This is a genomic window from Streptomyces sp. NPDC002328, from assembly GCF_042890065.1.
GTDB lineage: Bacteria > Actinomycetota > Actinomycetes > Streptomycetales > Streptomycetaceae > Streptomyces.
In genome coordinates this window covers 112,694-170,364 of record NZ_JBIARQ010000017.1, presented here as the reverse complement: position 1 = coordinate 170,364, position 57,671 = coordinate 112,694, and the positions used below count along the sequence as shown (strand labels likewise).

Genomic DNA, 57,671 nt, shown 5'->3' with positions numbered 1-57,671 from the left:
TCAGCACCACGGTGGAGACGGCGACACCGAGGATGGTGGCGATCGTGGAAGCCGCGCCTGCCAGGCCGACTGCGGTCAGCGGGCCGCGCAGCAGCGCGGCCAGGGACGGCTCCGCGAGCATACCGATCACCAGCGACGTCACAGTGATGCCCAGCTGGGCACCGGAGAGCTGGAACGTCAGCCGCTTGACGGCCTTCAGCGCACTGTCCGCGCCGCGCTCACCAGCCTGCGCAGCGCGCTCGAGATCAGCGCGCTCGACCGTGGTCAGGGAGAACTCGGCCGCGACGAACACCGCGCACGCGAGCGTCAGCAAGAGGGCGAGCAGGAGAAGCAGGAACTCGGTCACCGTGCCACCCCCGATTCGCAGCTCTCTGTCGGGCGGGGTATGGCACGGCTCGTACTGGGAGGCTCACCCATTGCGGGTCTGCTGCTCCTTCGTCACTCAGCCACCCCCAGGCGTGGGGGCGGAACGTCTTGGGCGGGAGAGGAATTCTCCTCCACCCTAGGGTAAAGGAACGGTAAAGCTGCTTCGCGATCCGGGCAAGGTGCCATGGCCCCGACCACGGCTGGTCAGCCGGTGTGGGGTTCTCCCCCATGTCGCCTTTACCTGAGCAGGGTCTGGCGCATGGCGACCATCAAATGAGGTGCTGGCGGCGCTGAGCGATCTGCGCACTGATCTGGGAAACCACGCCTGCGGGCACGTGGAAGCGCGCGGGGGTGACGCCGGCCGGAGGCGTCGCGGGCGGCATCGACGCCGACTTCCACTTGCGTGACGTCCAGCGTTTCCGGGCTGCCCCACCCGGCGCAGATGACCAGCCTGTCCACGATGGCCACGCCGGTCCGGGTCGAGCAGGCCGGCGAGCGTGCCGCCCACCGCCTGGGTGCCGGTCCCCCATCACCTGGCGATGGGATGTGAGGGTTTCTTGGCCCAGCGGTGACGTTGACGCTGCGATACCGGGGGCAGATGAACCCGGCACGGTCCATGCGGGTGTCCGGCAGGAGGAGCCAGTGGCCGGTCATGAGGTCTATGCCGCCAGCGCATTGTCGGTGGTGGCCGCGATACTGCTGGCGCGATGGTGCCTGGCGGGCCGAAGCAGTCGGCCGCGCACTGCTGCCGTATCCCGCCGTGCCTCGCGCTGGACGGTGCGGAGACAGGCCCGGCGCACGGGACCCGCCGCGGCTCAAGCCGGGCAACGCCTGCCGGTGGACGCGCCATGCGCTCAGCGGGCGGTGCAGGAGGCCGAGAACCTGGTCCACGGCTACTGGCGCCAGATCGGTCCCCTCTACCTGTCCAAGCGCGATCACCATCAGCACTGAGCCGGTCGGGCAGCGCTGGCCGGTACGGGGGATAGGTCAGTTGCTGAGGGCTTGACGGAGGGTTTCGCGGCAGTCGATGACGGCGTCGACGCCGACGATCTGCAGGAGGCGCATCACTGCTTCGGTGGGTGCGGCCAGGCGTATCCAGCCGCCGGCCTCGGTGAGGGCGCGGTGGGCGGCGATGAAGATGTTGATGCCGGTGGAGTCCATGAAGGTGACCCGGCTCAGATCGACCACGATGCGGGGGCGCGGTACCGGATGAGCAGGCCATGCAGACCACGGTGGCCCTGGAAGGCGACGGCACGTGCATCGCCCGCGGCCGCCACCTCGCCGCCGGCTTCCTCACGCGGGTCCAGGCCGAGCACGGCCTGCCGGTCTCGCAGCGTGTCATGGATCTCACCCAGCTGGTGGTCAGCGAGCTGGTCACCAATGCCCGCAAGTACGCGCCGGGCCCGGTGCTGATGGACCTGCGTATCGTCGGCGACGCGGTCGAGGTGGTGGTGTGGGACGGCGATCCGGTGCTGCCGGTGGCCCGGGCCGCCGACGCGGGACGGGTGGGCCAGCACGGTCTGGAGGTCGTCATGGCCGTCGCCCAGGGCTTCGAAGCGCAGCGGGAGCCGGTCGGCAAGCGCATCACCGCCCGCATCGCCCTCCTGGACGACCTCGGCGGCGCCATCGCCGGATGCCGACCCCGGTAGACGACGCAGACCGCCCCCAGTCGGGCTCCGCGATCCCAGAGCGCTATCCGAAACCGTCGATTGACGTTGCTCGCTCCCACTCAACAGAAACAGGCGTGTCTGCCGCTTGGATACACTGCGCCGTTGGGAGGAGCTTTTCCTCCGCCCGTGCCGGGACGGTCGGCAGGCGGCTTGATGTGAAGGAGTCCGAGCGTGGATGCCCCACATGTGGCGGGCGGGCCCGCCCCGGCGGAGCCCGGGAGGGCCGCTGCGTTGGAGGTGAGCCCGTTGCCCGGTCGTTCCGGGATACGTGCCCGCGGTGAGATCAGCGCACGCACTCGCCCGTCTTGGGAGCAGGCACTGTCCGACCTGGCCCGGCGGCACGCGGGCGTGTCGTACGTGGAGCTGTCGGATGTGGCGTTCGTCGACGTGGCCGGGGTGAGCGCGCTGGCGGTCACCGCCATGAACCTGCCGGACGGGAGGGTTGTGGTCGAGAATCCCCCGCCGCAGCTGCCGCGGGTTCTGGAGATGTTCTGGCCGGGCCTGGACCGGATCGAGGTGGCTCTGTGATGAGCACGGTGACCACCCACGAGGCGTTCGTGCACCCTGCCCTTTTCTACCGCACCGAGCAGGAGTACACGCGGCAGACGGTGGCCTTCCTGCGCGAGGGCCTGAGCAACGGCGAGCCGATGGCCGTGGCGGTGCCCGGCCCCAACCTGGAGCTGATCAAGGCAGGTCTGGGCGGGGACGCCGAGGGCATCCTGTTCCTGGACATGACCGAGGCCGGCCGCAACCCGGGGCGGATCATCCCCAAGGTGCTGCGCGGATTCGCCGACGCCCACCCGAAGGGGCGTGTGCGGATCATCGGCGAGCCGATCTGGGCCGGGCGCAGCGCGGTGGAGTACCCGGCGTGCGCGCAGCACGAGGCACTGATCAACGCCGCGTTCGAGGGCCGGGCGGTGACGATCCTGTGCCCCTACGACGAAGTGCGCCTGGACCCGGAGGTGATCGCCGATGCGAAGGTCACCCACCCGACCCTCATCAACGGGGAGGGCCGTGAGTCGGTCAGCGACGCCTACGACTGGCAGGCGGTCGTCGACCGGTACAACCAGGCGCTTGCGCCTGCACCGGACGCCTCGGCCTTCTCCTACGGTGGTGAGGACCTTCCGGCGGTCCGCCAGTTCGCTCTCGCTCAGGCGATGCGGCTGGGCCTGGCCGGGGAGCGGCTGATGGATGTGGAACTGGCGGTCGCGGAGCTGACGACCAACAGCGTGGTCCACGGCGGAGGCCGCGGGACGCTCGCCGTCTGGGCCGAGCAGGGGCAGCTGGTGTGTGAGGTCCGCGATGCGGGCCGGCTGACCGATCCGCTGGCCGGCCGCCGCCCGCCGGAGCGCGGCCAGCTGGGCGGCCGGGGCCTGATGCTGGTCCACTACGTGGCCGATCTGGTGCGGTTGCACACCGGCGACGACGGCACGACCGTGCGCTTCTACCTCAGCTTGTGACAGCGCGCGTGGGCGGCCCTCCTGTCAGGGTGGCCGCCCGCCCCGCTTCTGCTTTCACGCCAAAAGGGCACCCGGACACACCACGGACCCCGGGGAATCAGCCATGACATCCCCGGGGCCCGACTTTATGGAGTCGCGCTGTCCAACGACGGCGCGATATCCACGTCACGCACGCAGACGACGACGGCCCGCTCCGGGTGGGAGCGGGCCGCAAGCTGGTGCCAGTCAGGCTGTCTGCGGGCGGTCGAGCAGCATTACGGCATACAGCGGGGAGTCCGGGAACGGCTGGCGTTCGCCGACCTTCTTGTATCCCCAGCCCTCGTACAGCGCCTGGAGCCGGGGCCGTTTGGTGTCCACCGTGAGCACGGCCAGGGCCTCCGGTCGGTCGGCGAGCAGCGCGGTGTGCAGCCGTTCCCCAAGTCCCTGCTTGCGCCATTTCGGCCTCAGCATCAGTTCCGAGACGGAGAACGTCGACGGGTCGGCCGGCTCTTCGGCCAGGTACTCGCGCCACCATTCGCGGCCCGGCTCGCCTGGCGCCCCGTAGGTGAACCCGATAGGTTCCCCGCCCTCGTAGGCGACCACGCACGCGAAGCCTTCACGCCTGCCCCATTGGTCCACGAACCAGGGGAAGCGCTGTACGAACTCTTCGTGCCGCCGCTCGAAGTAGGCGTCGGCATGGACATCGAGCAGGGTCTGCCGGATGCCGGGCAGGTCGGTGTGTCCATAGCGGCGCAGGTCGATGGCGGGTGCCGTGGTCACGCGGAGCTCCATTCGGATCGGTAACGGTCGGCCCACTCGCGCGCCACGGTGGTGGAGGGCGCGAGCGTGAGGAGATCACGGTAGAAGTCGCCCAGCAGCACGCGCAGGCGGCCGGGCAAGGGGCTTCCGGACATCAGGGTGAAGGCGTCCTCGGTTGTGGCGCAGGCTTGTTCGGCGTCGCCCTGGTGGAGCTGGGCGATGGCGAGGTCCACGGTGGTCATGGCGCGGTTGCGTCGGTAGGAGGCCGGCAGCGCGGACAGGGCGCGGTGTGAGGCGGCTTCCGCCTCCGTGGGCTGTCCGAGCCGGCTGCGGACGATCCCGGTCAGGGCGTGCAGTTCCGCGGGCCCGTAGAAGGAGATCCAGGACGGACGGGGGCGTGCCTCGGCTCGCATCAGGGCCTCTTCGGCGTATCCGATCGAACGGAGGGCGGCCTGCCGATCATCCCGGTAGGCGTGCCCCACCGCGGCCCGGGCGTGCGCGAGGGATCCGAACAGCGGATCGCGGCGCGTGATCGCGCAGGACTGAGCCGCCTGTGCTGCTGCCACGCCTTCGGCGTGGTGACCGAGCTGGTGCGCAAGGATCGAGGTGGAGTTCCACACCCGCATCAGTGCCACGGGGTCCTGCGACAGCCCGGCCTGCCTCAGCGCCTCGTTCACGTGGCTGCGGGCCCGGTCGAGCTGGCGGGCGTCGATGCACGACCAGGCGGCGGCCGTGGTGTAGTCGGCGGCGACACCGAACAGCCGCTGCCGGATCGTCTGCGAGGCGGAATGGTCCTGCAGGCCGACCGCCTCGGCTGTGCCGGCGAGCGCGGCGCGTTCGAGGGCGGCGTGCCCGCCGCGTTTCTGATCGAGCACGGTGAGCCGGTCTAATCCGTCGCGCAGGCGGATCACATCGGAGGTGCCCACGGTGGTGGGACGTCTGCCGGCGGCTGGCAGGGCGGGGGCTGCGAGCGCGGACGTGGCTGCGGTGCAAAAGCGGCGGCGGAGCATGGCTGAGAGGTCCTCGTAGGGCGGTGCGGGCATGCCGGGGGGATAGAAGCCAAGGCAGACGGGTGTGCATTTGAATACTGCCGTCAGGGCGTCTCGCTGGCGCTGGTGCGGCCAGTGGGTTTTTCCGGTTACCCAGTTGCGGACCGTACGGTCACCGACGGTCCCTTCGTGACCGGCCGCCTTCAGCTCCTCGTTCACCCGGTCGGCCAACGCACCTTGTTTGAAAGCGTGTTCGGTCATGTGGGCCTGCAACCGGAAATTTCCTTCCACACACTCACCGTAGCTGCGTGATCATGCAGCGTGGAGGGGTCTCGGGGATCCCGCCCTCAGAAATTTCCGGTCATCGCGAGTAGTAACGGGTCCACTTTTCCTACCTGTTGACCACGCCTCGGCGTTGGACTGGACGTGCGCTCCGGTGAACGCCGGAGGTGCCGGTGGCCCTCCCTCGTTCCCCCGTGAGGGGCGGCCGCCGCAGGCTTCCCGACCGCGAGGAATCCACCATGACGACGCGCAGCACGCACCGCCAGACGTTCGCCGGCGCCTACGTGGACGCCCCGGCGATTCACCGCGAGCGGCTGAGTGCGCAGCAGATCACAGGCCGCTCGTGCTGCTGGTGCAGCGGGAATCCCGACCCCAGGTTCCCGGTGCCGATACTGCGGGACGATGCCCTGTTCGCCTGCGCCCCGTGCGCCGGCATGTACGGCGTCCCAGCCGTGGAGGCGAGCTAGTGACTCGCATCGGCACCGACGACTTTCCAGCAGGCCTGGACCACTGGACCGATCGCGACTGGGAGGACTACCAGGCCCGGATCGAGCACGGCGAGGGCAGCGTGAGCGCGATCGACGCTGTCCAGCGTCGACGTCGGTGCGCGCGCGAAGGCGTCCCGTTCCACCGCCGTCATGCTCTGTGAACTTCCTCGCCCCTGCCCTGCAGCCGCCGTCGTGTCGGGCCGCTGCTCAGGCCACGTGCGGGGACGGGACCGGTTCCTTCTGGGTCTGGCTCCCTGCAACCCCTTCTCCCGCCCGCCGGGAGGAGCGTCACATCAGGCACCACCTCACACACGAGGAGACTGCTGTGGTTGGGACAAGGTACGTGGAGATACCGTCGCCGGCCGGTCCGCTGGACTTGACCCGTCCTCATTTCGTGGGGATCTGCGGGGCGGACATGTCCGCGCTGGCCCACCTGCTCGCCGGTCATGGCGCGCAGGTGTCCGGCTCGGACATCAAGACGGGCGAGACGGCGTCCAGGCTGGAGACGGCGGGTTGCCGGATCCGGGCCGGGCACGACGCGGCGAACATCGCGGGTGCGTCGGTGGTGGTGTGGTCCAGCGTCATCGACGCCGCCAACCCGGAGATCGTCGCGGCCCGCGCCGCGGGCGTGCCGGTGGCCCACCGCTCGCACGTCCTGGCGCAGCTGGTAGCCGGGGCGGAGCGGTCGGTGGTCGTGACCGGGACGCACGGGAAGTCGACGGCGACGGCGATGCTGGCCGCCGCCGTGGGGCACCTGAGCCCGTCGTGGGCGGCCGGAGCCGCACCGGTCGGCGGCGTCAACGGGCACGCCGGGTCGGGTCTGCTGATCGCCGAGGGCGACGAGTCCGACCGCAGCGTGACCCTGTACCGGCCGGAGGTCGGGGTCGTGCTGAACGCCGACGACGACCACCCCGAGACCTTCGCCGGCACGGCGGATGCGGTCGGGACGCTGACGGACTTCGCCACCCAGGCCGGGACGTTGGTGGTCTCGGCCGACGACGTCGGCGCCCGGGAGGTGACCGGCCGGGTCCGCGGCCACGGCGGCACGCACGTGGTGACCTTCGGTGAGAGCACGAAGGCCGACGTCCAACTACTGTCCGCCGTCCCGGCGGCGGCCGGGGGCAGCATGGTGACCGTGCTCGACCCGGGCGAGGGCCAGGTGTCGTGGACGGTGCGCTCGCCGGGCCGTGCGGCAGTGCTCGCATCCCTCGCGGCCTATTCGGCGGGCCGGGCCCTGGGCGAGGCACCGCAGGTGCTGGCGGCCGGGCTGTCCGGCTTCGCCGGGGTGCAGCGCCGGATGCAGCTCCTCGGTGCGGTGCAGGGAGTGCGGGTGGTGGACTCCTTCGCCCACCACCCCGCCGCGATCATCGCGGACATCGCGGCCGCACGCGAGCTGACCGATGGCCGGGTGCTCGTCGCGTTTGAGCCCTGCGGGGCGACGAGCGTACGGGTCCTCGGCACGCGGATGGGCGCGGCTCTCGCCGGCGCGGACGAGGTGGTGCTCCTGCCCGTGCGCGACGCGGTGCCGACCGAGGCCGGCGCGGTGACCGGGGAGGGAATCGAGCACGCGGCCGCGAGTGCCGGGGTCCGCGTCCACACAGCCGACGGCCTCGTCCAGGCCGTCGGCGTGCTCGCCGATCTCGCCCGTCCCGGTGACGTGGTCGTGACGATGGGCGTCGGCGAGGTGGCCGGGCTGGGGGCGCTGCTCCTTCAGCCCTTGGCCCGGCCGCTGACCGCTGTCTAGCGGTCGCCCGCCATGGTGTCGGGCTGGGCCAGCCGTTCGGCGGTGTGCTCCAGCCCGACGCTGTGGGAGCCCTTCACCAGGACGATGTCGCCGGGCCGGATCAGGTCGCGGGCCAGGGTGAGGGCGTGGTCGCGGTCGGCGGCGCTGACAACCGTCGGGCTCGGGTTGCTCTCCCGGGCAGCGTCGGCCATCGCCTGCGCGTCGGCGCCGCCGACCGCGATCAGCACCTGCACGCCGGAGGTGGCGACGAGGCGGCCGACCTGCCGGTGTCCGTCGCCGCCGTCCGCGCCGAGCTCCTTCATCTCCCCCAGGACCGCGATGGTCCGCCGCCTGCTGCTCATCGCCTCAAGGGTGCCGAGCGCGGCCTTCATCGAATCGGGGTTCGCGTTGAACGCGTCGTTGATGACCCGCACGCCGTCGGGCCGATCGGTGACCTCCATGCGTCCGGACGCCACCAGCACCGCGCGGGAGAGCGCGCCGGCTGTTCTCGCGACGTCGGCGCCCAGCCCGATTGCGACAGCGGCTGCGGCCAGCGCGTTGGATACGTGGTGCGCGCCATGAAGGGTCAGGGCGACATGCGCGTCGCGGCCGGCGGCGACGAGGGTGAACGAGGCCCGGCCCGCCTCATCGAGTACCACGTCCGCGGCCCGTACGTCGGCGTCCTTGCTGGTGCCGAACGTCATCACCTGGGCGCGGGTTCGGGGGGCCATGGCGGCCACCAGCGGATCGTCGGCGTTGAGGATGGCCAGCCCCTTGGTGGGCAGGGCCTCGATGAGCTCGCCCTTGGCCTGGGCGATCTGTTCTCGGCCGCCGAACTCGCCGACGTGCGCGGTGCCGACGTTCAGGACCAGGCCGACTGTCGGCGGGGCGATTCGCGTCAGGTGGGAGATGTGGCCGATCCCGCGGGCGCCCATCTCCAGCACGATGTACCGCACTTGGCGGTCCAGGTGGGTGACGGCCAGTGGCATCCCGATCTCGCCGTTGAAGCTCTTCACCGTGGCGATCGTCGGCCCGAGCTCGGGCAGCACCTGCGCAATCAGATCCTTCGTGCTGGTCTTGCCCGCCGAGCCGGTCAGCCCGATCACCATCGCCTCTGGGACTTCGGCCAGCACGGTGCGAGCCAGCGCGGCGAGCGCGTCCAGCACGTCATCGACGACCACGGCCGGAACACCGACGGGACGCTCAGCCAGGACCGCCACCGCCCCGGCCTTCACCGCGTCGGCCGCGAAGGCGTGCCCGTCGGCGTGCTCACCGGCCAGCGCGGCGAAGAGGCCGCCCGGCTCGACTGCGCGCGAGTCGACGGTCGCCGGCGCGGTCACGAGCACGGCCGGGTCCGGCACGTCGCACAGCCGGCCGCCGACGGCGGCCGCGACGGCTTCAAGTGAAAGGGGGATCACGTGACGCACTCCGAATCAGCAGGACTTGCCCGGCACGGCCCAGCACCGCCCGGCTCAGCCCTCCGACCGTAGCGCCTCCACAGACCGGTACGCGTGAAACCGTCCTCATCCATGACAGAACAGGAGCAATTACTCGTGACGATGCAGTCCTTCGAGTCCGCGCGCATCGCCGTCGTCTCCGGCGGCAGGTCCACCGAGCGGGAGCGGTCGTTGATGTCAGGCCGCGCCGCAGGGGACTCCCTCGACCGGCAGGGTTACATCACCAGACTCCTCGACCCCGCCGACAAGACGTTCGCCGACGACATCCGCAGCGCCGACGTGGCGTTCCTGGCCATCGCCGGACAGTACGCCGAAGACGGCAAGCTCCAGGGGTTACTGGAGCACCTGAGCATCCCCTACACCGGCTCGGGGGTGGCGGCCTCCGCCGTCGGCATGCACAAGGCCCTCGCCAAGACCGTCGTGGCCGCCGCCGGAGTGGCGGTCCTGCCCACCGTCACCCTCCCGGCCCGCAGCGGCGACGTGAGCACGCACACGGTCACCAGCACGATCGCCTTCCCGCTGATCCTCAAGCCACTGTCCGAAGGCGGCTCGATCGGCATGACGGTCTGCCGCGACACCGCCCAGCTTGCCGCCGCCCTGCGCACCATGGACCCGGGCGAGTGCTGGTTCGCCGAGCCGTTCACCACTGGCATCCCGGTGAGCTGCGGAGTCCTGGAGATCGACGGATCGCCCGTCGCCCTGCCGCCGCTGGCGACGATCCCCACCGACGCCGAGTTCTACGACTACGCGACCAAACGGGACAAGACCAAATACCGGTACGAATGCCCGGCGAACCTCTCCAGCCACGCCCTCGACGCGATCACCACCGCGACGCTTACCGCGCACGACGCCCTGGGCTGCTCCGGCTACTCCCGCTCCGACTTCATCGTCACCCCCGACGAGCGGCCGGTCTGGCTGGAGATCAACACCCTGCCTGGACTGTCCCACACCGGGAACCTCGCCACCATGGCCGCTGCCGACGGCATCGACTACGACCAGCTCATCCGCATGATCCTCGCCACCGCCGACACCACCGAGGGGTACCGACCGTGACCGAGCTGACCGCCCGCGACGTGAAGGACGCCGCCGTCAACCTCGAACCGACGCTGTCCTGACTGACCACAGCTTCGAAGAGATCCTCGCTGTCCCCTCGGTGAATCGGCTCCATCACAAGCCTCTGGGTAGACAGAACGGGTCCACTTAACCGGGCCACTCAGCAACTCCTCTCGACCAAGGACTGAAGGAGCGTACCCAGCGACTCAGGCCAGGACCGCCGCTCAGCCACTGGCATCTTCAGTTGCAGCCCATCCGCTACGGAACGTCACAGATCGCCGGATCTGACACAGCTTCTGATCTGTTCGGCTACCTCGATGGCCTTGCCCTCGGACTCGACGAAGCCGTACTGCGGACGGTGGTCGCCGAGGTCACCGGAGGGAACACGTCGGTCACCCGCCGCCTGCTCTGGGACCTCCAGAACCAGCCCGGCTTGCGAAAACGCCGCTGAGGCTGCCACCGCCCCTAGACGGCCTGGTCCTCCAGCTCGTCGACATCGCAAACGATCAACAACGCACCGTGATGTCGAACGACCTCAACGCACCCTGGCTCTTCCCGACTCAGCGGCCCGGCAAGCCGCTGGGCAGCAAGCAACTCAGTCGCCGCCTCCGCAAGATCGGACTCCCTGCCGAAGCCGGACGATGCGCAGCCCTGCTTGATCTCTGCACACAGATGCCACCGGCCGTCCTCCAACGCCTTCTCGGCATCAGCCCGTCAGCCGCCGAACGGTGGGCCGCCGGGGCCGTCAGGACCGCCTATGCAGCGGAGGTTGCCCGTCGATCAGACGACTGAGACACCGACTACGCAGCACCCCGTCTGCTGCGGGCTGCCATCATGCTCGAATGGCCCACGACATAGTGTTCTTCCTCGCCCCTGACGTCGAGACGGCCGCCTCGACGCGCCTGCGGGGACCTGGCGAGGACTTTGAGTCTGTAACCTGCCATTTTATTGAGCCGGACAGTGCCATCGCCGAGTGGGACATGTACTTCGAGGCTCCTTCGGCCGAGGCCCCGCCGCTTGAGCAGCTCTATGCGTGGCGGCCGTGGCCGGAGTGGGTCACCGCCCCTTTGAACGATGGCGTTGAGGTGTTCGCTCTGCCGAAGCGGCTGACCAGAGCGCTCGGCAAAGCGAGTCCCGCCGAACTCGAAGAGCTCGCAGGCCGCTGGATTACGCGGCTTCGGTCTGAGGACGGCGACGATATGACCGACGATGATCTCCTTGCGGTCTTGCAGGGCGTTGCCCGCCTCGCAGCGTCTGCGGCGAATACAGGTGGCGGCCTCTACAGCTGGAGCTTCTGACCCTCCCCCCGCGAGGGCCGCTCGTTCTTGACGCCGCTGCACGCCAGGAGCTCGGTCCCGGTGGCGTCGAAGTACAGGGGCTTCTCTGAACTTTGGGCGGCCGTTCCGTCCCAAAGCCTCTGGTCTGCAGCTCTCTGGAATGGTGATGCCAGAGGAGTCACAGTGAGGCGTTCCGGAGAGCGAGCGCCGCTCCGCCTGCCGGCTGGGCGACCTCCCGCCGCAGACGCTCCAGTTCGTCGCTCCCGCCGGCCGGTGCGGTTCCTGCCCGACGGGCGCGGGAGACCCAGCTCTGCCAGGGTGGTCTCGTATCCCCAGGTCGTCGGCGACCTCAGCGATCGTCTTGCCCGTCTCCGTGACGATCCGTACGGCCCCCTCACGGAACTCCGGATCAAACTTCCGTCGCTTCTCCGCCATGACTCCCAACTTCCCCTGCAGTCACGGTCTTCACGCTACGAGGGGAGGGACATGGACGCCATCCCCTTCGCTCTGGACGGCTACCTGGCCGCCGACCCCGAACCCGGCGACCGTGAAGGCACCGTCTCCTGGCGTCTGACCTGCTCCGCCGGGACCGACCATCTGGTCGAAGAGGCCGTCATCCCCTGCACGACCATGGAGCCGGGATCGCGCACGCGTTACTCACCGAGCGGCAGCCCGGTGACCTGCTGCGCGTCATCGGCCACCTGACGCTCCCGGACACCGCCGACGGGGTCATCCGGCTGCACGCCGAAAGCCTCGAAGTGCTCTGGGAAGCACCGGTGCTGGACGCGGACGGGGGTGACACAGACACTGCGACCGCGACGGACGCGGACGCCGACCGCAACAGTGCGATCGCGGCTCTCGCCGAAGCCCTCACCGGCTTCGGACAGGCCGCCCCCGGGCAGAGCATCCGCATCCACATCAGCCCGACCGGTGCCCTCGGTTCGGGCCTGGAGCATTGCCACAGTTTCGACGTCACCCCGGCCATAGCTCACTGGCTCGCCGACTACGTCGACGCCATGAGCTGCTTCATGGACAGCGAACGCCCCGACGGTGTCGTCCTGGAGACCATCGCGGACCTGACCGAGCTGTTCGAGGACATCGACCTGATCGACCTCACCAACGCGGTCCTCAACGCCACCCGGCCCGAACACCGGCCCGCCGTCACCCGCGCGATGGACGACATGTTCGGCGACGTCCCCGCACCCGAGGACACCGACTCGTGACCACCAGCCACTCCCGAAGGGAGGCGACCTTGAAGGCCACCAGCCCCAGCGAACCGTCCTTGAGCGGTTCCCCGCCGGAGGCCCCCGCGGCTCGTGGCCGGCGGAAGAGTACGCCGCCGCGCATCGCGCCCAAGGCACGACAGACGCCCAGGTCGTGATGGATCTGCCCAGTGACCAGTTCCTCGTCATCACCCACACCACACCCCAGTAACACCGCCCACCCCTGAGCGCCGCGCCCCCGCATCCCCAGCGGAGTGCGGCGCTCCCAGCACCGGGCCGGGCACCGTCCCGAGCACCGCCTGCGGCACACAGTGCGCTGGTGACCGCTGCCAGCCTCCTCGGCCCTCCCTATTACGCCGTAATAGGGAGGGCCCGCCGGATCACGCGCGGCGTCGGTAGCAGGGCGGGCTGTCCTGTCTCACTCAATCGAGTCGTTTTCTCAACGAACCGAGTCGTTCGGGCTTCTGTCTCGGCGAACCCAGTCACGGCTGAATGTGCTGGCATTCGGAATGGCTGTACCGGCTGGGGTAGCTCATGCACGGCTGTTGGTCGATTGGCTGGTCGCGCGGTGGGCGGCACTTCCAGGCTGGTACTGGGCGCCTACGACCCGAACAGCGCCAGCACGTCGGCTATCGTCGTGGTGGGAGCAGGACCGGTTGGGGCTGCTGGACTTCGATTCCTCGGGTTGGCGCGGCTCGTTTTGCGCTACCAGCCTGGTCTGCTCGACGGCTTCACGGGGGTCGTCCAGGCCGCAGCGTGACACCACCACGAAATCTCAGGTGCGGTAGCGGGCCAGCTCCCATGGGTCGTGCGCGGAGAAGATCTCGACCTGGTCACCGTGGTCACGGACCAGCTCGCGCAGTCTGGCCTGAGTTCCGAGCCGCAGGTCGCGGTGCGCCTGTGCGTGCGTCTGGACGATGTCCAGCAGCGGGTGGGGTTCCTTCAATTCGCCGACTTCCCGGTGGTAGTAATAGGCGTCGCCGCAGTGGAGGAGCCACCGATCGCCATTCAGCACGGCGACCCCGGTGTGGCCGACGGTGTGACCCCCGAGCGGGATGAGTTTGATCTCCGGTGGCAGTCCCTTCGGCTCCAACGCGGTGAAGCCGAACCACTGCTCGCCAAGCTCGTGATCGTAGGTGACCCATTCGGGCTCGTGTGCCCAGTGGGCCGGGCGGTAGCGGAAGCTGGGCGCCTCGGCGCGCGCCACGGCGAGTTCGGCGGCCATCACGTGGACCTGGGCGCCGGGGAAGTCGGGAAGGCCGCCGCTGTGGTCCACGTCCAGGTGGGTCACGATGATATGGCGCACGTCGGATGGTGCGTGGCCGAGCCTGACGACCTGCCGGATGGCCGTCTCCTCCTCGTCGAGCGCGGGTTGTGCCATCTCGACCCATTCGGTGCCGAGCGTGCCGCCCGGATCCCGAACGTCGCCGAGGCCCAGTCCGGTCTCGACCAGGACCAAGCCGTCGGCGTCGGTCTCGACCAGCAGGCAGTGATTCACGGCAGGTGTGGGCTGTGGGCCGTCGTAGGTGGCTTCGATCGTCCGGACCGATCCGCAGTTCAAGTGATGGATCTTCATGGCGACTAGGCTGCGACTTGAACTGCGATTCAAGTCAAGGGGACTTCGATGGATGAAGCGATGTTGGACATCGCCGAGGTCGCACGGCGCTCCAGACTGACGCCCTCAGCCCTGCGGTTCTACGAGAAGAAGGGCCTGATCGCCCCCGCGGGCCGCAACGGCCTTCGCCGCACCTACCATCCGGACGTGCTGGAACGCCTGGGGCTGATCACATGCGCGCGCAGCGCCGGATTTTCGGTTGCTGAGATCGGCCGGTTCCTCGGGGCGCGGCCGTCCGACGCCGAGCTGCGCGACCGCATGGCCGCCAAGGCCCGCGACCTGGACGAGCAGATCGGCCAGCTCAAGCGGCTCCGCGACAGCCTCCGGCACGCCGCGGTCTGCGACCACGAGCTGATCGTTGACTGTCCCGGCTTCAAGCAGGCCGTCGGCAATGTGTCCGCGGCCGTTTCTCGTTGCCCCGTTCAGCAGCCGCTGCAGGCCGTCGGGGGTGCGGTGGCCGGCGTATTCGGCCAGCTGCCAGCCGTTCTTGCGGCCGACGGGGCCGAGCAGGGCGCGGACGTAGTCCCGCATTCGGCGTCGCAGGTCGGCGCGGCCGAAGCGGTGGCCGATCCGCAGGAAGAGGTCGTCGAGTTCACGGTCCCAGGTCGCGTCCGATCATGCTGGAAGACTGCCCGGATCGCAGCCCAGACAGTTCTCCATCCACTCGTTGGAGGGGCGGTCCGGCAAGGCCGCCCCTGACACGCCATCAGCCAACTACACTCCGGACGACACCTCTGACCAGGCCAGATAGCGAAACGCTGCTGGAGTACTAGTACTCCAGCCGGACTTCTGTATTGCTGCTGGTCAACGGTCTGGCGGTGGGGAGTGTAGCGGGAGCTCAGTATGCGTGGGGCGGTCTTGGGCTGACCGTCCCACCAACGGGTGCCCGCGCCGCATGTAGTGACAGCGTCGGGCACGTGCTTGGTGGCGGCGCCTCCATCGGGACCAGTTCACCGCGTGTTCGCGGCGTGCAGCATGGCGACGGGGTTCAGTTGCCAGCAGACGACGGATTTCGGCTGGTGTGAGGTCCACGAGGTCGGGTGTGTCGGCCTCGTCACCCCCTTTTCGCGCTCCTGCACGGCCATCACGGCGAGGAAGACGTGGGCGAGCATGGCCGACGTGATGTGCCGATACCAGCCCACGTAGCGGCGGACCTCGTACTGGTCCAGGCCGCACTCATTTTTCGCGCTTTGGAAGCACTCCTCGATCTTCCAGCGGCAACCGGCGACGCGGACCAAGTCGGCGACCGTGGCCTCCAGCGGGGCGCAGGCGAGGTAGTAGGCGATCTCGTCGGGCTTGCCGATGCTGCGGCGAGCCAGCATCCACCGCTGCCGGGTCGCCTCGTGGCCGTCGGACTCGGCCGCGGCCGGCAGTCGGGCGGCGGCCCAGTCGTAGAACCGTTCACCCTTGGCTCCCGGCCCGGCCGACAGGCGCTGCCATGCCTCGGGTGGCGCCTGAGCGATGAGATGGTCGATGCGCGGGCCGTGGACTTGCTGCGACTTGGGGACGGCGACGACGTAGGAGAGCTGGGCGTCTTCCAGGAAACGCCGGAAGTGGGAGTCCTGCCTGTAGGCGGAGTCCTGTCCCTCCCCTCGTAGCGTGAAGGCCCTGACTGCAGGGGAAGTTGGGAGTCATGGCGGAGAAGCGACGGTCGCCAGGCCGGTCACCGCAGCCGTCACCGATATCCACACGCGCGCTGTCCCCGCCATAGCCACCAGTTCACCGATCCTTCACCAACGCCCGTTCCGGACAGAAGGACAGAGAGTGCCTCATCGGCCCTCTGGTGTGACCGTAGCGGCAAGGTGCTAGATCAAATACCGGAACCAAGTTGCAGCTGAGGAAGCGGCGGTCTGCGCGCTAGCTGGGACGCGAGCGACGGATGACGAGCCGCTGGGCGACTGAGGAGCGCCATCTGCTTTTGCTGCAGTTTCTGAGGTATTACGATTGGATCTCCCTCACGACATGGACGGCGAGACCGGTGAGTTGCCCCGGAAATCCAGCAGCGGCTTACCGGCACGAGCCACTACTTCTCCCGAGAACGCATGATGCGTGCGCTTGCAACCAGACCGCCCTGGCACCCACAGACTGCCGGTCTCACGCGGCGTGACGATCCAAAATGCGTGCCCTTCACTGGTTTGCGCATTTGCCTCGGGCAACCGGTCCGGAACCGTTGCGCACGTCTGCTGGAACCGCAGGTCACAGCTCCGGCGTTGCGCACGAAATCGCGCACCCTACAACCAGGTGCAGACCGTCTGACCGACGGCGGCCCCGTTCCCGCGAGTGCGGGGACGGGGCCGTCCGTGTGTCCGGGAGCTGTCCGGGGCTGTCCGGTAGCCGTCCGGGATCAGTCGGAGGCCGTCTCGGGGCGGCCCTGCTCCGACCAGTGGGTGTGGAAGGAGCCGGGGCGGTCGGTACGGCGGTAGGTGTGCGCGCCGAAGTAGTCGCGCTGCCCCTGGAGGAGCGCGGCCGGCAGGCGCTCGGCGCGCAGGGTGTCGTAGTGGGAGAGCGCGGCGGAGAACGCCGGGACGGGGATGCCGCGGCGGGCGGCCGAGGCGACGGTCTCGCGCCAGGGCACCTGCGCCGCGGCGATCTCCCGCCCGAACTCCGCCTCGGTGAGCAGGCTGACCAGCTCCGGGTCGGCGGCGTACGCGGTGCGGATGCGGTCGAGGAAGGAGGCGCGGATGATGCAGCCGCCGCGCCAGATCTTCGCGACCGAGCCCAGGTCGATCTTCCAGCCGAACTCGCCCGCCGCGTCCTGGATCATCTTCCAGCCCTGGTCGTAGGCGATGACCTTCGACGCGTACAGGGCGTGCTCCACCTGCGAGGTGAAGCGGGCGGCCTCGGTGCGGCTGAGCGGGGGCGTGGTCCCGCCGGGCAGTCCGGCGTAGGCGGCGCGCAGCTCGCTCTGGCCGGAGGCGGCACGGGCGAACGTGGCCTGGGCGATGGCGGTGACCGGGGAGGCCAGGTCCAGCGCGGTCTGCACGGTCCAGCGGCCGGTGCCCTTCTGGCCGGCGGCGTCCGCGACGACGTCCACGAAGGGACGGCCGGTGGCGGCGTCGGTGTGGGCGAGGACCTCGGCCGTGATCTCGATCAGGTAGGAGCCGAGCCGGCCGTCGTTCCAGGTGCGGAAGATGCCGGCGATCTCGGTGGGCGCGTAGCCGGCGACCTGGCGCAGCAGGTCGTACGCCTCGGCGATGAGCTGCATGTCGGCGTACTCGATGCCGTTGTGCACCATCTTGACGAAGTGGCCGGCGCCGTCGGTGCCGACGTGCGCGGCGCACGGCTCGCCGTCGACCTGCGCGCCGATCTTCTCGAACATCGGGCCGAGCACGGCGTACGACTCGGTCGAGCCGCCGACCATGATCGACGGCCCGTTGAGGGCGCCCTCCTCGCCGCCGGAGACGCCGGTGCCGACGAAATGGATGCCGCGGGCGCGCAGCGCCTCCTCACGGCGGCGGGTGTCGGCGAAGTGGGCGTTGCCGCCGTCGATGATCATGTCGCCGGGCTCCAGGAGCGGGGCGAACTCGTCGATGACGGCGTCGGTGACCGCGCCCGCCTGCACCATGATCATCAGTCGGCGGGGGCGCTCCAGCGCGGCCACGAAGTCCTCGGCCGACTCGGCGGGCACGAACGCGCCCTCGTGCCCGTACTCGTCCACGAGCGCACGCGTACGGCCCGCGCTGCGGTTGTGCACGGCGACGGTGTAACCGTTGCGGGCGAAGTTCCGCGCGAGGTTGCGGCCCATCACGCCGAGGCCGGTGACGCCGATGGCAGCGGTTGCGTTCATGAGGTACGTCCCTTGGATCGATGGCGCGGAAGGGGCGCGCGGCCCCTTGTTGCCGACAGGTACGGCTCAAGGGGCGGATCTTCTCGACGCGAGGAGAAGAAAGGTGGCTCCGCCTGCCCGCCTGCCTACCGCGCGCCCGCCGGTCGCCTCTCGGCGGGGGCCGGGCGGCCGGCGGGCGGCGAGGCCTTCGGAGGGATGGGGCAGGTACGGGGTCGGGCTAGAAGAGGGTGTCCGCGAGGCGCTGTTCCTGGCTGAGGTCGGAAGACCAGCAGTAGAGCATGACCTCGTCGGCGCCGATGTCGAAGAAGGCGGCGGTCGCCTCCCGGATGGCGTGCGGGGTGGTGAGCAGGCCGTCCGCCATGTGGTCGGCGTGTCCGGAGAAGGCGTAGTAGTCGCGCAGGTTCCGGCGGGCCTGCTCCACGGTGGCGTCGGCGCCCAGGGCGACGTTCGCCTGGGCGACCAGGCGCGGCCGGCCGGTAGGGCATGCCGAAACATTCGGTGCCGCCCCTCCTGGCACCGCGCGCCATGCGCGGCCCTTGCTCCCGTCTGCGGCGTGGTTCTGGAGAGCGTGCTTCTTCAGAGTGGGGGGACGGTAGCGCGGGGGGTCGGCGGCGGGCAACGGGTTTTCGGGGGCACGGGCCGATGTGAGGGTGTTTCGTTCGGCTGTGGGGGCGGGCTACCGTTTGCTCCGTTCCAAGTTCTCGTACGCAGTCCGGACGGCCCTCAGTGCGCGCAGACCTCTCCCCTCTCATCGCGGCGACCGCCCAGTGGCTGACCCGGTCGTATCCGGCGTCCGGAGGCGCTGTGGCGTCCGCCCTGTGCGAGGCGCAGGCACGGCAGGCGGTGACCGTCGCGGCGTGGCTGCGCTATCCGACGGTGATGGACGCCGCGCTGGTCGGCATGGCCGGACCGGGCGGCTCGGCCCGGCTGGACGGGTTCAGCGGCGCGAAGGCGGACGACGCGGCCTGGCGCAGCTGGGTGGACGAGGTGGTGGCGAGCTGGGCGGCCTGTCTGCTCACCGACCCCGCGCTGGCCGCCCAGGCCGTGGCCGGTCTGGACGGCGGCGACCACACGACGGGGATACCGATGGACTTCCGCCGGCTGCTCGCCCCGGACGCGCACGACCGCCGGGCGGCGGCCCTCCTCCGCCACCCCGACCTCCTCGCCCCCGTGGCCCTGCTCCACCGCGCGCAGCTCCTGGACCAGCTGGAGGATCCGGGTCAGGCACTCATCGCCTGAGACGGGCAGACCGCGGGACGGGCCGGCCGAGCGTCGGCTCTCTCGGTCGACTCAGCCGTCGGACGGTCGCCGCAGAGCGACACGCGCCGCGACGACCGCCCGCAGCGCGTCGACGTCCGCTCCCCGCACGGCCCGCGCTTCGGCAGCAGCACCATCCTTCACGGACGGTGATCATACGAGGGGCGCCCGAGCGGGAAGCACCCGAGCCCCGCAGGTCCGTGCCCCCGCCGACGCTCAGGCCGCCGTCTCCAGAGCCTGCCTGTCCGGGATCTCGTCGCCCGGCTTCGTCGGGACGGTGAGTAGGGACTTGCCGCGGGGGCCGCGGGTGCGCAGGAGGAGGCCCGTGCCGATCGTGGCCGCGATGAGGAGTCCGCCGGTGATCAGGGCGCCGCGGGCTCCCGCCAGTTCCATGAGCAGGCCGAGGGCGGGCGGGCCGCCCAGGCTCCACACCGTGCCGATGCTGTTCCACACGCCGAGGACGCGTCCGCGCAGGTGGGCGGGCGGGTCGGTCTGGAGGACGGCCGTTCCGGCGGTGTCGGAGACGGACTCCACCACCGCCATGGGCAGGACCAGGACGAGGAGGACGGCCAGGGACGGTGACAGTCCCGCCGCCACCTGGAGCAGTCCGCCAGCCGCCGCCAGCGCGCCCACCGCCCGGACCGAGGGCCTGCGCAGCCGGGCGCCGAGGACCGCGCCGAGGATGCCGCCGACGGCGAGGACGGTGGAGACCGTGCCGAACGCGCCGGAGCCACCCGCGAGGGGGCCGGTGACGAGCACGGCGAGAGTGAGGCCGTAGTTCCGGCCGAAGACGCTGCTGACGCCGGTGATGCCGGCGAGCGCCATCAGACGGGGGCGGCGTGCGAAGAAGAGCAGGCCCTCGCGCACGGTCAGGTCGGCCGGGTCGGCACGCCGGTCGCGTTGCCGTGGGATCAAGGGCTTGCCCACCACCACGGCGCCTGCGGACGCGCCCGGAGCCGGGCGCAGGAACGGGATCACGGCGGTGACGAAGAGGAACGACAACCCGTTGGCCGCGTACGCGGCGGCCGTGCCGAGGAGGCCCACGGCCACGCCGGCCAGCGCCGCGCCGGCGAGCCGGCCCGCGTTGTGGACCAGCGCGCCGACCCCGATCGCGGAGGGCACGTCCTCCACGGGCACGAGGTCGTTGCCCAGCAGGGCGCAGGCCGGGTTGTCCACGGTGGCGATCGTGCCGGTCACGGCGGCCAGCACCATCAGGGACGTCATGTCGAGCCGGTCCAGGGCCACCAGGACGGCGGTCGTGAAGGCGACCGCGCCGAGGAGGGCCTGACTGACGGCGGCCGTCAGCTTGCGGGGCCAGCGGTCGACGGCCGCGCCGCCCAGGACGCTCATGAAGAGCGCGGGGGCGGCCTGGACCGACATGGACAGGCCGGTCGCGGCGGCGGAGCCGGTGATCTGGAGGACCAGCAGGTTCTGGACCGTGAGCTGCATCCAGGTGCCGGCGTTCGACAGGAAGTTGGCGACGGACCACCAGCGCATGCTGCGGTGTCTCAGGGACCGCCAAGGAGAGCGGGACGCCTGCCCGGCGGGGCCGGGAGCGGAGGCGGTGTTCGAGGCAGGGGAGGGCGCGGAGGCCGGCGTGGAAGACACAGTGCGGTACCCGAGAGGCGAGCGGCGGTCACAGGGGCAGCGGAACCGGGGAACGCCGGCTTCACTGCACGGCCGCTCCACCTAGTCGGTCACGGCGCGGACCATGCTCGCAGACGGTGCGGGGGAAGCGCGGGAAGCGTCTCCGGCGTACTCCCGCGACATGGGTCAAGTCCCCCTGCCCGGCGGGCCCTTGCCCCTGTCAGTGTGCTTGCTCACAAGGCTTCCGCGCGCGGGCGTGCCGACGGGTCCGTCGCGAGGCGACGGACCCGTCGGCAGTGACCTCGGAAAGCCGGTCTCAGCTCTTCTTGCCCCGCCCGCTCAGCGCGTCCCGCATACGGTCGACCATGCCCATGCCGGGCGCCAGCATCTTGTTGGCCGGCGGCTTGTCCGGGGCGGTCGGGTGGGGCCGCGTCGGCGCCGTCTTCTTCGCCGTGCGGACCTTGTCGCCCAGCTCGTCGAGGGCGCTCTCGGGACAGGCCGCGCGCAGCCGGGGGAAGAGGTCGGCCTCCTCGTCGGCCACGTGCTCGCGGATCTCGCTCATCAGCATGCCGACCAGCCGGTCGAAGTCGGCGTCGTCCGCCTCACGGGCCTCCAGGTCCTTCATGATCTGCTCGGCCTTGGCGTGGTCCTCCAGCTCCTTGTCCGCGAGGGCGTCCCCGCCGGCGACGTGATCGCGCACCGCCGGGTAGAGGTAGGCCTCCTCGGCCACCGAGTGACGCACCAGCTCCATCGTGACCTGGTCCGCGTACAGCTTGCGGTCCTTGTGTCCGGACGGCAGCGCCTCGATCTTGCCGAAGAGCTCCTCGACCTCGCGGTGATCGGTCACCAGTTCGTCGATGACGTTCCCACCATGACCCATGTCCTTCACCTCCAGCCTGGGCGCGACGGCTCCGGGTCGGATCCGCCGGGGGGCCGAGTGCCCCGCAGCCGAAGGTCGACACCGAGCCGCGCACGAATGGACGATTCGGAAAAAATCAGAAGAAATCAGAAGATTGAGAACCAACAGGAATCAACGTGTGAAAGCAACTGGTTCGGGAACACCGTCCAGAGCCGTCGGGAACACGGCGGCCGACCGACCAGGACGGTGCTGCGGACCAGCACCCGCGCCCCGCACACACCCCCTCGCGCTCCGCGCGACACGCTTCAGCCCCGCTCCGGCACCGTCCCCGGAATCTCCTCCCCGCTGCGCCGGACCTCGTGCGCCGTGCTGTTCGGCGCGTACGACCGCGGCCGAAGGACGTCCCATGACTGACGCGACCCCCAGCCTGCCCTGGCGCCACGCCCTGGTGACCGGCGGCGCCGGCTTCCTAGGCAGTCACCTGTGCGAGCGCCTGCTGGATTCAGGCGTCGAAGTCGACTGCGCGGACAACCTGGTGTCGGGTTCACCGGGCAACATCGCTCACCTGGACGAACGGCCCGGATTCCGGTTCGTGGAGTGCGACGTCTCCGGGCCCGACGCACCGCGGCGACTGGCAGGGCCGTACGACGTGGTCCTGCACTTCGCGTGTCCCGCCTCGCCCGCCGACTATCTGCGGCTGCCACTGGAGACCCTCGACGTCGGCAGTCTCGGCACCCGCGCCATGCTGGCCGTCGCGGAGCGCGACGACGCCCGGTTCCTGCTCGCCTCGACGTCCGAGGTGTACGGCGATCCCCTGGTGCATCCGCAGCGCGAGGACTACTGGGGCAACGTCAACCCCGTCGGCCCGCGGAGCGTGTACGACGAGGCCAAGCGGTTCTCCGAGGCCCTGGTCACCGCGCATGTGCGCGCCCGGGACGCCGACGCCGGGATCGTACGGCTGTTCAACACGTACGGGCCGCGGATGCGCGCGCACGACGGGCGGGCCGTGCCCACCTTCGTCTGCCAGGCCCTGGCCGGCGAGCCGCTGACGGTGGCGGGCGACGGGAGCCAGACGCGCTCGCTGTGCTACGTGGACGACACGGTCGAGGGCGTGCTGCTCGTCGCCGCGAGCCACTCGGTGCGGCCCGTGAACATCGGCGGCAGCGACGAGGTCACGATCCGGGACATAGCGCGCCGGGTGGTGGAGCTGACGGGGTCCTCCTCGCGCGTCGCGTTCGTGGACCGCCCCGTGGACGACCCGCAGCGCCGCCGCCCGGACACCGCGCTCGCCCGGGAGCTGCTGGGCTGGTCGCCCAGGGTGCCCTGGGAGGAGGGCATCAAGCACACGATCGCCTACTTCGCCGCGCAACAGCCGGCGCAGACGGCGCAGACGGCGCAGACGGCGCAGACGGCGCAGACGGCGCAACCGTCGCGTGAGCCCGCGCGTGCGGCCGACCACGAGCCCACCGCGGCGCAGGTCCGGGACACCGTCTGAGCACGCCGTCCGAGACGTCTTCCACCACGCCACCACGGAGGCCCCGTATGCGTGTCATGGGAATCAACGCCCTCTTCCACGATCCCGCCGCCGCCCTCGTCCTGGACGGCCGGATCGTGGCCGCCGCGGAGGAGGAACGATTCAGCAGACGCAAGCACGGCAAGCGCCCCGTTCCCTTCTCCGCCTGGGAACTGCCCGAGCTGTCCGCCCGCTGGTGCCTGGAACACGCCGGGCTCGACCCGTCCGAGCTGGACGCCGTCGCCTACTCCTACGACCCCGAACTCGCCCGTCCCGCCGGCCACTTGGGCCTGGACGACCCCTTCGACCAGCTGCGCCAGGAGTACGCGCGCCGCGCCCCCGAGTTCCTCGCCGAGGCGCTGCCCGGACTCGACCCCGCCAAGGTGCGCTTCGTGCCCCATCACCTCGCCCACGCCGCCTCCGCCGGCCAGGCCTCCCCGTACCCGGACTGCGCGGTGCTCGTGCTCGACGGCCGCGGCGAGTGCGGCTCCCACCTCGCGGGCCGGTACGCCAACCGTGAGCTGACCGTGCTGGGCGCGCAGTCGCTGCCCGACTCGATGGGCCTGTTCTACGAGGACCTCACCCAGCATCTCGGCTTCCTGCGCAGCAGCGACGAGTTCAAGGTCATGGCGCTCGCCTCCTACGGCAGGCCGCGCTTCCTCGACCGGTTGCGGGAGTACGTCGCGCTCGACGGCGAGGGCGGCTTCCGGACCCGGCCCGTGCCGTGGGCGACCCTCGTCCCACCGCGCCCCGCGTCCGCCCCCTGGACCGAGGCCCACGCCGACATCGCCGCCAGCGCGCAGGCCTGCCTGGAGGAGGTGCTGCTCGGACTGGTCCGGTGGCTGCACGACCGTACCGGCGAGGAGACGCTGACGCTGGCGGGCGGGGTGGCGCTCAACTGCGTGGCCAACACCCGTCTGCACCGGGACGGCCCGTTCGAGCGGATCTGGGTGCAGCCGGCGGCCGGGGACGCGGGCACCGCGCTCGGCGCCGCCCTGCATCTCGCCCACCAGAAGGAGACGGTGGAGGCGATGCCGACCGCCGCCCTGGGCCGCGGCTGGAGCGACGCCGAGTTGCGGGCCTGGCTGGAGCGGGCCGCCGTCCCCTACGAGGAACCGGACGACATCGCCGAGACCGTCGCCGAGGAGCTGGCCGGGGACCGGATCGTGGCCTGGTTCCAGGGCCGCAGCGAGTACGGGCCCAGGGCGCTCGGACACCGCTCGCTGCTCGCCCATCCCGGGCGGGCGGAGAACCTGGAGCGGCTCAACGCGGTGAAGGGGCGGGAGGAGTTCCGTCCCGTCGCCCCGATGGTGCTGGCGGAGCGGGCCGCGGAACTGTTCGACGGGCCGCTGCCCAGCCCGTACATGCTGTTCGTGCACGACGTCCGCGCCGAGTGGCGGGAGCGGATCCCGGCCGTCGTCCACGTGGACGGCACGGCGCGCGTCCAGACCGTGGACCGGGCGGACGAGCCGCTGGTGGCCCGGATGATCGACGGCTTCGAGCGCCGCACCGGGCTGCCGGCGGTGGTCAACACCAGCCTCAACACCGCGGGCCGGCCGATGGTCGACGACCCGCGCGACGCGCTGGAGTGCTTCGGGTCCGCGCCGGTGGACCTGCTCGCACTGGGACCGTTCGCGATCCGCCGCAGGCGGGTGTTCACATGAGGAGCGCGTTCCTGGGCCGCCGGGGCGGGGAGGACGACCCGGGCCAGGGCCGCCGCCGGGGCTGGGGCCGGGGCCGTGGCCGGGAGCACAACCCGGCCCGACCCGGCGCCGCGGCCGCACGCCCGGCCGGGACGGACGCCCCCGCCGCCCCGGACGCCCCGGACCCGGCAGACACCCGGCCCCGGCCGGCCACCCGCACCACACGCCCGGACCCGGCGGACCTGGCGGACGCTCAACCCCAGGCCCCGGCGGACGCCGCCGCACGCCCGGACCCGGCCGACGCCCCTGCCGGCGCGGACGCCCTGAGCCGGGCGGACTCCCCCGCCCTCGCCGAAACCCCCACCCCGGCCAGCGCCTCCAGCCCCGTCGCCACTCTGTCCCGCGCCCCCGCCTACTCCGTCGTCGTTCCGACCATCGGGCGGCCCTGCCTCGCCGACTGTCTGCGGGCGCTCGCCGCGGCCGTCGGGCATCCGCCCGAGGACGTCGTCGTGGTGGACGACCGGCCCGACCCCGTTGAGGAGCTGCCGCTCGCCGCGGCCGGCGCGCTGTACGGGCGGGTGCGCACCCTGCGCACCGGGGGCCGTGGCCCGGCGGCGGCGCGCAACGCCGGCTGGCGCACGGTCGGCACCCCGTGGACCGTGTTCCTCGACGACGACGTCCAGGTGCTGCCCGACTGGTCCCGTCTCCTCGCGGAGGATCTGAGCGCGGCCGACGCCTTCACCGGCGGCGTGCAGGGCCGCCTGTCCGTTCCGCTCCCTGAGGACCGCAGGCCCACCGACTGGGAGCGCGGCACGGCCGGGCTGGAGGAGGCTGTCTGGGCCACCGCCGACATGGCCTACCGCACGGCCGCGCTGGCCGACGCGGGCGGCTTCGACGAGCGCTTCCGGCGGGCCTTCCGTGAGGACGCCGACCTGGCGCTGCGCGTCCGGGAGGCCGGCTGGAGCCTGCTGCGCGGCCGGCGCACGACCCGTCACCCGGTCCGTCCGGCGGACCGCTGGGCGTCGGTGCGGGCCCAGCGGGGCAACGCGGACGACGTCCTGATGACCCGGCTGCACGGCCGCGACTGGTGGGCCCGGGCCGAGGCGCCCCGCGGCCGGCTCCCCCGGCATGTGCTGGTGACCACCGCCGCGCTCACCGCGTCCGGCTGCGCGCTGACCGGCCGGCGGCGCGCCGCCGCCGTCGCGGGCGCGCTGTGGACGCTGGGCACGGCGGAATTCGCCCTGGCCCGCATAGGTCCGGGTCCGCGGACCCGACAGGAGGTCGCCACCATGGTCACCACGAGCGTGCTCATCCCACCGCTGGCAGTCCGCCACTGGCTGGCCGGCCTGCTCCGCCACCGACGGGTCGTCCCGCACGGGAGCGCGCTGTGACCCGCCACACCGGGCCCCGGCGAACCGAGAGCCGAGTAACCGGGAACCACCTGACCGGGGGCCGGCAGACCGAAGGTTGGCAGACGCAGGGCCGGCAGCCCGAGGGCCGGCAGACCCAGGGCCGGCAGACCCAGGGCCGGCAAACTCAAGGCTGGCAGACCCAGGGCCGACAGACCGGCTGCCCGCAGCCCCAAAGCCAGCAGGCCGACGGCCCGCACACCGACAGCCAGCGGACTCAGCGCCGGCAGGCCGAGGGCCGCCAGGCCGAGGGCCGCCGCCAGGCCGAGGGTCGGCGATTCGGGTTCCTGTTCGGGCGCCGCCGTCCGACCGCACCGCTCCCCGCCGCCGTCCTCTTCGACCGAGACGGGACTCTCGTCGAGGACGTCCCCTACAACGGCGACCCCGAGTCGGTGCGGCCGGTGGACGGGGCCGGGCGGGCGCTCGGGCTGCTTCGGGGCGCGGGGGTTCCGACCGGGGTGGTCAGCAATCAGTCGGGCGTCGGGCGCGGGCTGCTCACGCATGACGACGTCCGGCGTGTCAACGAGCGGGTGGACTCCCTGCTCGGGGGTCTCGACGTCTGGGTGTACTGCCCCCATCTGCCCGACGACGGCTGCCCCTGCCGCAAGCCCCGGCCGGGGCTGGTGTTCGAGGCGGCGCGCCGTCTCGGCGTGGAGGCGCGGGACTGCGTGGTGATCGGGGACATCGGGGCCGACGTCCGGGCGGCGCACGCGGCGGGCGCACGGGGCGTGCTGGTGCCCACCCCGGCGACGCTCCCCGAGGAGGTCGAGTCGGCCCCCGCGACCGCTCCCGACCTGCTCACCGCGGTCGGCCGGCTGCTCACCGGAAGCCGGGGCCGGGGAGGCCGGTCATGAGGGCACTGGTCGTACGCCTCGACAGCTTCGGCGACGTGCTGCTCGCCGGGCCCGCCGTGCGTGCCGTCGCCGCGCACTGTTCCGGCGTGACGATGCTCTGCGGCCCGCGCGGCGAGCCCGCCGCGCGGCTGCTGCCCGGCGTGGACGAGGTGATCGTCTGGGCGGCGCCGTGGGAGGGCGTGGAGCCGCCCCCGGTGGCGGAGGCGGACGTCGGGGCCGTCGTGCGGCGGCTGCGCGGGGAGGCGTACGACGTCGCGCTGATCCTCACCTCGTTCCACCAGAGTCCGCTGCCCACCGCGCTGGTGCTGCGGCTGGCCGGCGTCGGACGGATCGGCGCGGAGAGCGTCGACCAGCCCGGCAGCCTCCTCGACGTACGGCACCGGCGGCTGCCCGGCCGCCATGAGGCCGAGGCGGCGCTCGACACGGCCGCCGCGCTGGGCTTCCGCCCGCACCCCGGGGACGACGGCCGGCTGCGCGTGCTGCCGCCGCCCGACACGGTCGCGCTGACCGGCAACGGCCCGTACGTCGTCGTCCACCCCGGAGCCAGCGCGCCCGCGCGGGCGTGGAGCCCGGCGCGCTGTGCCGAGGCCGTGTCGCTGCTGGCCGACGCGGGCCACCGGGTCGTCGTCACCGGCGGTCGCGGCGAGACCGGCCTCACCCGGCGGGTGAGCGGGGACACCGCGGTGGACCTCGGCGGGCGGACGCCGCCCCGCACCCTGGCGGGCGTGCTGCGCACCGCCGACGTCGTGGTGTGCGGCAACACCGGGCCCGCCCATCTGGCGGCGGCCGTCGGCACTCCGGTCGTGTCGCTGTTCGCGCCGGTCGTGCCGGCGGAGCGGTGGGCGCCGTACGGGGTGCCGAGCGTGCTGCTCGGCGATCAGTCGGCGCCGTGCGCGGACAGCCGTGCCCGGCGCTGCCCGGTACCGGGTCACCCGTGTCTGGAGGAGGTCACGGGCCACGACGTGGTGCGGGCGGTGCAGAAGCTGCTGAAGGAGACCGCATGAACATCCTGGTCTGGCATGTGCACGGCTCATGGCTGACGTCGTTCGTCCAGGGCCCGTACACCTTCCTCGTCCCGGTGACGCCCGACCGCGGGCCGGACGGGCTGGGGCGGGCCAGGACCTGGGAATGGCCGCCCACGGTGCGGGAGACGACGCCCGGCGAGCTGCGCGAGGCGGCGATCGACCTGATGGTGCTGCAACGGCCGCACGAGATCGAGCTGGCCCACCGCTGGACGGGCCGACGGCCCGGCGTCGACGTGCCCGCGGTGTACGTCGAGCACAACTGCCCGCACGCGTCGGCCGTCGACACCCGTCATCCCCTCGCCGACCGCACCGACGTGACGCTCGTCCACGTCACCCACTTCAACCGGCTGATGTGGGACAACGGGCGCGCCCCGACCACGGTGATCGAGCACGGGATCATCGACCCCGGCCATCTGTGGACGGGTGAGGAGCGGCGCGCCGCCGTCGTCGTCAACGAGCCCGTGCGGCGCGGCCGTACGACCGGCACGGACCTGCTGCCCGGGTTCGCGCGCACCGTGCCGCTGGACGTCTTCGGCATGCGCACCGAGGGCCTCGCGGACCGCCTCGGGCTGCCGCCCGACCGTTGCCGCGACCGGGACCTGCCGCAGGGCGAGCTGCATCCGGCGATGGCCCGCTGCCGGCTGTACCTGCATCCGGTCCGCTGGACGTCGCTCGGGCTGTCCCTGCTGGAGGCGATGTTCCTCGGCATGCCCGTGGTGGCGCTGGACGCCACGGAGGTGCGGGAGGCCGTGCCGGAGGGGGCGGGGGTGGTCTCCAACCGGTTCGACGTGCTGGAGGACGCCGTCCGCCGTTTCGTCGCGGACCCGGCGCACGCCCGCGCGACGGGGGACGCAGCCCGGGCCGCGGTCCGGGCCCGCTACGGAGAACGGCGTTTCCTGGACGACTGGGAACGCCTGATCAAGGAGGTCACCCGATGAGCCCCAGCCACCCGACGGCCGGCCGCGTCGCCATGGTCTCCGAGCACGCCAGCCCGCTGGCCGTGCTCGGCGGACCGGACGCGGGCGGGCAGAACGTGTACGTGGCCCGACTCGCCGGACAGCTGGCCCGCCGGGGCCACGAGGTCGTCGTGTACACGCGCCGCGACGACCCCGGGCTGCCGGAGCGGGTCACGACATCCGACGGGGTGAGGGTGGTTCATGTGCCCGCCGGCCCGCCTGCGCCCATACCGAAGGACGAACTCCTGCCGTACATGCCGGAGTTCGGTGCTTGGCTGGCGCGGGAGTGGTCGGCGGAGCCGCCCGACGTCGTGCACGCCCACTTCTGGATGTCCGGGATGGCGGCGCTGGCCGGGGCGCGCGAGCTCGGGGTGCCCGTGGTGCAGACGTACCACGCGCTCGGCACGGTGAAGAGGCGGCACCAGGGGGCCGCCGACACCAGTCCGCCGCAGCGCGTGGCGATCGAGACGGCGGTCGGGCGGGAGTGCGGGGGCATCATCGCGACCTGTCAGGACGAGGTGGCCGAGCTGGTCGCGATGGGGCTGCCCCGGGACCGGGTCTCGGTGGTCCCCTGCGGGGTGGACCCCGAGCTGTTCGCCCCGGTGGCCGGTGCGCGGCGGCGGCCGGCGTCGGCGCCCCGGCGGCTGCTGGCGGTCGGCCGGCTGGTCCCCCGCAAGGGCTTCGACCGGGCGATCCGCGCCCTGGCCGAGGTGCCCGACGCCGAACTGCTCGTCGCGGGCGGGCCCGAGCCCGCCCTGCTGGGCGCGGAACCGGAGGCGGAGCGGCTGCGGGCGGTCGCCGAGGAGTGCGGGGTGGCCGACCGGGTGACGCTGCTGGGCGGGGTGAGTCCGGAGCGGATGCCCCGGCTGATGTCCGGGGCGGACCTCGTGCTCTCCCTGCCCCGGTACGAGCCGTTCGGGATCGTGCCGGTCGAGGCGATGGCGTGCTGCGCGCCCGTCGTCGCCACCGCGGTCGGCGGTCAGCTCGACACCGTCGTCCACGACCTGACGGGCGTGCACGTCCCGGCCGACGTGACGCGGGGGACGGTTTCCGGCGCGGCGGTCGGCAGCGGGACCGGCGCTGCGGCGGACGACTACCGCGACCTCGCGGACACCGTCCGGCGTCTCCTCGACGACCCCGACCGACTCGCCCGGTACGGGGCCGCCGGCCGGCGTCGCGTACTCGCCCGCTACACCTGGGACCGCGTCGCCGACGGCGTGGCCCGGGTCTACGGCGCCGTCTCCTCCGTCCCCTCGCTCTCGGGAGTGGTCCGATGAAGGTCACCACCGACGTCGCGCACTGCGACGACCTGATGAAGGCGCTGGAAGGCTTCCGCGACTACGCCGCCCCCGTCGTCCGGCGGTGGGGCGGCGCCCTCGCCGACCGGCTGGGGGCCGGCTCCCGGCTGCTGGTCGCGGGCAACGGCGGGAGCGCGGCGCAGGCCCAGCACCTGACCGCCGAACTCGTCGGGCGCTACCGCGACGACCGGCCGCCGTACTCCGCGTTGTCGCTGCACGCGGACACCTCGGCCACCACCGCCATCGCCAACGACTACGGCGTGCAGGAGATCTTCGCCCGGCAGATCGCCGCCCACGGGCGGGCCGGGGACGTGCTGATGCTGCTGTCCACCAGCGGCGCGAGCGCGAACCTGCTGGTCGCGGCGGAGGAGGCCGGCCGGCTCGGCATGACCGTCTGGGCGCTGACCGGCGCTCCGCCCAACCCCCTGGAGGGGGCGGCGGACGAGGCGCTGTGCGTGGAAGCGGCGACGGCGGCCACGGTCCAGGAACTGCACCTGGTTGCCGTGCACATGCTCTGTGAGTCCTTCGACCGGAGCGCCGAACGCCGTGCGGCTGTGGTGGGACGCCGGACGCACGGGTACCGGTGGAGCCCCGGGGCGGGCTCCGCGGGCGCCGTCCCGGGGAAGGACGGGGCATGAGCGCCCCGGCAGCGCTGCTCGTCGTCGGGGACGCGCTGCTCGACCACGACCTGTGCGGGCGGGCGGAGCGGCTGGCTCCCGACGCGCCCGTCCCGGTCGTCAGCGAGGCCCGGCGCACGTCACGGCCGGGCGGTGCCGCACTCGCCGCCGTCCTCGCGGCGGCGGACGGGCGGCCCGTGACCCTGGTCACCGCGCTGGGCGAGGACGAGGCCAGCGCGACCCTGGAACGTCTGCTGGCCGGCCGGGTGCGGCTGGTGCGGCTGCCGCTGACCGGAACCCTGTCCAGCAAGACCCGCGTCCTCGCGGAGGGCATACCGCTGTTGCGCCTGGACGACGGGGAGGGCCGGGCCCGGGAAGCGACGGACGAGGCCCGCCGTGCCGTCGCCGAGGCCGGCGCGATCCTGGTCTCCGACTACGGCCGGGGCACGGCGGGCGTGCTGCGCGAGGCCCTGTCGACGGCGGCCGGCCGGGTGCCCGTGGTCTGGGACCCGCACCCGCGCGGCGAACCGCCGGTGCCGGGGACACGGCTGGTGACTCCGTCGGCCGACGAGGCACGCGACTTCGCCGCGCGGTGGGGGCCGGTGGGAATTCCGGGCGGGCCCGGGGACGACGAGGGCCCCGGCGGCGGGCAGGGGCCGGACCCTGCCGGCACGACCGGCGGCAGGGCCGGTGACAGGCCCGTGCAGGGGACGAAACCGAACGACGGTCAAGAGCCGGGCCCTGACAGCGAGTTCGGCGGCGACCCCGGAGACAGGCCCACGCGCGGGACGAAACCCGACGGCGGGCAGACGCCGGGCGCTGACAGCGAAGCCCGACGCAGGGCCGGGGCCGGGCTCGGGACGGAACCCGGCCGCGGGCAAGGGGCGGGTCCTGACAGCGAGGCCGGGGGCCGGCGCGGGGGCGGTCGGGGGTGGGGGGCCGGGGGCGGGACGGAGTTGCGGGGCGCGGCTCGTGATGCCGAAGTGCTGCTGCGGGCCTGGCGGGTGGTCTCCGTGGTCGTGACGCTCGGTGGGCGTGGTGCGCTGCTCTCGCACGGCGAGACTCCGCTGCTGGTGCCGTCGCCGGTGACGGCCGAGGGGGACGCCTGCGGTGCCGGGGACCGTTTCGCGGCCACCGCCGCCGGTCTCCTCGCGGACGGCGAGCTCGCCGAGACCGCGGTGCGCGCGGCCGTGCACGCCGCCACCCGGTACGTGGCCGAGGGCGGCGTCCGCCGCCTCGACGGGACGTCCGCGCCCCGGACGGCCGAGGCCGAGCCCGCCGACGACGCCCTGCGGACGGCCGCCCGGGTCCGCGCCGCGGGCGGGACCGTCGTCGCCGCGGGCGGCTGCTTCGACCTGCTGCACGCCGGTCACGTCGCCCTGCTCCAGGCCGCCCGCCGCACCGGGGACTGCCTGGTGGTGTGCGTCAACTCGGACGCGTCCGTGCGCCGCCGCAAGGGCGGTGGACGCCCGCTGGTGCCGGCGGCGGACCGGATCCGGGTGCTGCGGGCCCTGGAGTGCGTGGACGCGGTCGCCGTGTTCGACGAGGACACACCGGAGCGTCTGCTCGCCGAACTGCGCCCGCACATCTGGGCCAAGGGCGGCGACTACGCCCTGGAACGCCTCCCGGAGGCGACGTTGGTGGAGAGCTGGGGAGGCCAGGTCGTCCTGTTCCCCTATCTGGACGGCCGCTCGACGACCCGGATCGCGGAGAGGGCGGCGGGCCCCCTGGAGAGGCGACACCCGTGACACGCCGAGTGCTGGTGCTCCGCGCGCTGGGGCTGGGCGATCTGCTGGCCGGGGTGCCCGCGCTGCGCGGTGTCCGGCGCGCCTTTCCCGGGCATCGGGTCGTGCTGGCGTCGCCCGCGGGGCTGGCGGAGGCCGCTGTGGCCACCGGGGCCGTGGACCGCGTGTTCGCCGCCGAGGCACCACGGCGTGGTGTGCCGTCGCTCGGGCACTGGACGGGGTCGCCGCCCGATGTGGCGATCGACCTGCACGGCAACGGGCCAAAGAGCCGCGACGTCCTCGCCGCCCTCACGCCGGGCCGGCTGCTGGCCTTCGCCCAGGCCGACCCCCGGCCCGCATTATGGCGTGCGGACGAGCACGAACGTGACCGGTGGTGCCGTTTCCTCGCCGCGTACGGGATCGCCGCCGACCCCCACGACGTACGGCTGCCCCCGCCGGCCGCGGCCTCCCCGGCGCGGGGAGCCGTCGTCGTGCATCCCGGGGCGGAGTCCGTGTCCCGCCGCTGGCCCGCCGAGCGGTACGCCGTCGTGGTACGGCTGCTGCGGGCGTCCGGCAGGCGGGTCGTCGTCACCGGGGGTCCCAGGGAGGTCGCGCTGACGCGGGACGTCGCGGCGCGCGCCGGGCTGTCCGCGCGGGACGTGCTGTGCGGCGGGCTGCCGTACGGCGAGCTGTCGGCGCTCGTGGCCGGGGCCGCGCTCGTCGTGAGCGGCGACACCGGCCTCGCCCACCTCGCCGTCGCGCACGCCACACCGTCCGTGACGCTGTTCGGGCCGGTCTCGCCCCGGCTGTGGGGGCCGCCGCCCGGCTCGGGACGTCACGTCGCGCTGTGGAAGCCGGGCCCGCCCGGCGATCCCCATGGCGATGTTCCCGATCCGCGGCTCCTGCGCATCGGCGCGGACGAGGCCGTCGCGGCGGCGCTCACCCTGCTGCGGGCGGGCCTGACGCAGGCCGCACCGACCTCACCGGGCATCTCCACGGTCCGCCCCGGCTGACTCACCCCTCGGTGCTCTGCTGCGTCCACGTCCACGCGTACTGCAACCAGTCCGCCAACGTCACAGCGCCCAGGCCCGCGCAGGCCAGGCGAGTGGCGCGGGGCGACCAGACGTAGGAACCCACGAGGGCGCCGGCCACCCAGACCGAGACGCAGAACGGGCAGGAGACCAGGTCGCCCACCACGCGCCGCACCCCCGTGCCGCGGGGTTCGTCCAGGACCTCGCCGGCCAGGGCGTCGGAGGTGCGGCGGGTGAACGGGGCCCGGACGAAGCTGGTGATCTTGTCCCGGGACAGCAGCCGGGACGCCTTGTAGGTCGCCGTTCCCATGAGGGCGACGTCCCACGGCGGCACCTCGTCCGGCAGTCGCACGCCCCGGCGTCGCGCCAGGCCGGCGAAGACGGCGGCGCCCGCGGTGAAGGTGGCGGCGAGCGCCGCGTAGCCGCCGAGCGGCACCTGTTCCTGGTCGTCGGTCCGGTCGTCGGTCCGCTCGTCGGCCCGGCCCTCGTATCGCGCGGCGTCCGCGGTCATGGCACCTCCTGAAGCGCATACGCATCCGGCCCTCGCCGTCGCGCGGGCCGAGTTCCCCTGCGTGTCGTCACCACACGCGTTCGAACCACCAGCCCTCTATCCGATACACAGACCATAAAATCCGATCATTCTCGGTCAATAAACGCCTCCAAAAATGCGAATACGGGCTCGACCAAAAAAACTTCGGCCACCCGAAACATCTCCCTCACCGGAAATCATCGGCGAACCCAAATCAATTCCCTCACCCGCCTGAACAGGCAAGAAGCCCGTACTCACCACCCCGCGCCCACCGCCGCGAGGCGCACCTCGGAAGCCTCCGCGCGGCAAGCACGAGAATTCGCCGATCTCTTACGATGCGTCACATCGCGGTGCTACAAATGCGAGAAGTTCATTTCCATCGGGGGCCAGGGGGGATCCCATGCAGACGGACCGCCCTTGTGCCGGTTTCCCGGGCCGTTCCGGGCGTCTCATTCTGTCGTTGGCACTGCTGTGCGGATTGCTGCTGATATCCGGGCCCGGGGCGAGCGAGGCCGCCCCGGCGCCGGCCCCCGTCCCGACGTCGGCGCCCACGCCCGTCGACTTCGTCGTCCTGGTCGACGAGTCCGGCAGCCTCTCGTCCGAGGACGTCACCGCCGAACGCGCCGCCGCCTCCATGCTGACCCTCGGCGAGTTCTCCCCGGAGTCGCGGGCCGGCGTCGTCGGGTTCGGCAGCCAGAGCGAGCGCGGGCGGCGTCCCGTGGACGTGGTCTGCCCGCTCACCAGGGCGGACACGGCCGGCCGGGAACGCCTGAGCGCCTGCGTCTCCGGCATCCGGCCCCGCACCGCCGCCGAGGGCAACGGCACCGACTTCCCCGCCGCCATCACCCAGGGCCTGTCGATGCTCCGCGCGGGCGGCGGTTCCGCGCCCGCCACCCCGAAGATCCTCTTCCTGCTCACCGACGGCCGGCTGGACGTCCGCGACAGCCCCAACTACGGCCCCGATCCCGACCGGCGCAACGACAACGCCGCCAAGGCCCTCGCCGCCGCCGTGGCCCAGGCCCGCGCCGACAAGGCGCAGATCTGGCCGCTCGGCTTCGGCGACGGCATCGACCGGGCCCAGCTGGACTCACTGGCCGCCGGCGGCTACCAGACCCAGTGCGCGGCGCTGGCGTCGGCGCGGCCGAGGGCCCAGGTCACCCCGGACTCCGCGGCGGTGTCGAAGGCGCTGTTGCAGGCCTTCGCGGGGGCCCGCTGCGCCCGCACCAGCCCGGACCGGGCGGAGTCCACCGTCACCACGACCGCCGATCTCAGCGTCACCATCCCGCCCGTGGCCAGCGACGGTTCCATCGTCGTGGTGAAGGAGCGCCCCGAGGCGGTGGCCGTCACCTACTACGACCCCCGGGGGCGCAAGGTCCCGCTGCGCGGCTCGGCGTACGGCTCAGCGTTCGAACTCGTCGGCCAGAACGGCCCGGTGGAGTCCCTGCGGATCCGCGACCCCCAGCCCGGGACCTGGCGGGTGCACGTGGAGGTGGTGGGCGGCTCGGCCGGCCAGCAGGTCAGCGCCACCGCGCTGTGGCAGGGCGTGCTGCGCTCGTTCATCGTCCTGGACCCGCCGTCCCCCGCGCCAGGACAGAAGGCCGCCGTGCACGTGCTGTTGCAGACCGCGCGGGACGTCCGCCTCACCGACCCGGCCCAACTCGCGGGCATCGACGTGTCGGTGAGCCTCACCGGCAAGGGGTTCGCCCCGGTCGAGACCCGGCTCACGGACGACGGGCGGGCGCCCGACCACGCGGCGGGCGACGGGGAGTTCTCGGGCACGCTGACGGTGCCGAGAACGGCCGACGGGGAGCTGGAGTTCGTCGGGCACATGGTGGGCGAGGGCATCACGGGCGACGAACGCCCGTACCGGACGACCCCGCCCGACCGGCCCGCCCTGCTCGCCGGCTCCGTCCAGTTCGAGGACCGCCGGGTGCACCCCGGGGGGACCGCCCGCGGACTGGTCAAGGTGCACAACTCCGACAGCCGCGCCCGCACCGTGCGGGTGGTGCTCGGTGACGCCGGGGACCGGGTCTCCTTCACGATCAGTCCGCAGCGGGTGGAGGTCGACGCCGGTCAACAGATCTCCGTGCCACTGTCGTTGCGCTTCGCCGAGGACGCGCCGACCGGTCCGGTGCCGGGCACGGTGTCGCTGCGCGACGAGCGGGGGCGGCCGGTCGCGCAGTCCTTCCTGATCCTCCAGGTGGAGCCCCGGCCCGGGTTCCTGGAGCGCAACGCGCCCGCCGTCGGCGTCGGTTCGGCGATTCTCGCGCTGCTGACGGTCGTCCTGGCGCTGCGCTGGCAGGACCGCCGCAGGAGCCGCGACGTCTCCACCATTCAGCTGATTTTGCATCAGTACGGCAGTGAGAGCAGCCGGTTGCGGGCGCCGGCCGGCGTCGGCTCGGAGTTCGGCTTCCTGGTCCGTTCGGCGGGCGGGGCGCCGCGGCTCTTCCTCGACGACTCGCCGAGCCGCTACCGGGTGCGGCGCTACCGCGACGGTCTGGCCGTCAGGACGCCGGACGGGGAGCGGTTCACCGTCCCGCGCGGGCGGACCGCCCCGTTCCAGGACGGGCTGGCGCTCGGGTTCGCCGACAGCCGCTCCGCGGCCACCGCGCCAGGTCGCGGGCCGGGCCGCCGGGCCGCCTCCCGGACGGGCGGGGACTCGTCCGCCCCCGGTGGGTCCGCGACGGCGTACCCCGCTCCGGGCGCCCGGACCCGGACCCGGCGGCGGCGCCCCGGTGCGACGGGATCGCCGCTGCCCCCGCCGACCACCGCGAAACAGCCCTATGACGACGCTTTCTGATCCGGCGCCCGACCACCGCAACGGCCATGGACGGCCGCGGAACGGCTCCGAAGGCCCACGCGGCCGCGCACGAGGGGGAGTTGGATGAAGATCTACCAGCCGATGTTGTTCGTGGGCCTGGGCGGCACCGGATGCCTCATCGGCGCCGAGCTGGAGAACCGGCTGCGGGAGGCCCTGTGCGGGCCGGACGGCACGGCCCTCTTCCCCACCCTGCGCGGCCGTCAACTGCTGCCCTACCAACTGCCCGACTGCCTCCAGTTCGTCTACGCGGACCTGAACGAGGCGGAGTTGAGCCGGCTGCCGCACATGCGGACCGAGGGGCTGCTCAAGGCCGCCTACGGCAGGACCGCGCGGGCCACGTTCGGACTGCTGCCGCGCTTCGACTCCTACCCCGAAGTGGCGCGCAGCCTGCGGACCAACCTGCCCGGTCCGCTGTGCCGTTGGGTGCCCGGACGGCAGGGCGAGCCCCGGGTCGCCCCGCTGATCCGGGGCGCCGGCCAGCTGCCGACCGTGGGCCGGGCGGCCCTGTTCGAGACCTTCCGCAGCGGCCTCGGGCCCGCGCTGAACCCGCTGCGCGAGGCGATCTCCCTGATCAGCAAATCCGGCGGCGACCTCACCTCGCTGGGCGGTTCGCTCGCCGACAGCTGTGACGTGTTCGTCGCCTTCTCCGTCGCCGGCGGCACCGGCGCGGGCATCTTCTACGACTACCTCCATCTGCTCGGGCACGCCTTCGAGGAGGCCCGCTACCGGGTGCGGATCTACCCGCTGGTGGTCATGCCGTCCGCCTTCGACGACGGCCGGGGCGGGGGCCGCGCGGCCCGTCTCAACGCGGGGCGCGCCCTGGTGGACCTGTTCCGGCTGGTCGACGACCAGAACGCGCCCGACGCGGACGACAACCTCGACGACGTGGGCAGCACCGGCCAGCTCGCCGTGGAGTACCCGGGCGGGGTGTCGGTGCGGATGCGGCCCTCCACCACGCAGACCGCGTTCCTGTTCTCCCGCACCTCCGGCATCGAACGCGAGGATCTGCACCGCTCCATCGTGTCGCTGGTGATGTCCCTGCTGGGCACCGAGCTGGGCGAGGACGACAGCCGGGTCCGCGACAGCGACAGCCTGTACCAGTCGTTCGCCGACAGTTTCATCAACGCCAACGTGGAACGCGCCACGGTCGCCCCGACCGGCATCGGCAACCGCGGCGTCTCCACCAGCCTCGTCGCCTCGATGGCGGTCCCCGTCGACGAGCTGGCCGAGCTGGTGGCGTCCCGGTTGCTGGCCACCGCCCTCAAGCGGCGCGCCTACCATCCGGCGACGCACGACGCCTCCCAACGCGACCTGGTCCGGGAGTTCTTCGCCGCCTCGCACCTGGACCAGCTGTGGACGCGCCCGAGTCCGCCGTTCAGCGAGCCCCGCCCGGTCACCGGCGCGCGGGCCGTGCTGGAGGCGCTGGCGGCGCGGCAGGGCGCGATGGACGACGCGCTCGGCGACCTCGACCGGCAGCTGCGCCAGCAGGTCTCCGAACTCGCCACCGCCTTCGACCCGTTCCGAGGTGTACGCGAACTCCTGGGCCGTGTCGACCTGCTGAAGCTCCGTCAGGTGGTGCTGGGCGAGCCTGCCGCCAAGGACCGGCTCGCGCGGGCGGGCTTCGCCGGTCTGCTCCAGAACCGCGGCCGGGAGCCGGAGCGCCCTCCGGGGCTCGGCGTCGGGCCGCCGCAGCCGAAGAACATCAAGGACCGCATGGCCGGTCTGGTGAAGCTGAGATGGGGCGACGCCGAGGTGGTGCAGGCCCTCCAGGAGCAGGACGCCTGGTACCAGTGGGAGTGCCGGCGCGTCTGGCACCGGCACTGGGCCGACCACGCCCCGCGCTGGGACCGGACGCTGTCCGCGCTGCGCGCCGAACTCGACGCGCTGACCGGGGCGTTCCAGGAGCAGGCCGACGACGAGCAGACCTCGTTCACCCAGCGGACCCGGCAGTTGTACCGGCCGCGCACGGGGGTGTCGTACCTGCTGCCGCCGCAGAACGACCTGGTCTCCTTCTACGAGGCCGTCGTGCACCGGCTGCTGCTCGCCGAGGGGCTGCGGGAGACGGACGGCGAGGAGGCGCTGCTCGGGCATCTGATCGGCGCCGAGCGGTGGCGGGCGGCGTTCACGGAGGCGCGGGTGGATCCGCGCAGGTCGGTGTCGATCGTCAAGGACCACGTGCAGAACCGGGTGAAGCGTCTGTTCGGGGAGACCGGCGGGGTGGGGCAGCGTCCGCTGCTGCCCTCGCTGGGCACGCTGCTCGCGGCGTCGGCCGCCGGGGACGGACTCCAGATCGGGGAGGACGCGGTGGAGCAGTGCCGGCACAAGCTGGCCTCGCTGCTGCCGGTCGGGTTCTCGCCCGAGGGGCGGGGGAAGCTGAAGGTGCTGATCGTCTACCCCGCCACGTCCACCGACTCGGCGGTGCGCCGTTTCCTGGAGCGGGAGATGCGGCTGCCGAGGGACAACGAGCGGGAGATCGAGTTCCGTCCGGTGTCCACCGAGTCCGTCACCGTGATCCTCTTCCGTAGCTCCATGAGCCTGACCGAGGTGCCGGAGGTGCGCAGCACCCTCACCCTGTGGGCGGAGGCGCTGGGCGGGGAGCTTCCGGGCGACCTCCTGCGCTGGCGGCACCGGCTGGGACACGAGTCCGACTTCCTGATGGGGACGGCGCAGGACCGGCGGCACATCCTCCACCGGCTGCTGTGCGCGCTGTGGAACGACCAGGTGACCGTGTTCGGGGACGTGACCAGTCCGAAGCGCGTCCGGGTCGGGCTGCTGGACCGGGAGTCGGCCGCCATGGTCTGCTCCCTGGAGTCGCCCGGCCCGGGCCTGTCGAGCTGGGGAGCGCTGCTGCGCGCCTACGAGTCCTGGACGCTGGCGGAGGACAGCGGGGGCATCCGCGACGCCTTCTGCGAGCAGTTGATGGCGACCACGCCGCTCGGCCTGGAGAACACGCCGGTCGCGCCGTCGGGGCTGTTCCGCACGCTGGTCGACAAGGTGGCGGCACAGCAGGCGGATCTGCTGGTCGGGCGGTCGCCCTGGCCGGTGGACCAGGATCCGGCGCACCGCGCGGAGCTGCGGGCGTTCTGGACGGAGACCTTCCAGGAGGCCCTGGACCTGCCGTTCCCGCGGGCGCACCGGCTGGAGGGCTGGACGCTGCGCAAGCTGCACCACGCGTTCTCCGAGGAGGGCGGCCAGTGAGCACGCTGCACCGGGACCGTCTCGTCGTCTGCATCGACCTGCGCCGGGACCTCGACCATGTGAGCACGCCGGCGGCGCTGGACAAGCACTTCCGGGAGACGCTGCGGGAGGCGCGGGTGCGGGCGGCCGACGTCTCCCGGGTCCTGGTCATCGACACGGCCGCCGACCTGGTGTCCCACGAGGACGCCTACGAACGGATCTGCTCCCATCCCGGCGTGTCGGCGGTGCTCTGCCTCGCCGTCGGCCCGCCGCCCGGCCGTCCGGCGGGCCCCGCGCAGGACGCGGCGCCCGGCGACGCGGATCCGTCGGCGTACCGGGAGTCGCATGTGCTGGCGCTTCCGGTGCAGTTGCGTCCGCCGCTGGCCGCGACGGTGTGGGTGGGCGACGTGCGGGGCATCGGCTGGCGGCCCGGGCAGAGCGAGGCGCCCGCGCTGACCGACACGGGCCCCGCCGAGAACGACCTGGGCGGTCTGGACCCGCTGGTCGAACTGCTCCAGGTGGCCGAGGTGTTCGACGAGACGATCGGCGCCCTGCACGAGCTGCCGTCCGCCGTGGCCAGTCCGGCGCTCAGGCTGCTGATCCACGAGGTGCCGGAGGAGGAGCTGCTGCGCACGCAGGTGCAGGCCCTGGAGTACTGCACCAGCCCGCCGACCGCCGTGACGAGCCCGGCGCCGCCGGAAGGGCCGCTGGCGGTCCTCGCGCGGACCGCCGACCCGGAGGACCTGTCCCTGGAGGACTGTCTGCCGGAGGACAGCGCGCTGCGGCAGTCGCACCGGCAGACCGTGGCGGGGCTGCACCGGGCGGGCCGGAGTCTGGCGGGGCTCGGCGGCTGGCGCGGCTGGCTGGGGCGTGACGTGGCGGCGCGGGAGGTCCTCGACGCGGTGCGGGAGGCCGGGCACGGACTCGCCGAGCACCGGCGCACCGTGGAGCAGACCTTCGAGTGGGTCGACGGCCGGGCGGGCATCGACGCGGAGGGGCGGGACCACCTGCTGCGGCTCGGGGTGCGGCTGCCGCTGGTCGCCGGGACCCGGCCGGAGGAGGTCGGGGCGGCTCTGCGGCAGCAGGTGCTGACCCGGCTGGAGCGGCGGCGTCCGCTGCCGGAGATCGTCTCCTGGCTGCGCGAGTTCACCAACTCGACCGTGCCGTCCGGCAGTGCGGCCCAGATCGACCGGATCCACCAGGTCTGCCCGGACGAGGCGCTGGCCCCGCTCATCCGGCCGCCCGCCTTCGCCGTGGGCGCGGGGGCCGGTCGGGCCGCCGTGTGGGCGGCGCTCTCCGCGCTCCTGGCCGTCGTCGGGCCGTGGTGGGCGCTCACGTCGGGGCTGCTGTCGCTCCTGCTCGTCGGCGCGGTGGGGTGGACCCTCGTCGCGGGCCCGGCGGACGACGCGTTCGACGGGCCCCCGTGGACCCGGCTCCCCCGGCGGGCCCTCGGCGTGCTCGCCGGCGGGTGGGCCTTCGGGTGGGTCGCGGGCCTGGTCGTACGGGCCGCGGTGACGGTGCCCGTCTGGTCGTCGCCGCTGCTCGGGGTGGCGGCGGGGGCCGCCGCCGTCAAGGCCGGCCACACGCTGTGGGCGTCGGCGGTGGCGGACTGGCGGCGACGGATCCGGCTCGACGCGGCGGCGCTCGCGGCCGAGCGGCTCGGCGAGGCCCTCGACGACGGCGTGTTCGAGTACTGGTTGCTCGCGGACGCCCGGGCCGCGGCGTCCGACCAGGCGCGGGCGGTGGCCTCGCTCCTGGAGGCGGGCTGCGCGACCCTCGCCGAGTTCGGCGAGCAGTTGGAGGGCCGCACCGGACCGGAGTGGGGTCCGGCCCCGCGGGGCCACGCGCCGGGCGGCGCGGCGACGGACGGGCGGGGCGGCTCGCCGTTCGCGGTGGAGCATGTGGGCCAGGCCGGGCGGGCGTTGCTGGACACGGTCGTCGGGGATCTGTCGGACCTCATGGCCGAGGTCCTCAGCCCTTACTGGCCGCTGATCCTGCGCGACCCGTCCACCGTCGCCGCGCTGCCGGTGGCCGCCCGCACCGGCGAGCTGATCTTCGAGTACCAGCACCAGCTGGCCCGGGTCGGCACCGCCCCCGCGCCCCGCTTCGCGCCGGCGCCGGCGAGCCGGCCGGATCCGGCGAGCCTGGTCGGCGTCGACATGCAGCGCGTGGTCGGGGTGCTGCTGCCGGGCCACCACGGGGACGCCCTGCATCTGTGCTCCCCCGGGCAGCTGCGGATGCTGGACCGGGCGCCGGGCGCGACACGGCACTTCGGCTTCGTGCCGCAGGCGATGCAGAGCTCGTTCTGGAAGGCGGTCGAGAACGCGCCGGGCGGTGTGCGCGGGACGCCCGGCGAGCGGGCCGAGCCGCGCACCCGGTGGACGAGCGTGCCGGAGGCCGGGCTGCCGGACATCGTGTGGACGGCGACGGGCCGCTTCGCCGGTCTGCTGCGCCTGGTCCCCCTCACGGAGAGCGCGGTCCGGCTGTCCTGGTCCGGCGCCCACGGGACGACGGCCGCCGGCGACGGCGGCCGTGCCGCGACACACGGCGACACCCCGGAGGACGGCCGACGGCAGGCGGGCCGGCGCCCCGGCGACCGGCCCGGGCGGAGCGGGGTGACGGAATGACCGACGTACTGCTGTTCGTGGACTCCACGGGCATGCCCGAACGCGTACGCGTGCTGCGGGCCGAGCCGGACGAGCCGCACGCCCCCGGGTCACCGTTCCGCACCAGGATGATCGCGCTGGAGGACGGGCGGCATCTGTCGCAGCGGCGGATCCACATGCCCCACGCCGTGCGGCCGGAGGCGCTGGACGCGCTGGAGACGGAGATCCGGGCCGGGCTGCGGCTCGCGCGGGCCTTCGGCCAGGAGGGCTATCCGCCGGAGTTCACCCGGCTCGCGGGGTACTCCATCGAGGCGCCCGAGCCGTTCCTGCTGCTCGACCCGCTGCGCAAGGGACAGCCGATGGCGGAGTTCGCGGGCCGTCTCATGGTGCGCGAGCAGCAGAAGTTCGAGTACAGCCTGTTCCGCACGCTGCGGCTGCTGGAATGGGCCTCGCTGGTGCACCGCTCGATCGGCCCCCGCACGGTCCGCTGGGACGGCTCGCGCATCCAGCTCACCCAGTTCGGGGGCGCCGAACTCGCCGGCCGGCCGCGCCGACGGCTCGGCGTCCGCCCCTGGGCCTCGCCGGAACAGCGCGAAGGCGTGGGCGCGGCGCACCCGTTGGACGACGTATGGAGCGCGGGGCAGCTGGTCCACTTCGTGGCGACGGGCCGGGAGAGCGCGGGCGACCGTCCGCCGCCGGGCTCGGGACAGGCCCTGACGGACCTGCTGCGAGGGGTGTTCGAGGAGGACCCCGCCCGGCGCTGCGACGCCCGGACCCTGCTCAGACGCATATCCGGGCGGGACCCGGTCGTCGACCTGGGCGAGGCCCCGGACCCGCTGCGCGCGGGCCGGCGGCGGTTCGACGAGCTGCTGGCCGCCAAGGGGCCGCAGGCCTGGCCCCCGCGCCCCCGGCCCGAGCCGGCCGCCCCCACCCCGCCGGAACCGGTGCGGCCCCCGCGGCCGGACGCGGGGAGCGGAAGCGCGGGGTCGGTGCGGGGCCTTCGGATGCCCCCCTGGGGCACGAACCATCGCAGAACAGGAGGTAGCTGACAGTGGACGACGTACTCGACGGCGAGCAGCCGCGGCCGATCCGCTGCCCGAGCTGTCTGGAGGACCTGTACTTCGATCCCCGGCGTCTGTTCCTGCCGAAGGGGCCGACGCATGAGCTCAGCCCTTGGGAACCGGGCGACGAGACGAACGCGATCCGACGCCAGGACCTGATGAACCAGGCCTTCCTGAAGTGCCCGAACGAGCGTCCGGGCGAGCACTTCCTGCCCGTGCCCTACCTGAGTCACGGCACTCCACTGTCCATCGCCTTCGTCGGCCAGTCCGGCACCGGCAAGACGCATCTGCTCGCCGCGATGATGGCGGAGATCGGCCGCGGCGGGCTCGACCCGTACGGCATCCACTGCCGTTCGGTGAACACGGTCCAGCACCAGACGTTCCTTTCCAAGGCCGTCAGCCAGCTGGAGGCTGGCCAGGTGCTGCCGTCCACCGACCCGGCGTCCTTCGTCGAGTTCACCGACGCGCTGCTGGTGACGGTGAGGGGCAGAACCCGGCCGGTGGCCTTCTTCGACATCGCCGGCGAGTCCCTCACCCTCAGCGGCCCCAGCACGCAGTTCCTGCTGGGCGTGGACGCGCTGATCTTCGTGGTGGACACCATGCGGGCGCTGCGCCTGCCCCAGCTGGTCCCGGCGCGTGAGGCCGCCGGCATCAGCCAGGCGCTGGCGGGGGTGCCGGACCCGACGTTCCCCACGGTGCTGGACCGGCTGCCGCGGGGCGGCGACTTCAGCGACGTGCCCTGCGCCGTGGTGCTGAACAAGTGCGACGTGCTGCGGTTCGAGGACCCCATCGACCAGTGGCTGCGCAGCGGGCTGTCGGCCGACGCGAACAAGGTGGACCCGCGGGAGACGTACGAGGAGAGCAGGGACGTCTACGCCTTCCTCACCCAGCACAACGCGACCGCGTGGCTGCGCCCGGCACACGACTGCCGCCGCTGCTCGCTGCACTTCGTCTCCGCCACGGGCATGTCGCCCACCGCCCCGCCGGGCAGGCCTGATCCGCACGGCCCCCGCAAGGCGTTCGTCGGGGGCGTGCGTCCGCGCCGCGTCCTCGGCCCGCTGCTGTCGCTGTTCACGATGTGCGGCCTGTTCGATCCGCCGGTTCCGCAGCTGATGGGGGTCTGAAGCATGCCCACCGTTCCCACCGTCGATCAGATCGTCTTCGCCCACGAGCCGTTGAACATCTCGGACAACCTGGGCTTCGGTCCGGTGGCGTACTCCTGCGGCGGTCCGGAGGCCGTGAGTTTCTGGCGGGTGGCGGAGCGGATCGTCCGGCCGCCCGGGTCCTCCTCGGCGGGCCGGGACTCGCTCGCCTTCGGCACGGCCGCCCACCAGGACGTGATCGTGTGGCGCGTGACCGCGCAGGACAACATGAAGCGGAGCAGCCTGCGGTGTCACACCCTGTTCGCGCCGTCCGGCCGGCTGACCGCGCGGCTCGCGCTCGGGCTGACGGGACGCGACTGGTCCGGTCGCAGGAACGCCCTCGACGCCGAACGGGGCCGCACGCTGGAGGCGTTGGATCCGGACGCGTTGCTCCAGGAGGCGGCCGAGGGCGCCGAACTGCTGCGGAGCGCCGCCGCCGAGAGGGCGGACACGTTGCAACACCTGGCGTCCTGGCTGCTCTTCGAACCCGGACGGCAGCTGTCGATAGCCGAGGCCGAGTGCGTGGGCGACGATCCCGCAGCCGTCCTGCTGGGTCTGGTCGAGATCCTGGAGCCCCTGGTGCCCGGCCCATGGACCTTCTCCACGCTGGAGTACGAGGAGTCCGGACCGTACCGCCTGATGGTCATGCCGAGTTGGCCCGTGCTGGGGCGCTCGACGCACCAGCGGCTGCGGCTGCACGGTCAGGAGCCGCCCGCGGACTGGGCGTCGGAGGCGGCGCGGCTGCTCGTCGCACGTTATGTGGAGTCAGGGCCACAGACGTTGGGACCCGTGAGCCCGCCGGGGTTGCCCTGGCTGGAGATGGCTCCCGAGGAACGGTGCCGCGAACTGCTGTCCCAGCTTCGTCCGCGCATCGCCCCCGGCCCGGCCACGAACTCCCTTGAGGACGCCTGCCTTCAGGATTCCTCCCTCCAGGACTCCGAGCGTCAGGACTCCTGGCACGCGGACGACCCCGGCGGGCAGGAGGAGCTACCGCCCGCCGAGCAGCCCGTCCCGGAAGGGGACGAGGAGACGACGACCGGATCACCGTCCGGCGACGACCTGCCGCCCCTCCCCCGGGGCTGGCCCGTTCAGGAGGCACCGGACACCGGCCAGGAGTCCTCGCGCGCGGCGGACCCGTCCGCCGGGGACCTGCGTCGGACCGTCACGTCGGTTCAGGACACCGACCGCTTCGCGGAGGGGAACGGAGGGACGGACCCCGCCCCGGCCCCGCCGGACTCTCTGGCCGGACACGAGTCGTTCACCTTCCCGGCCCCGCCGGCCGCGCCCCCGTCCCCGCCTCCCTTCGACGGACCGGCACATGATCTGCCGTTCATCCCGGCGGGGCTGCCGCCGGTGTCGGCGAACAGCGCCCCCGCCGTCTCACGGGCCGTGAAGGGCACCTGGGGGCAGCGGCGGCGCAGGCGGGACGGGGCCCACGCCGGCTCTCCGCGGCCCGAAACCCCGGTGCCCGGTGCCCCGCGGCGTGAGAGCGGCGGTACGGAGTGGGTGAGCGAGCTGGGCGACATGGAACTGGTGGAACGGGCTCTGCGCTGCCCGGACGCGGAAGTACGGGCCATCCACAGGGAGTTGGAGAGACGGACGGCGGGATGGGACGAGGCGACCGTCGACGAGGCGTGCGAGCGGGCCATCAACCAGGGGCTGGGTCTGACCCCTCCCAACGTCGGCCGCGTCACCCGTGCCTACGCCTTCTCCTCCGTCCTCCTCTATGGACTCCTCGTCCGCAGGGCGGTGCGGCGTGCCGGACCGGCCCGTCAGTGGGCGGCGTTCCTGAACGCGCACGGGACGGCGCTCCCCAGGGGACTCAAGGTCGCCCTTCAGTGGACCGTCCAGGACTACCGGGTGAGCCCGAGCCTCGTGCACCCGGAATTCTTCGCGACGTTCGGCCTGCCGCTCATCGTCCGCACCCACGGTCTGACCGATCCCGCTTCCGCGCCGGTCCGCCGGCCCCGCCCTGAACCGGGACGGAGCCACGCGGCCGGAGACTCCGACGACAGCCTCATCACGGCCGTCGTGGTGTGGGGGCTCATCTTGATTCTGATGCTCCTCTTCGCGGCCCTGTTCTACTCCGGAGGGTTCTGGTCCTGAGAGCTCTGTTCCTCAGGGTTCTGGTCCTGAGGAACAGCGCCGCCCGTCACAGCCGCCCGAGGCCGAACATCTCCTCCTCGGGCAGGTGCGAGAACAGCCGGACGGGCGGCGCCGGGCAGTCCGCCGCAGTCAATTCCCGTACCGCCGAGTCGAGTTCCGCTGCCGCCTGGACGGCCGTGCGCCCGAAGCGGAGCACGGCCGACCGCCAAGTCGCGTCCCAGGCACCGCTGTCGACGTGCTCGACGGGGACGAGGCCGGCCGCCAGCACGACGGCCGCTCCTCCGACCGGATCCGTGTCGTCGCCCCGGCCCAGCAGGAACAGCTCATGGGCGAACAGGTCCCGCAGCTCGGTCTGGCGCCGCTGGGTCAGTCCCTGGCGGACCGCGTCGAGCAGCACCAGCGGCGGCGGCCGGTCGTGCCGCAGGCACAGCTCCCGGATCTCCCGGTGCACATCGGCGGGCCGGACGGGGACGGCTGTGTCGAGGAGGCGGAGTGCGGCCCCCCGGCCGAACGGGCGCATCACGCCCCGCAGGACGAGCACGTCCACGGGTGCGTCGGTACGCTCCTTCGCGGGCGCGCCGCCCGGCACGAGGAGTTCCCAGCGCGGGGTCCGTTCCGGGACGCGGGCGGTGAGCGACTCCTTGAGGTCGGCCGCCGATGCTGTCCGGACCTCGGCCGGGGAACCGCCGTGCCGGCGCAGGGCGCGCCGGGCGAACTCGAGGTTGCGGGTGCGCGGGAGTCCGTCGGACGGGATCAGCAGCCGGCGTCGCAGCTGCGCGGTGGCCGGGTCGGACGGGGCCGTCAGCTCGGCCGCCGCGAGGTGCCAGACGGTGGGGTACGACCGGCCGTCGCCCAGCAGGTCGGCCGCGTCCACGACCATCTCCCGTCGCGGCCGGCGGCGTCGGCTGCTCTCCTGGGCCAGCAGGTCCGCGCCGCGCAGGGCGGTCAGCTGCTCCTCGTGGCGTTCCTGTTCCGGCCAGGGCGCGGGGGTGGTGCCCGGGGGAAGGAGGCGGTGCAGCAGCAGCCAGGTCCGGTGCACGCCGTGGTTGGGGGCGCCGTGGCGCTGCCGAGCGGCTTTCAGGTGGGCGGCGGCGCGGCGCCGGTCCCCGAGGAGGTGGCCGTGGAACACGACGGCGGCCAGGGACAGGGGTACGGTCGTGCGTTCGTCGGGGAGGCGGCCGAGGAGTCGGACGACGGGTTCGCGGACCGGTTCGGGCAGCAGCGGCGCGTCGGCGAAGGGGCCGTACAGGGCCGCTTCCTCGGCGACGAGCACGAGCCGGCGTCCGGGGTCGGGGATGCGGGTGAGCGCCGTGCGCAGGTCGTCCAGGTGGGGGGCCGCCGCGGCCGGGTCGCAGTGGACGAGGGAGTGCAGCGCCTGGGCGAACCATTCGTCGGGGGCCGCCGGCGGGGGTCCGCCGCACGGCCGTTCGCCGGTGCGGGCCAGCAGCGCGTCCTTCCAGGCCGCCAGTGCCCGTCGTGCGGCCTCGGGGCGGCCGAGGCGGTGCAGCAGGGCGCACTCGGCGCGGGCGATCTCGCTGCCGGCGCGGCCCCGTCGGGCCGACCTCAGGGGTGCCGCCAGGCCGATCCAGCGGTGGGCCTGCGCCAGGTCGCCGAGGGCGGACAGGGCGAGGTCGGCGCGCAGCGCCAGCACGCGCAGCCGCTCCTCGTCGTCCCGGGCGAGGATCATGGCCTGCTGGGCATGGTCCTCGGCGCGGTTCGGCTCCAGGACGCCGGCCCAGGCCCGGGCGCGGATCAGGTGGGCGTCGAAGCCGAGGGAGCGGCGGCGTTCGTCGTCGGGGTCGACGAAGGCCTGCACGGTGTGGTCCAACAAGTGGACGGCGGCGAGCGGTTCGCCGCGCAGCAGCCGGGCGCGCGCTTCGAGCACGTCGAAGCTCATGGAGTCGGTGCCGGGGTCCATGCCGAGGATGCCGTCGACGGGCACGCCCGATCGCAGGGCGGCCTCCATGTCGGCGAGCGCCGCCCGTGCCCGCTGCGGGCCCGCCTCCTCGGGCCGGCGCAGGGCGGCCCGGTCGAATCGGTTCTTCCAGGCGCGCACCAGGTCGGGGCGTCCGGCCGCGCGCCATTCCCGCATCGCGTACCGGGCGATGAGCAGGGCTCGCGGGTCGGCTCCGCCCGCCGTCCAGTCGTAGGTCGTGGTGAACACGCCGTCGGCGGCCCGCTCCCCGGCCGCCGAGCCGTCGGGGGCGGGTCCGGTGCGGGCCAGGCAACTCGCGTACAGCAGGCCCGCGTCGGCGCGCCACAGGTCGTCGAGGCGTTCGGCCGACCAGGGGCGGCCCCGGCCGGGGGTTCCGGGTCCGCTTCCGCGTTCGCGGAAGATGCCGGCGAGGGCCTCGCGCACCTCGTCGAGGGTCCCGGCGCCGGCGCGGGCGGGGTCGCCGAGCAGCAGGGCGCAGCGGAGGATCTCCATGCGCCGCTCGTCGGGGCGGGGCGGCGGCTCGCCGTCCGGGCTCATCGTCGCCCGGCGGCAGGCCAGTTCGTAGTAGCGGGCGACGTCGGGCCAGCCGGGGCGGCCGTCGTAGAGCACGGCGTGGAGTTCGCCGTAGGCGCGTTCGAGGGCGATGTCGTACCAGAGCTGGGCGGTCATGGTCCGCGGGTCGGGCAGCTGCGGTCCGCCGAGTTCCGTCTCCTGCCTGCCGAAGTCGGAGCTGAGCAGGCGTTCGGCGAGTTTGAGCACCGTCAGGAGCGCGCCGCGCCGCCAGGCGTCCGCGACGGCCTCGCGCCAGACGCGGGCGGCCTCGTCGACCGAGCCGGCGCGGTCGGGGTCGGGGTCGGCGGCGGAGTGCAGTTCGTGGTAGATCTGCTCGATCGTCCATTCGGCTGCCGTCTCGGAGCCGTTGTCCCGCGCCTGCGCGGCCAGTCGGGCGCAGCGGTCCTTGCCGTCGTGGTGCAATTTCCACCAGGCGTCGCCGTGGTGGTTGCGCATGTCGTGGCGCAGGGCGCGGCGGACGTTGACGTGGACGACCAGTTGGCGCTTCTCCTCGGTCCTCATCCAGGCGGAGCTGTGGGCCACGGTGAGCAGTTCTTTCCAGAGGTCGTCGGCGGCCTCGTCGGTCCTGAGGTCCGGGCCGCCGGGGGCCGTCTCGCTCAGCAGGGGGACGAGGACCTGCCGGAAGTACTCGTAGGTGGGGTGCCGGGCCACGGCGCAGTAGCGCAGGGCGAGTTCGATCCGCGGGTGCCTGCCGTGCAGTTCCCGGTCCAGCACGAACAGCTCCAGGGACTCCATGCGGGCGCGGGGCAGTTCGTCCGGCTGGTCGAGAGCGAGGTCGGCCATGAGGGCGAGCACGAGCGGGGTGAATCCGGGGGCTCCCTCGAAGTCCTCCCGGCAGGCGGTCACGATCCGGTTCGCCAGGGGCTCGTCTATGCCGCGGGTGCGCAGGTACTCGGCCGCGTTCTCCAGGGTGAAGGGGGGCACTTCCAGCGACCGCCAGCGGCCCGGCAGCCGGCCGAAGGCCTGGGAGAACTGCGGGTGTTCGGCGATGTCGGCGCGTCCCGACAGCACCAGCCGCACCCGGTCGACGCGGGTGACGGCGGCGAGCACGTCGAACAGGGGGCGCATGTCGAAGCCGGCCGTGCCGAGCAGCTCGTCCAGGGTGTCGAGGCAGAGCACGACGGTGCGGCGGGGCCGTTCGGCGGCCTCGGCGACGACGTCCTCCAGTGCCGCGCAGAACTCGTCGGTGAGCGGTTCCGGCGGCTCGACGGCCTCCGGGTGCAGCGCGGTGCCGTCCACGTACTCGCGGTCGAGCGCGTCCAGCAGTTTCCCGTGCCGGTACACCAGGTCGTGCAGCCGGGCCGTCCCCGACTCCGGAGACGCGGGGGGCAGTTGGCGCAGGAGTTGGCGGGCGAATTCCACCAGGAGCAGGGAGGGGTGGCGCAGCAGGCGGGTCGAGTCCAGGGTGTCGACGTCCCGCATGGCGCAGGGCACGGGTGGGTCCTGTTCGGCGCAGTGGCGGGCGATCAGCCAGGAGATCTGGGTGCTCTTGCCGATGCCACCCGGTCCGTGCAGGTGGACGACCCTGGGGGCGTGGGGATCCTCGGCGTGGAGGGCCGCTTCGAGCGCGCCCTCCACATGGGGGCGGGCGACGTAGTGCCAGGTCCGTCGGAAGCAGCTGTACCAGACGCGCATCATCGACAGCTGTTTCGCGGCGCGTTCCTGACGGCTCCTCAGTTTTTCGTGGAGGCCCTGGTCGCCGACGAAGGCCCGGAGTTCGGCCGGCGCGATCGCGTCCTTGAAGCGCCGGCCGGCGGCCGCGTGGCCGACGCGCACGGCGTCGGCGTACCAGCGGTCGAAGAGTGCGGTCGCCTCGTCGATCCGGTCGGCCACCACCAGGAGCCTGATCCGCTCGGCGGCCGCGGCGGCGCCGCCCTCGCTCTCCAGGTGCCGCGCCAACTCCATGGCGCTGTCGCTGAGTTTCTTGGGGCGGACCGCGGTGTTCCCGGCCTCCTGCCACCAGGCGGCCCACGCGCCGAGCCTGGTCTCCTGCGGTACCTGGTAGCGGATGTGGTCGTCGTCGCACCGGTCGACGAAGCCGTATTCCAGAAGTCGGTCGAGGGAGTAGCCGAGTCCGCCCGCCAGGGACTCGTAGGCGCCCCGGCTGAAGCGGGTGCACAGACTGCACCGCTTCAGCACCTCGTAGAGCGCCTTGTCGCCGCCGCAGTAGCGCAGGAAGGTGCGGTAGTGCGTCTGGTACCGGTCCGGGTCCTCCGACGCGGACAGCCATGCCGTCGAGCGTTCGATCATGGCCTCCCTCCCCTCTGCGTCCGCCGTGCGACGCCTCCGGCCATGCTCAGCAGGTCCACTCCGACCTCGCGGCCGTCCCGTCCGGTCCACTCCTCGACGGCGCTGCGCCACTCGGGCGTACCGTGCCAGTCGATCCCCTCTCTGGCACCGATCTCCCGGCACAGCGGGCCCGCGAAGTCCGTGGGCCAGTCGTCGCAGTGGATGTCGAACGGCTTGATGCAGAACAGTTTCAGCCATCGCGCGTCCGCGCCGTTGCGGCTCGCCGCGACAATGCTCACGGCGGTCCTGACGAGGATCTTGTCGAAGAGGTTGTTCACCAGTTGACCCGCGACGGAGTCGTCCGCCTCCTCGAAGTGGTCGATCGCCAGAACGACGTGTGATCCGGGCGGTGCGATCTTGACCATGAGGTCGCGGCCGGCGGCGAAGATGTCCTGGGTGTGCCTTTTCAGCCCGGTGCGGCCGTCGCCGCGCTCGTGCAGCCGGCGCCATTCGTGGATCCGCTCGCGCAGTGTGCGCAGTTCGTCCTCCACCTCCCAGCCGTTGAGCGAGCGGTCGCGGTCGACGCTCTCGGCGAGCTGCGCCACCGTCTCGACGTAGGAGTTGGGCGGTGGGCGCATGTCGCCGTCGGACAGGCCGTCCTCGCGGGAGGCGAGGTCGACGTAGAGGGCCTTGCCGCCGCGTGCCTCCCAGGCGCGCAGCACCGACTTCAGCACATGGGTGGTGCCCGAGCGCGCGTCGCCCGCGGGCGCGCTCGGCAGGGAGCCGCCCCCCGCCCTGGGGCCGTGCACCGCCAGCAGCCGTTTGACGGACGCCCCGTTCTCCAGGGCGTCGAGGGCCCGCCTGCGTTGCGCCACCCGGTCGGCCCCGTGGCGCAGCGTCCGGTACAGGGGCCGGTCGCCGTGTGTTCTCGCCTCGGTGGCGGGCGAGGGCTTCGGCAGCGGGAGGACCCGGTCGGGGTGGCAGTTGACGGTGGTGACGGCGGCGAGGCCGGGTGCGGTCCGTACGGCCGTCCGGGCGGCCTCGTCAAGGGCGGCTCCCCGGGCCAGAGCCCGGTAGAAGGCGGTGACGGGCTCGCACAGCCGGCAGTCGTCGGGGGCGGCCGGATCCCGCAGGTCGAGGCTGACGGTGCCGAGGACGGGGTCGAGCGCGTCGGTCCGCAGGAAGGCGTCCAGCCGGCTTCGGGCCTGCGGTGTCCGGGCGGGTCCCGTGGAGACGACGAGGCGGGTGTGGGAGAGGTTCAGTTCGCCCACGGCCACCGCTCGTTCGACGAGCAGCTCCTCGGTGGCGGATCCGGCGAGGTGGAGGATGTGCGGTTGAACCTCGCGCAGGCGGGGAAGGAGCGTCTCACGGTTCAGGGGACCCGGCAGTACGTCCACCTCCCACCAGGGCACCTGGTCGCGCAGCGCGAAGTGCGCGGCGATGTCCTCGTGCCCGGACACGCCTCCGTCGGGGCGCACGGAGGGATCCACCCCCAGCACCATTACCCGGACGGGGAGATCGGAGAACACCTTCGGCGCGTCCGGCTGGAAGTTCCCCGGGCCCAGGCGGCTGCGCACTAGTCTCCAGGCGCGTCCGCGGACGCGTCCGGCCTGCTGGAACAGGTCCTCCCAGGGGACGTCGTCGAGTTCGGGTGACTCGCTCTGCAACACCACCAGTCCGGGCGGCGCGCCGTCCGTCGGTTCGGCCGGCTCCGCCACGGCCGCGAGCAGGTCCGCGCACATCCGTTCCCCTCCCCCGGTGTCGCGTACCTCCGTCTCGCGGAACTCGGTTCGTCCTCCGCGCGGCCAGGTCAGCACCGCGTGGTGGGCTCCCGACGTCGCGGAGACCTTCAGCCGTATGTGCACCACCGGTGGCCCGACCGCTGACTCCTCCACCATCCCCCTGTGACTCACCTTCTCCTCAACCGCACTCGATGTCGGACTCGAACGCGTCGATGACGCGCCGCCAGGCTGACCGCAATCGTCTTTCTCCTTGTTCTCCGGGGCCGACCAGCCCCGACAGCAGGGTCGCCGGATCGATGAGCGAACGCGCTTCGGACGCCTTGCCCGCGGTCGGGTCGTCGCGCAGCGCCGTGCAGAGGTCTTCCGGCGTGACCGGCGCCGACGCGCGGGACTCCCGCATCGCGGCGCACTGTCCGCTGTCCAGGGCCGCGCCCCGTTTCAACGCGTAGGCGTGGGTGAGTTCGCCGACGAGCATCACGAACAGGTGGTGGAAGAGCGCGAGTTCGCGGATCTCCGGACGGGGACAGCGCGACTCGTCGTCGCGGATGCGCAGATGGCAGGCGCCCACGTCCATCGGGGTGCCCGACTTGTAGAGCTTGCGCAGCGCGGCGTGTTCGAGGCTGAGGCCGTCCTTGCGGATCGTGCACCACGCCCCGCCGTCCTCCGGGTAGTCGTCGGCGCGCAGGCGCAGGACCCGTGCGCGGGCGCAGTCCGTCATGGCGCGCAGCGTCTCGTCGCCGTGCCGCTCCGCGTCGTCGCGCCCCTTCTTGAGCTGCGCCTCCAGCCGGTCGAGTCCGGGGCCTCTCATGTCGTCGTGGAGCCCCAGGAGGACGCCCTCGACCCGGTGGCGATGCGCCGGCAGGCCCTCGGGGTCCTCGCGCCGTACATAGCGTTCGAGGGTGAGGTGGTCGGCGCGGGCCCTGTCCTGGCGGGGTACGGGCCGGTCGTGCTCCGGCTTGTCCTGTGCCTCGTGCGTGGCGAGGAGGAACTCGCAGTCGCGGCGCAGGGCGTAGAGGTCCTTGCGCAGGCCCTCCCCGTCGCCGTGGTCCCGGTAGCGGTCGACGGCGGTGGTCCAGCGGGCCGCGACGAGCGCGTCGAAGACGGGTCCGACGCCGTCGATGACCTCCCTCCAGTCCCCGAGGTCGCGCAGCACGCGCAGCCACTCGACCTTGACCAGGGCGGCTTGCGGGCTGTCCCGCGCGCCCGGGTCCAGCCCGTGCAGGAACTGCTCGCAGGCCTCCCGGGCCTCGCGCAGATGTCCGCAGTCGCGCAGTCCTCGGACGTACAGCGCCCGGGTGACCGCCGCGAGCCTGAGATCGGTCCGCGGGTCTCCGGGCGCGTCGGCGACCGACTCCGTGTTCCTCAGCAGGCGTTCGGCGAGGGCGAACTCGGCGGATCCCGGTTCCACCCGGGCCTTGATGGTCCGCAGCAGGCGCCTGACGTCGTCCCGTACGTGTCCGGTGGGCGCGCGGCTGAGGAGTCCGCCGACGAACTCCAGGCACAGGTCCCACCGTTGGACCTGCGCCAGGTAGGGCAGCGCCTCGGGGATCAGGAACTGGAGGTCCGCGGACCGGCCGTAGGAGCGGTTGCGGAACGCCTCGCGGACCAGCCCTTCGGTGTGGTCCGCGGCGACCTGGTCGACCATGCGCCAACGGGCCGCGCCGCGGTCGGCGGCCGTGCCGGCGTCCTGTGCGGCGCTCTCCTGGGCAGCGGCGGCGGCCTTCTGCACGGCCTCGGCGGCCTGCGCCACGGCCGGGTGGATCCGTACGACCACGCGCTCCCTCTCGGGCGACTCGTCCAGGTGGATCAGGTTCTCCTCACAGAGGTGCTTCAGCAGCTCGTCGATGTCGGCGACGACGTCGTCGAGTTCGAGCGGGCGGCAGCGCACGACGGCCCAGACGACGGCCAGCAGGGACGCGGCGCGCGGGTCGTCCGTACGGCGGACCAGGACGCGGTGCACGGGGCTGAGCCGGCACAGCACGAAGAGGAGGTCCCGTCGGCCGCCGTCCGCGGGGAGGCGGCCGATGGCCTCGCGGGCCCAGTCGTGGAGCCTCTGCTGTACGCGCTTGTCGTCGGCGGTGGCCGTGCAGCCGTCCTCGACGAGCCCGCGCAGGGCGTCGGCTCCCCGGTCCGCCGCGGAGTCGGCGAGGCCGAGCAGGGCCGGGTGGCCCTCGGTCGCGTGCAGTATCCGTTCGACGAGCACTCGCTCGTCCGGGTCGCCGGCGGCACGATCGATCAGCTTGCGCAGGTGCGGCAGGCTTCTGGCGTAGCGGAAGGCCTCACGCGGGGACAGCAGCCGCACGGGTATGGACTCCATGTTGGGCAGCGGGACGGGGCGCGGGCTCGTCATGAGCAGGCGGAAGCCGACGGCCTCGCGGCCGGTCAGCGCGCAGATCACCTTGTGCCAGCCGGGGTGCTGCCACGGGTCGGGGGCGGGCTGTCCGGCTCGCGCGGGCGTGCTGTCGCCGAGTTCGTTGAGCAGGGGGCCGATGCCCTGGAGGTACACCAGGTGGTTGTGGGCCTGGTTCAGCGGCAGGTACGAGGTCAGCAGGTCGCAGAATCTGGTGAGTTCCCGCTGGTCGGTGACGAGGTCGGCCGGTGAGGGCAGGCGTCCTCTGTCGCGGTAGTAGATCTGCTCGATCTCGCCGAAGCGGCCGATCAGTGCTTCGAGGAAGCCTTCCAGCGCCTCGCCGGGGTCCTCGGGCCAGGGCTCGCGCGGGTGGTGCAGGACGCGCCGGTAGTGGTCGGCGTGCTGGTTGATCAGTTCGGCGGCGCAGGTGCTCTTCCCGATGCCCTCCATGCCGTGCAGGACGACGCCGTTCGCCTTGCGCCGGTTCCCCGGTCCGATGATCGCGTCGGCCCGTTCCATGGCGTCGTGATGTCCGAACAGCCGGTCGGGCGGGGCCGGGAGCAGCTGTGGCAGCGGCATCCGGTCGGTCGTCCGAGGGCTTTTGTGCACGGTCAGGTCGACGGCCGCCGCGCCGTAGAGGACCGGCGCGACCGCGTCGAGGTCGGTGATCTCCTTGCGGTGGGCCGCGATCGCCTGGGCGAGCGCCCGGGGCAGGGTGAGTCCTCGGTCCAGGAGCTTGCGGTAGACGGAGGTGAGGATCCGGACGGCCGCGGCGTCCTCGATCGGGTGCCGGAAGGCGAGGACGGCGCAGCCGTGCAGACGGGCGAGGTCGGCCGCCAGTCGATCGGCTGGCGGTGGGGCGTCGGCGGGGGCGGGAGCTGGGGCGGAGGAGGCGGCTCGGGCGGCTGGGGCGGCTGGGGCAGTTGAGGCGGCCGAGGTGGCTGAGGCCTCTTGCGCGGCTGAGGCCGCGAGGGCCGGGTGGTCGGCGGCGGACGGGGCGGCGGTCGCGGCCGGGGCCGGGGCGGCGGTCACGGACGGGACGGCGGTCGTTTCCGCGGCCCGGGCGGGCGCGGCGGTGGTGGAAGCGGCCTGGGCGAGCGCGGCGGTGGTGGGAGCGGCCTGGGCGAGCGCGGCGGTGGTGGGAGCGGCCTGGGCGAGCGCGGCGGTCGTGGGAGCGGCCTGGGCGAGCGCGGCGGTCGTGGGAGCGGCCTGGGCGGGCGCGGCGGTCGTGGGAGCGGCCTGGGCGGGCGCGGCGGTGGTGGGAGCGGCCTGGGCGGGCGCGGCGGTGGTGGGAGCGGCCTGGGTGAGCGCGGCGGTGGTCCTGACGGTCGCGGTGTCGGGGGACGGTGCGGCTTCGATGCCGAAGACGGTCATGAGGTCGGCCTCGGCCGGGTCGGCCGGGCGGCCGCTGACCACGGCCAGCCGCAGCCTGTGGTGATGGCCGGCCGGCTCCAGCATGCCGATGAGGGCTTCGGCGGTGAGCGCCCGTTGCTCGCCC

At 73.0% G+C, this 57,671-nt stretch carries 43 protein-coding genes and 2 pseudogenes (2 of these 45 running past the window's edge); 29 read left to right on the top strand and 16 right to left on the bottom strand.

Going from position 1 to position 57,671, the window contains the following annotated elements:
* Both ACFYX4_RS32605 and ACFYX4_RS32600 read right to left on the bottom strand, forming a co-directional pair.
* On the bottom strand, positions 1–346 hold the 5' end (the start) of the coding sequence (locus tag ACFYX4_RS32605; RefSeq protein ID WP_389340841.1) for a hemolysin family protein. It extends 986 nt beyond the left edge of the window; 346 of the gene's 1,332 nt are visible here — the first part of the coding sequence; its start codon is at positions 344–346; its stop codon lies beyond the left edge, outside the window.
* Between the two features lie 1,007 nt (positions 347–1,353).
* Positions 1,354–1,554: an STAS domain-containing protein gene (locus tag ACFYX4_RS32600; protein ID WP_389340838.1), complete on the bottom strand. Its 201-nt coding sequence runs from the start codon at positions 1,552–1,554 to the stop codon at positions 1,354–1,356.
* Between the two features lie 32 nt (positions 1,555–1,586).
* Here ACFYX4_RS32600 and ACFYX4_RS32595 point away from each other — a divergent pair, with 32 nt between their 5' ends.
* From ACFYX4_RS32595 to ACFYX4_RS32585, 3 genes are all read left to right on the top strand, one after another.
* On the top strand, positions 1,587–2,015 hold the full coding sequence (locus ACFYX4_RS32595) for an ATP-binding protein (protein WP_389340835.1): 429 nt from the start codon (positions 1,587–1,589) through the stop codon (positions 2,013–2,015).
* Positions 2,016–2,207: 192 nt separating this feature from the next.
* Entirely contained in the window at positions 2,208–2,564 is a 357-nt protein-coding gene (locus ACFYX4_RS32590; RefSeq protein ID WP_389340832.1) for an STAS domain-containing protein, read from the top strand.
* The gene (locus tag ACFYX4_RS32585; protein WP_389340829.1) at positions 2,564–3,496 is read left to right on the top strand and encodes an anti-sigma factor RsbA family regulatory protein; all 933 of its coding nucleotides are present in this window, start codon (positions 2,564–2,566) and stop codon (positions 3,494–3,496) included. The genes ACFYX4_RS32590 and ACFYX4_RS32585 overlap by 1 nt, the downstream gene beginning before the upstream one ends.
* Before the next feature lie 225 nt (positions 3,497–3,721).
* Here ACFYX4_RS32585 and ACFYX4_RS32580 read toward each other — a convergent pair whose 3' ends face one another.
* Together ACFYX4_RS32580 and ACFYX4_RS32575 are read right to left on the bottom strand one after the other, a co-directional pair.
* Positions 3,722–4,255, bottom strand: a complete 534-nt coding sequence (locus ACFYX4_RS32580) for a GNAT family N-acetyltransferase (RefSeq protein WP_389340826.1) — start codon at positions 4,253–4,255, stop codon at positions 3,722–3,724.
* Positions 4,252–5,514 carry a hypothetical protein gene (locus ACFYX4_RS32575; RefSeq protein ID WP_389340823.1) on the bottom strand — a complete coding sequence of 421 codons (1,263 nt, stop codon included), beginning with the start codon at positions 5,512–5,514 and terminating at the stop codon, positions 4,252–4,254. The genes ACFYX4_RS32580 and ACFYX4_RS32575 overlap by 4 nt, the downstream gene beginning before the upstream one ends.
* Before the next feature lie 230 nt (positions 5,515–5,744).
* Between ACFYX4_RS32575 and ACFYX4_RS32570 the strand changes: the two genes are divergently transcribed.
* From ACFYX4_RS32570 to murC, 3 genes are read left to right on the top strand one after another with little or no spacing between them, the layout of a single operon-like run.
* The gene (locus ACFYX4_RS32570; RefSeq protein WP_389340820.1) at positions 5,745–5,972 is read left to right on the top strand and encodes a hypothetical protein; all 228 of its coding nucleotides are present in this window, start codon (positions 5,745–5,747) and stop codon (positions 5,970–5,972) included.
* Positions 5,972–6,154 (top strand): hypothetical protein, encoded by a 183-nt coding sequence (locus ACFYX4_RS32565; protein WP_389340916.1) that lies wholly within the window; start codon positions 5,972–5,974, stop codon positions 6,152–6,154. The genes ACFYX4_RS32570 and ACFYX4_RS32565 overlap by 1 nt, the downstream gene beginning before the upstream one ends.
* Entirely contained in the window at positions 6,109–7,737 is a 1,629-nt protein-coding gene (gene murC / locus ACFYX4_RS32560) for a UDP-N-acetylmuramate--L-alanine ligase (RefSeq protein ID WP_389340817.1), read from the top strand. The genes ACFYX4_RS32565 and murC overlap by 46 nt, the downstream gene beginning before the upstream one ends.
* Here the strand turns inward: murC and murF are convergent.
* Positions 7,734–9,134 carry a UDP-N-acetylmuramoyl-tripeptide--D-alanyl-D-alanine ligase gene (gene murF / locus ACFYX4_RS32555; RefSeq protein WP_389340814.1) on the bottom strand — a complete coding sequence of 467 codons (1,401 nt, stop codon included), beginning with the start codon at positions 9,132–9,134 and terminating at the stop codon, positions 7,734–7,736. The genes murC and murF overlap by 4 nt on opposite strands.
* Before the next feature lie 141 nt (positions 9,135–9,275).
* Between murF and ACFYX4_RS32550 the strand changes: the two genes are divergently transcribed.
* The 3 genes from ACFYX4_RS32550 to ACFYX4_RS32540 all read left to right on the top strand — a co-directional run bounded on the left by ACFYX4_RS32550 (position 9,276) and on the right by ACFYX4_RS32540 (position 11,524).
* Complete coding sequence (locus ACFYX4_RS32550; RefSeq protein ID WP_389340904.1) at positions 9,276–10,226, top strand: D-alanine--D-alanine ligase; 951 nt, start codon at positions 9,276–9,278, stop codon at positions 10,224–10,226.
* A 244-nt stretch (positions 10,227–10,470) separates the two neighbouring features.
* The gene (locus ACFYX4_RS32545) at positions 10,471–10,677 is read left to right on the top strand and encodes a hypothetical protein (RefSeq protein ID WP_389340811.1); all 207 of its coding nucleotides are present in this window, start codon (positions 10,471–10,473) and stop codon (positions 10,675–10,677) included.
* A gap of 391 nt (positions 10,678–11,068) precedes the next feature.
* Complete coding sequence (locus ACFYX4_RS32540) at positions 11,069–11,524, top strand: hypothetical protein (protein ID WP_389340913.1); 456 nt, start codon at positions 11,069–11,071, stop codon at positions 11,522–11,524.
* 351 nt (positions 11,525–11,875) lie between these two features.
* On the opposite strand, the pseudogene ACFYX4_RS32535 reads toward ACFYX4_RS32540, so the two are convergent.
* Positions 11,876–11,938, bottom strand: a pseudogene (locus tag ACFYX4_RS32535) (hypothetical protein); the annotation flags it as partial.
* 51 nt (positions 11,939–11,989) lie between these two features.
* On the opposite strand from ACFYX4_RS32535, the gene ACFYX4_RS32530 reads away from it, so the two are divergent.
* Both ACFYX4_RS32530 and ACFYX4_RS32525 read left to right on the top strand, forming a co-directional pair.
* Positions 11,990–12,208, top strand: a complete 219-nt coding sequence (locus ACFYX4_RS32530; protein WP_389340808.1) for a hypothetical protein — start codon at positions 11,990–11,992, stop codon at positions 12,206–12,208.
* A gap of 53 nt (positions 12,209–12,261) precedes the next feature.
* The gene (locus ACFYX4_RS32525) at positions 12,262–12,726 is read left to right on the top strand and encodes a hypothetical protein (RefSeq protein WP_389340806.1); all 465 of its coding nucleotides are present in this window, start codon (positions 12,262–12,264) and stop codon (positions 12,724–12,726) included.
* A 775-nt stretch (positions 12,727–13,501) separates the two neighbouring features.
* Here the strand turns inward: ACFYX4_RS32525 and ACFYX4_RS32520 are convergent.
* Positions 13,502–14,302, bottom strand: coding sequence for an MBL fold metallo-hydrolase (locus ACFYX4_RS32520; RefSeq protein WP_389340803.1), 801 nt, complete (start codon positions 14,300–14,302; stop codon positions 13,502–13,504).
* 48 nt (positions 14,303–14,350) lie between these two features.
* Here ACFYX4_RS32520 and ACFYX4_RS32515 point away from each other — a divergent pair, with 48 nt between their 5' ends.
* Positions 14,351–15,040: a MerR family transcriptional regulator gene (locus tag ACFYX4_RS32515; RefSeq protein ID WP_389340800.1), complete on the top strand. Its 690-nt coding sequence runs from the start codon at positions 14,351–14,353 to the stop codon at positions 15,038–15,040.
* Positions 15,041–15,291: 251 nt separating this feature from the next.
* On the opposite strand, the gene ACFYX4_RS32510 is transcribed toward ACFYX4_RS32515, so the two are convergent.
* The 3 genes and pseudogenes from ACFYX4_RS32510 to ACFYX4_RS32500 all read right to left on the bottom strand — a co-directional run.
* On the bottom strand, positions 15,292–15,663 hold the full coding sequence (locus tag ACFYX4_RS32510; protein WP_389340797.1) for a hypothetical protein: 372 nt from the start codon (positions 15,661–15,663) through the stop codon (positions 15,292–15,294).
* A gap of 1,022 nt (positions 15,664–16,685) precedes the next feature.
* Positions 16,686–18,128, bottom strand: coding sequence for an NADP-dependent phosphogluconate dehydrogenase (gene gndA / locus ACFYX4_RS32505; RefSeq protein WP_389340794.1), 1,443 nt, complete (start codon positions 18,126–18,128; stop codon positions 16,686–16,688).
* Positions 18,129–18,345: 217 nt separating this feature from the next.
* Positions 18,346–18,603, bottom strand: a pseudogene (locus ACFYX4_RS32500) (LLM class flavin-dependent oxidoreductase); the annotation flags it as partial.
* Between the two features lie 251 nt (positions 18,604–18,854).
* Here ACFYX4_RS32500 and ACFYX4_RS32495 point away from each other — a divergent pair.
* Positions 18,855–19,367 (top strand): hypothetical protein, encoded by a 513-nt coding sequence (locus ACFYX4_RS32495; protein WP_389340791.1) that lies wholly within the window; start codon positions 18,855–18,857, stop codon positions 19,365–19,367.
* A 234-nt stretch (positions 19,368–19,601) separates the two neighbouring features.
* On the opposite strand, the gene ACFYX4_RS32490 is transcribed toward ACFYX4_RS32495, so the two are convergent.
* A complete protein-coding gene (locus ACFYX4_RS32490) occupies positions 19,602–20,882 on the bottom strand; it encodes an MFS transporter (protein WP_389340788.1) in 1,281 nt (426 codons plus the stop codon).
* A 406-nt stretch (positions 20,883–21,288) separates the two neighbouring features.
* Positions 21,289–21,852: a hemerythrin domain-containing protein gene (locus ACFYX4_RS32485; RefSeq protein ID WP_389340785.1), complete on the bottom strand. Its 564-nt coding sequence runs from the start codon at positions 21,850–21,852 to the stop codon at positions 21,289–21,291.
* Positions 21,853–22,237: 385 nt separating this feature from the next.
* Between ACFYX4_RS32485 and ACFYX4_RS32480 the strand changes: the two genes are divergently transcribed.
* The 10 genes from ACFYX4_RS32480 (at position 22,238) to ACFYX4_RS32435 (ending at position 33,883) form a co-directional block, all read left to right on the top strand.
* Positions 22,238–23,326, top strand: a complete 1,089-nt coding sequence (locus ACFYX4_RS32480; RefSeq protein WP_389340782.1) for an NAD-dependent epimerase/dehydratase family protein — start codon at positions 22,238–22,240, stop codon at positions 23,324–23,326.
* 47 nt (positions 23,327–23,373) lie between these two features.
* The gene (locus ACFYX4_RS32475) at positions 23,374–25,008 is read left to right on the top strand and encodes a carbamoyltransferase (RefSeq protein WP_389340779.1); all 1,635 of its coding nucleotides are present in this window, start codon (positions 23,374–23,376) and stop codon (positions 25,006–25,008) included.
* A gap of 374 nt (positions 25,009–25,382) precedes the next feature.
* Positions 25,383–26,378 carry a glycosyltransferase family 2 protein gene (locus tag ACFYX4_RS32470; protein WP_389340901.1) on the top strand — a complete coding sequence of 332 codons (996 nt, stop codon included), beginning with the start codon at positions 25,383–25,385 and terminating at the stop codon, positions 26,376–26,378.
* Positions 26,375–27,250: a D-glycero-alpha-D-manno-heptose-1,7-bisphosphate 7-phosphatase gene (locus ACFYX4_RS32465; protein WP_389340776.1), complete on the top strand. Its 876-nt coding sequence runs from the start codon at positions 26,375–26,377 to the stop codon at positions 27,248–27,250. The genes ACFYX4_RS32470 and ACFYX4_RS32465 overlap by 4 nt, the downstream gene beginning before the upstream one ends.
* Complete coding sequence (locus ACFYX4_RS32460) at positions 27,247–28,254, top strand: glycosyltransferase family 9 protein (protein WP_389340774.1); 1,008 nt, start codon at positions 27,247–27,249, stop codon at positions 28,252–28,254. Before ACFYX4_RS32465 ends, ACFYX4_RS32460 begins: the two co-directional genes overlap by 4 nt.
* Positions 28,251–29,213: a glycosyltransferase gene (locus tag ACFYX4_RS32455; protein WP_389340772.1), complete on the top strand. Its 963-nt coding sequence runs from the start codon at positions 28,251–28,253 to the stop codon at positions 29,211–29,213. The genes ACFYX4_RS32460 and ACFYX4_RS32455 overlap by 4 nt, the downstream gene beginning before the upstream one ends.
* On the top strand, positions 29,210–30,508 hold the full coding sequence (locus ACFYX4_RS32450; protein WP_389340770.1) for a glycosyltransferase: 1,299 nt from the start codon (positions 29,210–29,212) through the stop codon (positions 30,506–30,508). The genes ACFYX4_RS32455 and ACFYX4_RS32450 overlap by 4 nt, the downstream gene beginning before the upstream one ends.
* Complete coding sequence (locus ACFYX4_RS32445) at positions 30,505–31,167, top strand: SIS domain-containing protein (RefSeq protein WP_389340768.1); 663 nt, start codon at positions 30,505–30,507, stop codon at positions 31,165–31,167. The genes ACFYX4_RS32450 and ACFYX4_RS32445 overlap by 4 nt, the downstream gene beginning before the upstream one ends.
* Complete coding sequence (gene rfaE2 / locus ACFYX4_RS32440) at positions 31,164–32,894, top strand: D-glycero-beta-D-manno-heptose 1-phosphate adenylyltransferase (protein WP_389340766.1); 1,731 nt, start codon at positions 31,164–31,166, stop codon at positions 32,892–32,894. The genes ACFYX4_RS32445 and rfaE2 overlap by 4 nt, the downstream gene beginning before the upstream one ends.
* Positions 32,891–33,883 carry a glycosyltransferase family 9 protein gene (locus ACFYX4_RS32435; RefSeq protein WP_389340764.1) on the top strand — a complete coding sequence of 331 codons (993 nt, stop codon included), beginning with the start codon at positions 32,891–32,893 and terminating at the stop codon, positions 33,881–33,883. The genes rfaE2 and ACFYX4_RS32435 overlap by 4 nt, the downstream gene beginning before the upstream one ends.
* Position 33,884: 1 nt before the next feature.
* Here ACFYX4_RS32435 and ACFYX4_RS32430 read toward each other — a convergent pair whose 3' ends face one another.
* The gene (locus ACFYX4_RS32430; protein WP_389340762.1) at positions 33,885–34,412 is read right to left on the bottom strand and encodes a DUF1360 domain-containing protein; all 528 of its coding nucleotides are present in this window, start codon (positions 34,410–34,412) and stop codon (positions 33,885–33,887) included.
* Positions 34,413–34,890: 478 nt separating this feature from the next.
* On the opposite strand from ACFYX4_RS32430, the gene ACFYX4_RS32425 reads away from it, so the two are divergent.
* The 6 genes from ACFYX4_RS32425 to ACFYX4_RS32400 all read left to right on the top strand — a co-directional run bounded on the left by ACFYX4_RS32425 (position 34,891) and on the right by ACFYX4_RS32400 (position 47,343).
* Positions 34,891–37,230: a vWA domain-containing protein gene (locus ACFYX4_RS32425; protein WP_389340760.1), complete on the top strand. Its 2,340-nt coding sequence runs from the start codon at positions 34,891–34,893 to the stop codon at positions 37,228–37,230.
* An 84-nt stretch (positions 37,231–37,314) separates the two neighbouring features.
* Positions 37,315–40,449, top strand: a complete 3,135-nt coding sequence (locus ACFYX4_RS32420) for a tubulin-like doman-containing protein (protein WP_389340758.1) — start codon at positions 37,315–37,317, stop codon at positions 40,447–40,449.
* On the top strand, positions 40,446–43,055 hold the full coding sequence (locus ACFYX4_RS32415; protein WP_389340756.1) for a hypothetical protein: 2,610 nt from the start codon (positions 40,446–40,448) through the stop codon (positions 43,053–43,055). The genes ACFYX4_RS32420 and ACFYX4_RS32415 overlap by 4 nt, the downstream gene beginning before the upstream one ends.
* Positions 43,052–44,083 (top strand): hypothetical protein, encoded by a 1,032-nt coding sequence (locus tag ACFYX4_RS32410; protein ID WP_389340754.1) that lies wholly within the window; start codon positions 43,052–43,054, stop codon positions 44,081–44,083. Before ACFYX4_RS32415 ends, ACFYX4_RS32410 begins: the two co-directional genes overlap by 4 nt.
* Before the next feature lie 2 nt (positions 44,084–44,085).
* On the top strand, positions 44,086–45,219 hold the full coding sequence (locus tag ACFYX4_RS32405) for a hypothetical protein (protein ID WP_389340752.1): 1,134 nt from the start codon (positions 44,086–44,088) through the stop codon (positions 45,217–45,219).
* A gap of 3 nt (positions 45,220–45,222) precedes the next feature.
* On the top strand, positions 45,223–47,343 hold the full coding sequence (locus ACFYX4_RS32400) for a hypothetical protein (protein WP_389340750.1): 2,121 nt from the start codon (positions 45,223–45,225) through the stop codon (positions 47,341–47,343).
* A gap of 46 nt (positions 47,344–47,389) precedes the next feature.
* Here ACFYX4_RS32400 and ACFYX4_RS32395 read toward each other — a convergent pair whose 3' ends face one another.
* The 3 genes in view from ACFYX4_RS32395 to ACFYX4_RS32385 are tightly spaced (at most 22 nt apart) and all read right to left on the bottom strand, a layout consistent with a single transcriptional unit that may run on beyond the window.
* Positions 47,390–52,102 (bottom strand): AAA family ATPase, encoded by a 4,713-nt coding sequence (locus ACFYX4_RS32395; RefSeq protein ID WP_389340748.1) that lies wholly within the window; start codon positions 52,100–52,102, stop codon positions 47,390–47,392.
* Positions 52,099–53,979, bottom strand: a complete 1,881-nt coding sequence (locus tag ACFYX4_RS32390) for a hypothetical protein (protein ID WP_389340746.1) — start codon at positions 53,977–53,979, stop codon at positions 52,099–52,101. The genes ACFYX4_RS32395 and ACFYX4_RS32390 overlap by 4 nt, the downstream gene beginning before the upstream one ends.
* Positions 53,980–54,001: 22 nt before the next feature.
* Positions 54,002–57,671: the 3' portion of a hypothetical protein gene (locus ACFYX4_RS32385; RefSeq protein WP_389340744.1), read on the bottom strand. It continues 752 nt past the right edge of the window; 3,670 of the gene's 4,422 nt are visible here — the last part of the coding sequence; its start codon lies beyond the right edge, outside the window — the gene reads right to left on this strand; it ends in the stop codon at positions 54,002–54,004.

Excerpts from the sequence above, each read along its gene's own strand:
- ACFYX4_RS32460 (WP_389340774.1), top strand. The coding sequence starts at position 27,247 with ATGAGGGCACTGGTCGTACGCCTCGACAGCTTCGGCGACGTGCTGCTC.
- ACFYX4_RS32520 (WP_389340803.1), bottom strand. The coding sequence starts at position 14,302 with ATGAAGATCCATCACTTGAACTGCGGATCGGTCCGGACGATCGAAGCC.
- ACFYX4_RS32410 (WP_389340754.1), top strand. The coding sequence starts at position 43,052 with ATGACCGACGTACTGCTGTTCGTGGACTCCACGGGCATGCCCGAACGC.
- ACFYX4_RS32420 (WP_389340758.1), top strand. The coding sequence starts at position 37,315 with ATGAAGATCTACCAGCCGATGTTGTTCGTGGGCCTGGGCGGCACCGGA.
- ACFYX4_RS32540 (WP_389340913.1), top strand. The coding sequence starts at position 11,069 with ATGGCCCACGACATAGTGTTCTTCCTCGCCCCTGACGTCGAGACGGCC.
- ACFYX4_RS32480 (WP_389340782.1), top strand. The coding sequence starts at position 22,238 with ATGACTGACGCGACCCCCAGCCTGCCCTGGCGCCACGCCCTGGTGACC.
- ACFYX4_RS32585 (WP_389340829.1), top strand. The coding sequence starts at position 2,564 with ATGAGCACGGTGACCACCCACGAGGCGTTCGTGCACCCTGCCCTTTTC.
- ACFYX4_RS32485 (WP_389340785.1), bottom strand. The coding sequence starts at position 21,852 with ATGGGTCATGGTGGGAACGTCATCGACGAACTGGTGACCGATCACCGC.
- ACFYX4_RS32450 (WP_389340770.1), top strand. The coding sequence starts at position 29,210 with ATGAGCCCCAGCCACCCGACGGCCGGCCGCGTCGCCATGGTCTCCGAG.
- ACFYX4_RS32400 (WP_389340750.1), top strand. The coding sequence starts at position 45,223 with ATGCCCACCGTTCCCACCGTCGATCAGATCGTCTTCGCCCACGAGCCG.
- ACFYX4_RS32390 (WP_389340746.1), bottom strand. The coding sequence starts at position 53,979 with ATGGTGGAGGAGTCAGCGGTCGGGCCACCGGTGGTGCACATACGGCTG.
- ACFYX4_RS32490 (WP_389340788.1), bottom strand. The coding sequence starts at position 20,882 with ATGCGCTGGTGGTCCGTCGCCAACTTCCTGTCGAACGCCGGCACCTGG.
- gndA (WP_389340794.1), bottom strand. The coding sequence starts at position 18,128 with ATGAACGCAACCGCTGCCATCGGCGTCACCGGCCTCGGCGTGATGGGC.
- ACFYX4_RS32430 (WP_389340762.1), bottom strand. The coding sequence starts at position 34,412 with ATGACCGCGGACGCCGCGCGATACGAGGGCCGGGCCGACGAGCGGACC.
- ACFYX4_RS32595 (WP_389340835.1), top strand. The coding sequence starts at position 1,587 with ATGCAGACCACGGTGGCCCTGGAAGGCGACGGCACGTGCATCGCCCGC.
- ACFYX4_RS32570 (WP_389340820.1), top strand. The coding sequence starts at position 5,745 with ATGACGACGCGCAGCACGCACCGCCAGACGTTCGCCGGCGCCTACGTG.
- ACFYX4_RS32395 (WP_389340748.1), bottom strand. The coding sequence starts at position 52,102 with ATGATCGAACGCTCGACGGCATGGCTGTCCGCGTCGGAGGACCCGGAC.
- ACFYX4_RS32550 (WP_389340904.1), top strand. The coding sequence starts at position 9,276 with ATGCAGTCCTTCGAGTCCGCGCGCATCGCCGTCGTCTCCGGCGGCAGG.
- ACFYX4_RS32445 (WP_389340768.1), top strand. The coding sequence starts at position 30,505 with ATGAAGGTCACCACCGACGTCGCGCACTGCGACGACCTGATGAAGGCG.
- ACFYX4_RS32530 (WP_389340808.1), top strand. The coding sequence starts at position 11,990 with ATGGACGCCATCCCCTTCGCTCTGGACGGCTACCTGGCCGCCGACCCC.
- rfaE2 (WP_389340766.1), top strand. The coding sequence starts at position 31,164 with ATGAGCGCCCCGGCAGCGCTGCTCGTCGTCGGGGACGCGCTGCTCGAC.
- ACFYX4_RS32455 (WP_389340772.1), top strand. The coding sequence starts at position 28,251 with ATGAACATCCTGGTCTGGCATGTGCACGGCTCATGGCTGACGTCGTTC.
- ACFYX4_RS32515 (WP_389340800.1), top strand. The coding sequence starts at position 14,351 with ATGGATGAAGCGATGTTGGACATCGCCGAGGTCGCACGGCGCTCCAGA.
- ACFYX4_RS32475 (WP_389340779.1), top strand. The coding sequence starts at position 23,374 with ATGCGTGTCATGGGAATCAACGCCCTCTTCCACGATCCCGCCGCCGCC.
- ACFYX4_RS32510 (WP_389340797.1), bottom strand. The coding sequence starts at position 15,663 with ATGCTGGCTCGCCGCAGCATCGGCAAGCCCGACGAGATCGCCTACTAC.